Source organism: Streptomyces synnematoformans, from assembly GCF_039531005.1.
Classification (GTDB): domain Bacteria; phylum Actinomycetota; class Actinomycetes; order Streptomycetales; family Streptomycetaceae; genus Streptomyces; species Streptomyces synnematoformans.
In genome coordinates this window covers 1-54,781 of the sequence record NZ_BAAAPF010000002.1, presented here as the reverse complement: position 1 = coordinate 54,781, position 54,781 = coordinate 1, and the positions used below count along the sequence as shown (strand labels likewise).

Annotated in this window: 58 protein-coding genes, 1 tRNA gene and 2 pseudogenes (1 of these 61 cut by a window edge); 41 read left to right on the top strand and 20 right to left on the bottom strand. The window is 73.8% G+C overall.

From position 1 onward, the window contains the following. Both ABD317_RS01040 and ABD317_RS01035 read left to right on the top strand, forming a co-directional pair. Positions 1–883: the 3' portion of an ABC transporter ATP-binding protein gene (locus ABD317_RS01040; protein WP_344286801.1), read on the top strand. It extends 635 nt beyond the left edge of the window; 883 of the gene's 1,518 nt are visible here — the last part of the coding sequence; the start codon falls outside the window, past its left edge; the stop codon is at positions 881–883. Then, on the top strand, positions 880–2,637 hold the full coding sequence (locus ABD317_RS01035; protein WP_344286799.1) for an ABC transporter ATP-binding protein: 1,758 nt from the start codon (positions 880–882) through the stop codon (positions 2,635–2,637). Before ABD317_RS01040 ends, ABD317_RS01035 begins: the two co-directional genes overlap by 4 nt. Before the next feature lie 130 nt (positions 2,638–2,767). Here ABD317_RS01035 and ABD317_RS01030 read toward each other — a convergent pair whose 3' ends face one another. Further along, a complete protein-coding gene (locus tag ABD317_RS01030; RefSeq protein ID WP_344286797.1) occupies positions 2,768–3,418 on the bottom strand; it encodes a TetR/AcrR family transcriptional regulator in 651 nt (216 codons plus the stop codon). 263 nt (positions 3,419–3,681) lie between these two features. On the opposite strand from ABD317_RS01030, the gene ABD317_RS01025 reads away from it, so the two are divergent. From ABD317_RS01025 to ABD317_RS00995, 7 genes are read left to right on the top strand one after another with little or no spacing between them, the layout of a single operon-like run. After that, positions 3,682–5,028 carry an ABC transporter substrate-binding protein gene (locus tag ABD317_RS01025; protein WP_344286795.1) on the top strand — a complete coding sequence of 449 codons (1,347 nt, stop codon included), beginning with the start codon at positions 3,682–3,684 and terminating at the stop codon, positions 5,026–5,028. A gap of 9 nt (positions 5,029–5,037) precedes the next feature. After that, positions 5,038–5,991 carry an ABC transporter permease gene (locus tag ABD317_RS01020; protein WP_344286914.1) on the top strand — a complete coding sequence of 318 codons (954 nt, stop codon included), beginning with the start codon at positions 5,038–5,040 and terminating at the stop codon, positions 5,989–5,991. Beyond that, on the top strand, positions 5,988–6,806 hold the full coding sequence (locus tag ABD317_RS01015) for an ABC transporter permease subunit (protein WP_344286793.1): 819 nt from the start codon (positions 5,988–5,990) through the stop codon (positions 6,804–6,806). The genes ABD317_RS01020 and ABD317_RS01015 overlap by 4 nt, the downstream gene beginning before the upstream one ends. Next, positions 6,778–8,208, top strand: coding sequence for an ATP-binding cassette domain-containing protein (locus tag ABD317_RS01010; RefSeq protein WP_344286912.1), 1,431 nt, complete (start codon positions 6,778–6,780; stop codon positions 8,206–8,208). The genes ABD317_RS01015 and ABD317_RS01010 overlap by 29 nt, the downstream gene beginning before the upstream one ends. Then, a complete protein-coding gene (locus tag ABD317_RS01005; RefSeq protein ID WP_344286791.1) occupies positions 8,205–9,923 on the top strand; it encodes an ABC transporter ATP-binding protein in 1,719 nt (572 codons plus the stop codon). The genes ABD317_RS01010 and ABD317_RS01005 overlap by 4 nt, the downstream gene beginning before the upstream one ends. Beyond that, entirely contained in the window at positions 9,923–11,644 is a 1,722-nt protein-coding gene (locus tag ABD317_RS01000; protein WP_344286789.1) for an ABC transporter ATP-binding protein, read from the top strand. Before ABD317_RS01005 ends, ABD317_RS01000 begins: the two co-directional genes overlap by 1 nt. Positions 11,645–11,693: 49 nt before the next feature. Continuing rightward, positions 11,694–12,584, top strand: a complete 891-nt coding sequence (locus tag ABD317_RS00995; protein ID WP_344286787.1) for a class I SAM-dependent methyltransferase — start codon at positions 11,694–11,696, stop codon at positions 12,582–12,584. A 144-nt stretch (positions 12,585–12,728) separates the two neighbouring features. Here ABD317_RS00995 and ABD317_RS00990 read toward each other — a convergent pair whose 3' ends face one another. Then, positions 12,729–12,929 carry a hypothetical protein gene (locus ABD317_RS00990; protein WP_344286785.1) on the bottom strand — a complete coding sequence of 67 codons (201 nt, stop codon included), beginning with the start codon at positions 12,927–12,929 and terminating at the stop codon, positions 12,729–12,731. A 100-nt stretch (positions 12,930–13,029) separates the two neighbouring features. Between ABD317_RS00990 and ABD317_RS00985 the strand changes: the two genes are divergently transcribed. After that, positions 13,030–13,125: a hypothetical protein gene (locus tag ABD317_RS00985; RefSeq protein ID WP_344286783.1), complete on the top strand. Its 96-nt coding sequence runs from the start codon at positions 13,030–13,032 to the stop codon at positions 13,123–13,125. A gap of 101 nt (positions 13,126–13,226) precedes the next feature. On the opposite strand, the gene rpsN is transcribed toward ABD317_RS00985, so the two are convergent. Both rpsN and rpmB read right to left on the bottom strand, forming a co-directional pair. Beyond that, positions 13,227–13,532: a 30S ribosomal protein S14 gene (gene rpsN / locus ABD317_RS00980; RefSeq protein ID WP_344286781.1), complete on the bottom strand. Its 306-nt coding sequence runs from the start codon at positions 13,530–13,532 to the stop codon at positions 13,227–13,229. Next, complete coding sequence (gene rpmB / locus ABD317_RS00975) at positions 13,532–13,768, bottom strand: 50S ribosomal protein L28 (protein WP_344286779.1); 237 nt, start codon at positions 13,766–13,768, stop codon at positions 13,532–13,534. The genes rpsN and rpmB overlap by 1 nt, the downstream gene beginning before the upstream one ends. An 87-nt stretch (positions 13,769–13,855) precedes the next feature. On the opposite strand from rpmB, the gene rpmG reads away from it, so the two are divergent. The 6 genes from rpmG (at position 13,856) to ABD317_RS00945 (ending at position 16,337) form a co-directional block, all read left to right on the top strand. After that, positions 13,856–14,020 carry a 50S ribosomal protein L33 gene (rpmG, locus tag ABD317_RS00970; RefSeq protein WP_344286777.1) on the top strand — a complete coding sequence of 55 codons (165 nt, stop codon included), beginning with the start codon at positions 13,856–13,858 and terminating at the stop codon, positions 14,018–14,020. Between the two features lie 15 nt (positions 14,021–14,035). Then, a complete protein-coding gene (locus ABD317_RS00965; RefSeq protein WP_344286775.1) occupies positions 14,036–14,290 on the top strand; it encodes a type B 50S ribosomal protein L31 in 255 nt (84 codons plus the stop codon). Between the two features lie 18 nt (positions 14,291–14,308). Continuing rightward, a complete protein-coding gene (locus tag ABD317_RS00960) occupies positions 14,309–15,445 on the top strand; it encodes a GTP-binding protein (protein ID WP_344286910.1) in 1,137 nt (378 codons plus the stop codon). 33 nt (positions 15,446–15,478) lie between these two features. Further along, on the top strand, positions 15,479–15,718 hold the full coding sequence (gene rpsR, locus ABD317_RS00955) for a 30S ribosomal protein S18 (protein WP_281620852.1): 240 nt from the start codon (positions 15,479–15,481) through the stop codon (positions 15,716–15,718). Positions 15,719–15,737: 19 nt separating this feature from the next. Then, positions 15,738–15,908 (top strand): 50S ribosomal protein L32, encoded by a 171-nt coding sequence (gene rpmF / locus ABD317_RS00950; RefSeq protein WP_344286771.1) that lies wholly within the window; start codon positions 15,738–15,740, stop codon positions 15,906–15,908. 195 nt (positions 15,909–16,103) lie between these two features. Further along, positions 16,104–16,337 carry a hypothetical protein gene (locus ABD317_RS00945; RefSeq protein ID WP_344286769.1) on the top strand — a complete coding sequence of 78 codons (234 nt, stop codon included), beginning with the start codon at positions 16,104–16,106 and terminating at the stop codon, positions 16,335–16,337. A 176-nt stretch (positions 16,338–16,513) separates the two neighbouring features. Here the strand turns inward: ABD317_RS00945 and ABD317_RS00940 are convergent, their stop codons facing one another. Continuing rightward, the gene (locus ABD317_RS00940) at positions 16,514–16,918 is read right to left on the bottom strand and encodes a Fur family transcriptional regulator (RefSeq protein ID WP_344286767.1); all 405 of its coding nucleotides are present in this window, start codon (positions 16,916–16,918) and stop codon (positions 16,514–16,516) included. 218 nt (positions 16,919–17,136) lie between these two features. On the opposite strand from ABD317_RS00940, the gene ABD317_RS00935 reads away from it, so the two are divergent. From ABD317_RS00935 to ABD317_RS00870, 14 genes are all read left to right on the top strand, one after another. Next, positions 17,137–18,141, top strand: a complete 1,005-nt coding sequence (locus ABD317_RS00935) for a FecCD family ABC transporter permease (RefSeq protein ID WP_344286765.1) — start codon at positions 17,137–17,139, stop codon at positions 18,139–18,141. After that, positions 18,134–18,967 carry a heme ABC transporter ATP-binding protein gene (locus ABD317_RS00930; RefSeq protein WP_344286763.1) on the top strand — a complete coding sequence of 278 codons (834 nt, stop codon included), beginning with the start codon at positions 18,134–18,136 and terminating at the stop codon, positions 18,965–18,967. The genes ABD317_RS00935 and ABD317_RS00930 overlap by 8 nt, the downstream gene beginning before the upstream one ends. Next, the gene (locus tag ABD317_RS00925) at positions 18,964–19,902 is read left to right on the top strand and encodes an ABC transporter substrate-binding protein (RefSeq protein ID WP_344286761.1); all 939 of its coding nucleotides are present in this window, start codon (positions 18,964–18,966) and stop codon (positions 19,900–19,902) included. The genes ABD317_RS00930 and ABD317_RS00925 overlap by 4 nt, the downstream gene beginning before the upstream one ends. Before the next feature lie 364 nt (positions 19,903–20,266). After that, a complete protein-coding gene (locus tag ABD317_RS00920; protein WP_344286759.1) occupies positions 20,267–20,563 on the top strand; it encodes a hypothetical protein in 297 nt (98 codons plus the stop codon). Positions 20,564–21,260: 697 nt separating this feature from the next. Beyond that, positions 21,261–22,058, top strand: a complete 798-nt coding sequence (locus ABD317_RS00915; RefSeq protein WP_344286757.1) for a class I SAM-dependent methyltransferase — start codon at positions 21,261–21,263, stop codon at positions 22,056–22,058. A gap of 5 nt (positions 22,059–22,063) precedes the next feature. After that, positions 22,064–23,104 (top strand): pyridoxal-phosphate dependent enzyme, encoded by a 1,041-nt coding sequence (locus tag ABD317_RS00910; protein WP_344286755.1) that lies wholly within the window; start codon positions 22,064–22,066, stop codon positions 23,102–23,104. Beyond that, positions 23,101–23,919 (top strand): Rossmann-like domain-containing protein, encoded by an 819-nt coding sequence (locus ABD317_RS00905; protein WP_344286753.1) that lies wholly within the window; start codon positions 23,101–23,103, stop codon positions 23,917–23,919. The genes ABD317_RS00910 and ABD317_RS00905 overlap by 4 nt, the downstream gene beginning before the upstream one ends. Positions 23,920–23,947: 28 nt before the next feature. Beyond that, positions 23,948–24,976, top strand: a complete 1,029-nt coding sequence (locus tag ABD317_RS00900) for an ABC transporter substrate-binding protein (protein ID WP_344286751.1) — start codon at positions 23,948–23,950, stop codon at positions 24,974–24,976. Between the two features lie 17 nt (positions 24,977–24,993). Further along, positions 24,994–25,908, top strand: coding sequence for a class I SAM-dependent methyltransferase (locus ABD317_RS00895; protein ID WP_344286749.1), 915 nt, complete (start codon positions 24,994–24,996; stop codon positions 25,906–25,908). After that, on the top strand, positions 25,892–26,992 hold the full coding sequence (locus tag ABD317_RS00890) for a FecCD family ABC transporter permease (protein WP_344286747.1): 1,101 nt from the start codon (positions 25,892–25,894) through the stop codon (positions 26,990–26,992). Before ABD317_RS00895 ends, ABD317_RS00890 begins: the two co-directional genes overlap by 17 nt. A 53-nt stretch (positions 26,993–27,045) precedes the next feature. Further along, positions 27,046–27,978, top strand: coding sequence for an ATP-grasp domain-containing protein (locus ABD317_RS00885; protein WP_344286745.1), 933 nt, complete (start codon positions 27,046–27,048; stop codon positions 27,976–27,978). A gap of 17 nt (positions 27,979–27,995) precedes the next feature. Then, positions 27,996–29,237, top strand: a complete 1,242-nt coding sequence (locus ABD317_RS00880) for an MFS transporter (RefSeq protein ID WP_344286743.1) — start codon at positions 27,996–27,998, stop codon at positions 29,235–29,237. Further along, a complete protein-coding gene (locus ABD317_RS00875) occupies positions 29,234–29,944 on the top strand; it encodes a class I SAM-dependent methyltransferase (protein ID WP_344286741.1) in 711 nt (236 codons plus the stop codon). The genes ABD317_RS00880 and ABD317_RS00875 overlap by 4 nt, the downstream gene beginning before the upstream one ends. Before the next feature lie 3 nt (positions 29,945–29,947). Beyond that, the gene (locus ABD317_RS00870; protein ID WP_344286739.1) at positions 29,948–30,739 is read left to right on the top strand and encodes an ABC transporter ATP-binding protein; all 792 of its coding nucleotides are present in this window, start codon (positions 29,948–29,950) and stop codon (positions 30,737–30,739) included. 218 nt (positions 30,740–30,957) lie between these two features. On the opposite strand, the gene ABD317_RS00865 is transcribed toward ABD317_RS00870, so the two are convergent. Together ABD317_RS00865 and ABD317_RS00860 are read right to left on the bottom strand one after the other, a co-directional pair. Further along, on the bottom strand, positions 30,958–31,536 hold the full coding sequence (locus tag ABD317_RS00865; RefSeq protein ID WP_344286908.1) for a sigma-70 family RNA polymerase sigma factor: 579 nt from the start codon (positions 31,534–31,536) through the stop codon (positions 30,958–30,960). Between the two features lie 170 nt (positions 31,537–31,706). Continuing rightward, positions 31,707–32,465, bottom strand: coding sequence for a hypothetical protein (locus ABD317_RS00860; RefSeq protein WP_344286737.1), 759 nt, complete (start codon positions 32,463–32,465; stop codon positions 31,707–31,709). A gap of 282 nt (positions 32,466–32,747) precedes the next feature. Here ABD317_RS00860 and ABD317_RS00855 point away from each other — a divergent pair. The 3 genes and pseudogenes from ABD317_RS00855 to ABD317_RS00845 all read left to right on the top strand — a co-directional run. Then, positions 32,748–33,104 (top strand): annotated as a pseudogene (locus tag ABD317_RS00855) (MFS transporter); the annotation flags it as partial. 85 nt (positions 33,105–33,189) lie between these two features. Further along, complete coding sequence (locus ABD317_RS00850; protein ID WP_344286735.1) at positions 33,190–33,864, top strand: MFS transporter; 675 nt, start codon at positions 33,190–33,192, stop codon at positions 33,862–33,864. Then, complete coding sequence (locus ABD317_RS00845; protein WP_344286733.1) at positions 33,848–34,876, top strand: sugar ABC transporter permease; 1,029 nt, start codon at positions 33,848–33,850, stop codon at positions 34,874–34,876. Before ABD317_RS00850 ends, ABD317_RS00845 begins: the two co-directional genes overlap by 17 nt. Here ABD317_RS00845 and ABD317_RS00840 read toward each other — a convergent pair. Beyond that, positions 34,815–36,014, bottom strand: coding sequence for an acyl-CoA dehydrogenase family protein (locus ABD317_RS00840; RefSeq protein ID WP_344286731.1), 1,200 nt, complete (start codon positions 36,012–36,014; stop codon positions 34,815–34,817). The genes ABD317_RS00845 and ABD317_RS00840 overlap by 62 nt on opposite strands. Before the next feature lie 127 nt (positions 36,015–36,141). Between ABD317_RS00840 and ABD317_RS00835 the strand changes: the two genes are divergently transcribed. Next, on the top strand, positions 36,142–37,926 hold the full coding sequence (locus ABD317_RS00835) for a CoA transferase (protein WP_344286729.1): 1,785 nt from the start codon (positions 36,142–36,144) through the stop codon (positions 37,924–37,926). Beyond that, positions 37,923–39,575: a class I adenylate-forming enzyme family protein gene (locus tag ABD317_RS00830; protein ID WP_344286727.1), complete on the top strand. Its 1,653-nt coding sequence runs from the start codon at positions 37,923–37,925 to the stop codon at positions 39,573–39,575. The genes ABD317_RS00835 and ABD317_RS00830 overlap by 4 nt, the downstream gene beginning before the upstream one ends. Before the next feature lie 215 nt (positions 39,576–39,790). On the opposite strand, the gene ABD317_RS00825 is transcribed toward ABD317_RS00830, so the two are convergent. From ABD317_RS00825 to ABD317_RS00790, 8 genes are all read right to left on the bottom strand, one after another. Then, positions 39,791–40,597 carry a metal ABC transporter substrate-binding protein gene (locus tag ABD317_RS00825; RefSeq protein ID WP_344286725.1) on the bottom strand — a complete coding sequence of 269 codons (807 nt, stop codon included), beginning with the start codon at positions 40,595–40,597 and terminating at the stop codon, positions 39,791–39,793. Further along, a complete protein-coding gene (locus tag ABD317_RS00820) occupies positions 40,555–41,421 on the bottom strand; it encodes a metal ABC transporter permease (protein ID WP_425582238.1) in 867 nt (288 codons plus the stop codon). Before ABD317_RS00820 ends, ABD317_RS00825 begins: the two co-directional genes overlap by 43 nt. Next, a complete protein-coding gene (locus ABD317_RS00815) occupies positions 41,418–42,032 on the bottom strand; it encodes an ATP-binding cassette domain-containing protein (RefSeq protein WP_344286904.1) in 615 nt (204 codons plus the stop codon). Before ABD317_RS00815 ends, ABD317_RS00820 begins: the two co-directional genes overlap by 4 nt. A 132-nt stretch (positions 42,033–42,164) precedes the next feature. Next, positions 42,165–42,674: a copper chaperone PCu(A)C gene (locus tag ABD317_RS00810; protein ID WP_344286723.1), complete on the bottom strand. Its 510-nt coding sequence runs from the start codon at positions 42,672–42,674 to the stop codon at positions 42,165–42,167. Continuing rightward, a complete protein-coding gene (locus tag ABD317_RS00805; protein ID WP_344286721.1) occupies positions 42,671–44,959 on the bottom strand; it encodes a heavy metal translocating P-type ATPase in 2,289 nt (762 codons plus the stop codon). Before ABD317_RS00805 ends, ABD317_RS00810 begins: the two co-directional genes overlap by 4 nt. After that, on the bottom strand, positions 44,956–45,174 hold the full coding sequence (locus ABD317_RS00800) for a hypothetical protein (protein ID WP_344286719.1): 219 nt from the start codon (positions 45,172–45,174) through the stop codon (positions 44,956–44,958). Before ABD317_RS00800 ends, ABD317_RS00805 begins: the two co-directional genes overlap by 4 nt. A 202-nt stretch (positions 45,175–45,376) precedes the next feature. Continuing rightward, on the bottom strand, positions 45,377–46,183 hold the full coding sequence (locus tag ABD317_RS00795; protein WP_344286717.1) for a TauD/TfdA family dioxygenase: 807 nt from the start codon (positions 46,181–46,183) through the stop codon (positions 45,377–45,379). Between the two features lie 10 nt (positions 46,184–46,193). Next, entirely contained in the window at positions 46,194–47,447 is a 1,254-nt protein-coding gene (locus tag ABD317_RS00790) for an MFS transporter (protein ID WP_344286715.1), read from the bottom strand. 150 nt (positions 47,448–47,597) lie between these two features. On the opposite strand from ABD317_RS00790, the gene ABD317_RS00785 reads away from it, so the two are divergent. From ABD317_RS00785 to ABD317_RS00775, 3 genes are read left to right on the top strand one after another with little or no spacing between them, the layout of a single operon-like run. Further along, entirely contained in the window at positions 47,598–48,608 is a 1,011-nt protein-coding gene (locus ABD317_RS00785) for an ABC transporter substrate-binding protein (protein WP_344286713.1), read from the top strand. Continuing rightward, positions 48,598–49,734: a FecCD family ABC transporter permease gene (locus ABD317_RS00780; RefSeq protein WP_344286711.1), complete on the top strand. Its 1,137-nt coding sequence runs from the start codon at positions 48,598–48,600 to the stop codon at positions 49,732–49,734. The genes ABD317_RS00785 and ABD317_RS00780 overlap by 11 nt, the downstream gene beginning before the upstream one ends. Beyond that, positions 49,731–50,555, top strand: a complete 825-nt coding sequence (locus tag ABD317_RS00775) for an ABC transporter ATP-binding protein (RefSeq protein WP_344286709.1) — start codon at positions 49,731–49,733, stop codon at positions 50,553–50,555. The genes ABD317_RS00780 and ABD317_RS00775 overlap by 4 nt, the downstream gene beginning before the upstream one ends. A gap of 443 nt (positions 50,556–50,998) precedes the next feature. On the opposite strand, the pseudogene ABD317_RS37660 reads toward ABD317_RS00775, so the two are convergent. Next, positions 50,999–51,130 (bottom strand): annotated as a pseudogene (locus ABD317_RS37660) (ABC transporter substrate-binding protein); the annotation flags it as partial. Between the two features lie 510 nt (positions 51,131–51,640). Here ABD317_RS37660 and ABD317_RS00760 point away from each other — a divergent pair. Next, positions 51,641–51,979 carry a hypothetical protein gene (locus tag ABD317_RS00760; RefSeq protein ID WP_344286707.1) on the top strand — a complete coding sequence of 113 codons (339 nt, stop codon included), beginning with the start codon at positions 51,641–51,643 and terminating at the stop codon, positions 51,977–51,979. 151 nt (positions 51,980–52,130) lie between these two features. On the opposite strand, the gene ABD317_RS00755 is transcribed toward ABD317_RS00760, so the two are convergent. Continuing rightward, a complete protein-coding gene (locus tag ABD317_RS00755) occupies positions 52,131–52,523 on the bottom strand; it encodes a transposase (protein ID WP_344286705.1) in 393 nt (130 codons plus the stop codon). A gap of 245 nt (positions 52,524–52,768) precedes the next feature. Here ABD317_RS00755 and ABD317_RS00750 point away from each other — a divergent pair, with 245 nt between their 5' ends. After that, complete coding sequence (locus tag ABD317_RS00750; RefSeq protein WP_344286703.1) at positions 52,769–52,981, top strand: hypothetical protein; 213 nt, start codon at positions 52,769–52,771, stop codon at positions 52,979–52,981. A 209-nt stretch (positions 52,982–53,190) separates the two neighbouring features. Next, on the top strand, positions 53,191–53,538 hold the full coding sequence (locus ABD317_RS00745) for a hypothetical protein (RefSeq protein WP_344286902.1): 348 nt from the start codon (positions 53,191–53,193) through the stop codon (positions 53,536–53,538). A gap of 54 nt (positions 53,539–53,592) precedes the next feature. Here the strand turns inward: ABD317_RS00745 and ABD317_RS00740 are convergent. Next, a tRNA-Leu gene (locus tag ABD317_RS00740) sits at positions 53,593–53,676 on the bottom strand. A gap of 176 nt (positions 53,677–53,852) precedes the next feature. Beyond that, positions 53,853–54,781: sugar phosphate isomerase/epimerase family protein (locus ABD317_RS00735; protein WP_344286701.1), on the bottom strand; the 929-nt coding region annotated here is incomplete at its 5' end.

Genomic DNA, 54,781 nt, shown 5'->3' with positions numbered 1-54,781 from the left:
GATCCTCGCCATCGAGCCCCTGCCCGAGCCGGAAGCCCCCCAGCAGCCCGCTGACGGCTCGGTCGTCTTCGAGGATGTCGTCTTCTCCTACGGCCCCGGTGCGGGCAGCGGCGAGGGCGAGCCCGCCGGCCGCAGAGCGCTCGACGGGGTCGGCCTGCACATCCCCGACGGCACGGTGTGCGCCCTCGTCGGCGCCTCGGGCTCGGGCAAGTCGACGGTCGCCCGGCTGATCCCCCGGTTCTGGGATGTGGCCTCGGGCGCGGTGCGCGTCGGTGGCGTCGATGTCCGCGACATGGCCCCGGACGTGCTGCTGCGTCACGTCGGTCTCGTCTTCCAGGACCCCGTCCTCCTCAACGACACCGTGGCGGAGAACATCCGGCTGGCCCGCCCCGACGCGTCCGACGACGACGTCCGCGCGGCGGCACGCGCCGCGCAGGCCGACGAGTTCATCCGTACCGAGCTGTCCCACGGCTACGACACCCGCGTGGGCGAGCGCGGCAGCCTGCTTTCGGGCGGACAGCGGCAGCGCATCACCATCGCCAGGGCGCTCCTGGCCGACTCGCCCCTCATCGTCCTCGACGAGGCCACCGCGTTCGCGGACCCGGAGAACGAGGCCGCCATCCAGCGTGCCCTGGCCGAACTGACCCGCGGGCGCACCGTCGTGGTGATCGCGCACCGCCTGGGCACCATCGTCGACGCGGACCAGATCGTGGTTCTCGACCACGGCAAGGTCGCGGAGAGCGGCACCCACACCACCCTGCTCGACGCCGGCGGGCGCTACGCCGCCCTGTGGCGGCAGCACACCAAGGCCGACGGCTGGGGGCTGGGCGGTCGCCGGCCCGCCGCCCCGGCGACCACCGACAGTTCGGAGGTTCCGGCATGAAGCGCCTCTACCGCCTGATGATGCTCGCCGCCGGAACGCGCGGCCGTCAGTTCCTCACCGCGCTGCGCGCGTCCGTCGTCGGCTCGGTCGCGCAGGCCGCTGCATACGGCGTCCTGATCGGCCTGATCCACGAGTTGGCACAGCCCGACGTCGACAGCGCCGCCGCCTGGACCTGGTTCGCCGCGTTCGTCGCGCTGTACGCGGCCGAAGCCGTCTGCCGGATGTCGGAACTCCGGTTCCAGTACCACGAGTGGGCGCAGGTCATGTCAGACCTGCGCCTCGAACTCGGCGAGAAGCTGCGCACGATGCCCCTGCGGGACCTGGAGAAGCGTGCCGCCGGCGACCTCAGCGCCGTGGTGGGCGGCAACGTAGCGTACGCGTCGATGGGCGCGTCCCATATCGCCTTCCTGTTCCTGCAGGCCGCCATCGTCCCCGTCGTGCTCGTGATCGTCATCCTCGCGGTCGACTGGCGCGTCGGACTGGTGCTGCTGGTGACGCTGCCCGCGGCACTGCCCTTCGTCCGCGGCATCCAGCGACGCTCCGGCGAGGGACAGCGAGCAGGCGCGGCCGCCGACGCCGTCGCGTCGTCAAGGATCGTCGAGTACGTGCAGGCCCTGCCCGTCCTCCGGGCGACAGGACAGGCAGGTGCCTCCTCCCGCCGGCTCAACGAGGCACTCCAGCACCAAACCGACGTCATGAGCACCACACAGAAGTCGCTCACCCTGCCCAGTATCGTCGCGACCACGGCCATGCAGATCGGCATCGTCATGGCCGTCGCGGTGGGGGCATCCCTGGTGATCGACGCCGACCTGTCCGCCGCGCTGCTCGTCGCGCTGGTGGTGGCGGCCGTCAAGCTCGCCGAACCGCTCGCCAACACCGCCTCCATGATCGCCGTCTTCGAACTGTCGGAGGCGTCCCTGGAACGCATCGCCGAGATCATGGACAGCGAGCCGCTTCCGGCCGCCGACATCGACACACGCCTCGACCGCTTCGACATCAGCTTCGACAACGTGACGTTCCGCTACCACCCGTCCGACCCCGAGCCCGTACTCGACGCCCTCTCCGTCACCCTGCCGGCACGGTCCCTGACCGCGCTCGTGGGTCCCTCCGGATCAGGCAAGTCCACGATCTCCAAGCTCGTCACCCGCTACGCCGACCCCGAAGCCGGAACCGTCCGGATCGGCGACGCCGACCTGCGAGGCGTCGCACCCAGGGAGATCTACCGCCATGTCGCGGTGGTCTTCCAGGACGTCTACCTCTTCAATGACACCATCCGCGCCAACATCGCGATGGCCCGTCCCGGGGCGACCGACGAGGAAGTGGAGACCGCGGCGCGGGCCGCGAACGTGCACGAGTTCGTCACCCGCCTCCCCCACGGCTACGACACCCGGGCCGGCGAGATCGGGGGTGCGCTCTCGGGAGGCGAGCGGCAGCGTGTGTCGATCGCCCGGGCCATTCTGAAGGACGCGCCCATCGTCATCCTCGACGAGCCTACGGCCGCGCTCGACAGCGCGAGCGAGGTGGCCGTCCAGGAAGCCATCGGTGCGCTGGTCGCTCATAAGACCGTGCTGGTCATCGCACACCGCCTGTCGACAGTGGTCGGTGCCGACCAGATCCTCGTGATCGACCAGGGAAGAGTCGCCGAACGTGGTACGCACACCGAGTTGCTGGAGAACGGCGGGCGCTACGCCGGTATGTGGGCCGCGCAGACGAGCGCACGCAGATGGCGCGTGACCGCCACGGCCGGCGCATGACCGAAGGGTCGCGGTGCAGCGGAGCGGCGCCGTCGGTGCGGTGGACGATGCGGCGTCCGGGGCTGCCACACCCGGCGACGCAGGCGGCTGTGAACTCACCGTCCGGCCCGCTGACGGCACATCGGACCAATCAAGTGCCGTGTGTCGTGAGGCCGGCGATGATCGAGTCCAGGCCGGTAGCAAAAATCTCTTCCATGGACAGGGTGAAGAACTCCGCTCCCACCCTCGCCGCGGTCGGGTAGACGGACACGTCGATCGTGTCCAGACCGGTGACGAACGCCTGCGCCCGGTTCGGGCGGCGGGCGTTGCGGCGGGCGTCGGCGTTGTCCTCGATGGCGATGCGGGAGAAGGTCCAGCTCATGATGAGCGCGCTGCCACGGGCGACCCTGGCGTCGTCGAATCCGGCGCCGGCTAGCGCGGCGGCGAGCAGCTCCAGCAGCCGGTACGCCTGAGGGCCGGCGGGGCCGTTGTCCATGAGCCAGGCGGCGAGTCCCGGGTACCGGCGCAGTACCGAGCGCTGGGCCGTCGCCCAGGCACGCACGCTCTCCTCCCAGTTCGCGTCGTGCGGGGCGGCCGCCGGCCGGACCAGTGCACCGACGCGGTCGGCGACCAGGCGGGTCAGCTCACCGCGGTCTCCGATGTACCGGTAGAGCGCCATCGGTGTGACGTCCAGGCGTGCGGCGAGGGCGCGCATCGTGACGCCCGCCAGCCCTTCCGCGCGGGCGATGTCCATCGCGGCGTCGACGATGCTCTCGCGGCTGAGCGGTGTCGGGTTTCCCACATCGGCGATCCTAGTGACCACGTTTTGAAAACGATTATCACTATAGTATACGTAGTAGACGCGCTGGCGGTCGCCGGTGTCGCGACAGAGAAAGTGCTGGTACCGGGATGGTGTCGACCATGGGCCGACGGACGGCTGCGATGGCTGCCGTGAGCGTGGCCGCCGCATTGCTGGCAACGGGTTGCTCCACAGCCCCGGAAGACGGGGGACGCGGCGCCGGCGGAATTCTGCGGGCGGCTTTCGCGGGCGGCTCGACGGAGACGTTGAACTACCTCAAAGGGCCGACCGCGCTGGACTACGTCCGCGCCAAGCTCGTGCACGCTCCGCTGTGCGAGCTCGATCCCGGTGCGGAGAACGGTGTCTCCTACGGGGTGGTCGAGTCCATCGACGTGGCGGACGACCTGTCCGAATACACCCTGCACGTCCGCGACGGAGTGCGCTTCACGGACGGGTCGAAGCTGACCAGCGCGGACGTGCTGTATTCGCTGCGCGCACCGGTGGAGTTGGAGGGGTTGCCGTTCACGATGCTCGCGGCGCGGAGCTTCGACCTGGACGCGGCGTCGGCGCCGGATGCCTCGACGGTGGTGCTGCCGGCCCGGTCGCCGGTCGCGGACGGGCGGGAGCTGATCTGCCAGAGCATGCTCGCCATCCAGGACGGCACCACCGGGTTCACCCCGCAGACTCCGTCGTCGGGTCCGTACACCATCGCCGCGTTCGAACCGGGACGGTCGACTCTGCTGGAACGCAACCCTGACTTCTACGGCCAGGCGCCGCCGTCGGAGTCGATCGAGCTGCTGTCGATCCCGGACGGCACGGCCCGGGTGAACGCGCTGCGGCAGGGGCAGGTCGACTTCGTCAGCGGCGTCGCCCCGGCGCAGGCGCAGAGCCTCGCCGGAACGGACGAGATCGCGGTCACCACGAGCGAACTGCCCTACGCGTCGTATCTGCACTTCACGATGGGCACCGAGAACGCCCCGTTCGACGACCCCCGGGTGCGGGAGGCGTTCAGGCTCGCGGTCGACCGGGAGCGGATCGTGAAGAACGTCTACTACGGCCGCGCGTTCGTCGGCAACGACCTGCCGGCCCTGGGCTTCCCCAGCTACGACACCGGGCTCGGCCAACGCGCCCATGACCCCGGCCGCGCGCGGCGGCTGCTCGCCGACGCCGGGGCCGAGGGGATGAGTGTGGAGCTGACGGCGGGCCCGGAGCTGCCCGGCATGGTCGAGGCCGCGACGCTGGTCGTGGAGGATCTGCGGGAGATCGGGGTGGATGCGACGCTGCGGGAGCTTCCGCCGGGGCAGCTGTTCGCCGACCACGCGGCCTACCTGGCGCTGCCGTTCAGGTCCGGCTTCAACCCGCCGGCGATGTTCGAGCCGAACCATGTGCCCGGCACGTTCCCGGAGGTCGACGCGCTCGTGCAGACCGCGCGCAGTGCCCCGGCAGCCGAGGAGCGGCTGGCGGCCTCGCACGAGGCGCAGCGAAGGCTGTGGGAGAAGGGCAACCAGATCGGTGCGGTGTTCGTGCCGAACATCAGCGCGGCCCGCGAGGGGGTCTCCGGAGTGCGGGAGCGGCAGTTCCCCGACCTGTCCCGGGCGACCGTCTCCGACTGACACGTGACGATGGCCGGTTGGATCGCGGCGAGGTTCGCCGTCTACGCGGCGACCCTCGCCGTGCTCTCGGTGGCGGTGTTCTGGTCGACCGAGGTGCTGCCCGGCGACGCCACCGGGGTGGTGTCGGGCCCGGACGCGACGGATGCGGAGCGGGCGGCGGTGCGCGCCACCCTCGGTCTGGACCGGCCGGCGCCCCAGCGGTACGGGGACTGGATTGCAGGGGTGCTGCGGGGGGATCTCGGCACCTCCCTGGTGTCGGGCCGTGAGGTCGGGGACATCCTCACCTCGCGGCTCGGCGCGAGCCTTTCGGTGCTGGTGCCGGCGGTGGTGCTCATCTTCGCGCTGGCCGGTGTGCTCGGTACGGTGGCCGGGCTCCGCGCGGGCGGGAGGCTCGACCAGGCTCTGACCGGTGCAACGGTCGGGCTGATCGGCATACCGGACTTCCTCGTCGCCACCGTACTGCTCGTGGTGTTCACGGTCTGGTGGCCGGTGCTGCCGGCGGTTGCCCTCGTCCCGGTCGGGCAGGCACTGTGGCAGCGTCCGGAGCTGATCGCGCTGCCGGCGCTGGCGCTCGCGCTGGGCGGGTTCGGATCCACGATGCGGCTGCTGCGCGCCTCGGTCGCGCAGACCGCCGCGATGCCGTTCGCCGAGTTCGCCCGGCTGAACGGCGTCCGCGGGCCCCGCTACGTCCGCACGGTCGTCTCGAACGCGGCCGGTCCGGCGATCCACGCTCTCGCGGTCATGGTCGCCGGGCTGCTGGGCGGGGGCATCGTCGTGGAGACGCTGTTCAACGTGCCGGGCCTGGGCTACGAACTCACCCGGGCGGTCGAGAGTCGTGACGTACCGCTCGTGCAGGGCCTGAGCCTGGTGCTCGGGGCGATCACGCTGGCCGTACTCCTCGCCGGGGACGTCGCCGTGCGGCTGCTGCACCGCCATACCGCGGATCCGGCGGTGGCGTCTTGACCGCCAGGCGGCGGTGGGCCGCGGTGCCGGTGGCGCTGGTGCTGATCGCCGCTCTCGCCGGGCCATGGCTGGTGGCCGGCAGCGCGACCGCGCCGGTCGGCGGGCCGTTCGAGCCCGCCGGCGGCGACCGGCTGCTCGGTACGGACGTGCTCGGCCGCGACGTCTCGGCCCGAGTGCTCACCGGTGGGCGCGCGTTGCTCCTGCAGGCCGTCGCGGCCACCGTACTGGGCAGCACGGCCGGGCTCGTTGCGGGGATCTGGGCGGGTACGACCCGCCGGCGGCGGGCGGCGCAGGCGGTGCTGCGGTCCGTCGACGCGATTGCCGCCGTCCCCGCCCTCCTGCTGTTGCTGCTGCTGGCCTCCGGCGTCCCGGGCAACGATGCCGCCGTGGCCGTCGCGATCGCGGTGGTGAGCACACCGTTCTCGGTGCGGGTGGTCCGTGAACGTACGGCCGTGCTGGCCGCCACCGACTACGCGCGTGAGGCAGAGGCACGCGGCGATCCGCTGTCCGCCCGGATCCGGCACGACATCCTTCCCGGGCTGGCACCGGTCGCGCTGGCCGAAGCGGGCATCCGCTTCGTCGCCGCCACCCAACTCGCGGCCACCGCGGGGTTCCTCGGGCTCGGCGCCGGCGCGCCGGCCGCCAACTGGGGCCGGATGGTACGGGAGAACAGCACCGGCCTCGCGGCCAACCCGCTGCCGGTCCTCCTCCCGGCGGCACTGCTCGTCCTCCTGGCCGTCGGGGTCACGGCCCTGCTCGACCGGGCCGCGCACGGCCGGGTCGGCGATCTCGCACGGGTCGGGTGGTCGGCATGACCGTGATCGCCACCGTGGCCGCGCTGACCGTGACCGACCCCGAGGGCGCCGCCATCCTCGACGGGATCGACCTGGAGCTGCGTACCGGAGCCGTCACCGCGACCGTCGGAGAGAGTCCGGAGCGGGAAAGACCACCCTGGCGCACGCCCTTCTCGGGCACCTCGGACCGGGGCTGCGGCGCACCGGCACGGTCCGGGTGGCCGGGCGGGATCCGTTCACCCCGGCCGGGCGCCGGGCGCTGCGCGGCCGGGTCACCGCATTCCTGCCGCAGGATCCCGCGAGCGCGCTCGACCCGCGCCGTACCGTCTCGGCCCAGCTGCGCACCGCGGCCCGCATCTCCCGGCCGGGCGACACGCGACGACAGCGCGCGCTGCTGCTGGGGGACGCCGCGGCGGCGGCCGCGCTCGCACCCGGGTTGCTCCGCCGCCACCCCGCCCGGCTCTCCGGGGGCCAGGCGCAGCGAGCCCTGCTGGCCTGGACCTACCTCACCCGCCCTCGGCTGCTCATCCTCGACGAGCCCACCAGCGGCCTGGACGCCGAGACCGCCCGCCGGGTAAGCACCACGTTCACCAGCCTGCCGTGGCGCCCGGCCGTGCTGCTCATCAGCCACGACCGCGCGCTCGTCGACCGCGTCGCCGACCGGGTGCTCGAACTGGGCGGGGGGCGGCTCCGTACCGCCGCTCCCGCGCCCGCCCCTCCTCCCGTTCACCGCTCCGCCCCGGCGCTTGGCGGCGGGCAGGCAGCGGTGCTCGCCACCGACAGGCTGACGATCCGCCGGGGCGGACGTTCGCTGCTGCGGGAAGCCTCCCTCCGCCTCGGCCCGGGCGAACTCGTCGCCGTGCAAGGCCCCTCCGGCAGCGGCAAGACCGCCCTGGCCCGCACCCTGTGCGGTCTCGCCACTCCCCAGTCCGGTCACCTCCGTGTCCACGGCGTGCAGCTGTCATGGGACGCGGCCGGGCGGGCACGTACCGGCGGGCCGTTCCTCGCCTACGTCGGGCAGGACGCCCGCGCCGCCCTCCACCCGCACGAGACCGTCGAGGCGACGCTCACCCGCGCGCTCGCGGCGGCACGGCGGCACGGCCGGGCCACCGCTGCGACGGTCCCGGACCTCCTCGACCGGTTCAGCCTGCCCGCCGCGGTACGCGACCGCACCCCCCAGCTACTCAGCGGCGGGCAGCGGCACCGTGTCGCGCTCGCCCGCGCGCTCGCCGCCGCGCCCGCGGTCCTCGTCTGCGACGAGACCACCGCCTCGCTCGACCGTGCGAGCACCGGGCTCGTGCTCGACGCACTCGACCGGCTCCGCCACGACGCCGGCGTGCCGGTGCTGCTGATCACGCACCAGGATGCGGTCGCCGCCCGCGCCGACCGCATCCTCACCCTCGCCGAAGGACGACTGCAATGACCCGCTTCGACCTGCTCAGGCCAGCGCGAGTGCCACTAGCGGCCGCCGTGGCGCTCCAGACCCTCGCCGGCCTGCTCACGCTGCTGCCCCTGCTCGCCCTCGTCGCCTTCACCGACGCATGGATCGCCGGCGACCCGACCCCCGGCACCGGCGTCGTGGTCGCCGCGGTCGCCGGCCCGCTCGGGGCCGCCCTCGCCTCGGCGGCGGCCACCTGGCTCACCCACCGGGCCGACGCCGACCTCACCTGGCAGCTGCAGCGGCGACTGGCCGCCGCCGTCCGCCGAGCCCCCGTACCGGCCGTGACCGGGCTCGGCGCCGCACGGATCAAGAAGGTCGTCCACGACGACACCGCAGCCCTGCACTACCTCGTCGCCCACACACTGCTCGACGCCACCGCGCTCGTCGTCACCCCGGTCGCCGGGCTCATCGCGCTCACCCTGATCGACGTTCGCCTGGCGGTCTGCGCTCTGCTGCCGCTCGGGCTCGGAGTCTGGTGGTACGTGCGGGCGATGCGCGGCTCGGGCACGAACTTCGCCGCGTACGCGGGCGCGCAGCAGCGCATCAACACAGCGATCGTCGACTACGTCCGCGGGCTGCCGACCGCCAAGATCTACGGCAGCCCCGGCGGTGCCCGTACCCGCTACGACGGTGCCGTACATACGTTTCATGACTTCTTCCGTGCCTGGTCGCGCAGCACCTCCGCCGTCACCACCGCGTCCTGGCTCGTCGTGACCCCCGGCGTCACCGCCGTTCTCCTGGCCGTGGTCGGCGGGTTCGGTCTCGCCCTGGACCGGGTGAGCCCGGCCGCGTTCGTCGCGGGCGTGCTCCTCGGCCCCGCGATCAGTGCCCCGGTCGCGGTCGCCGGGCCCCGGCTCCAGGCGGTCCGCACCGGCCTGTCCGCCCTGGCCTCGCTCGCCGACTTCCTCGACCAACGTCGGCTGACCTGGGGGGACACCACCCCCCAAGCGGGCGGCAGGGTCCACGTCGAGAACGTCACCTACCACTACTCCGACGACCGGCCTGTCCTGCACCGGGTCAGCTTCGGCCTGCCCGAACGGGGGCTCGTCGCCCTCGTGGGCTCCTCCGGCAGCGGCAAGAGCACCCTGGCGAGCCTGCTCGCCCGCTTCGACGACCCCGCCTCCGGACGCATCCTGCTCGTCGGCACCGACCTGCGCGACCTGCGCGAGGCGGCGCTGTACGAGCGGATCGCGTACGTCTTTCAAGACACCGACCTGCGGCGGGCGACCATCCGCGACAACCTGACCGGCGGACGCCCCCTCGATGACGGCCGCGTCGTCGAAGCCGCCCGGAAGGCGGCGGTACACGACGACATCCTCGCCCTCCCGCACGGATACGACTCCGTTCTCGGCGACGACACCGACCTGTCCGGCGGCCAGCGCCAGCGGATCTGCCTGGCCCGGGCGCTGCTGCGCGAACCCGCGCTGCTCGTCCTCGACGAGACCCTCTCCGCCCTCGACCCCACCACCCGCACCACCCTGCTCGCCACCCTGCACGACCAGGCCCGCCACCGCGCGGTCCTGCTCATCACCCACCAACTGCACCTCGTGCGGGACGCCGACCGCATTCTCGTCCTCGACCACGGCCGCCTCGCCGACGACGGCACCCACCCCGAGCTGCTCGACAGGTGCACCGCCTACCGGACTCTGGCGGGCGCCGGACCCGGCACCGGAGTCCGGGAAGGAACGACCCTGTGATGCTCCGCACTCTGATCCGCCTCCTCCCACCCGCCGGGGCACGGCAACTCACCGTGCTCACAGCCTGGCTGACCGCGGCCGCGGTCCTGCACGGCATCGCCCTCGGCCTGGTGGGAGTCGTCGTCGCGGCCTGGCTCGACCCGGCCGGCGATCGGACGCCGTGGACGATCGCGCTCGGGACCGCGGCCCTCGCCTTCGTCCTCGTGCAGTGGACCGCCCAGATGACCGCGTTCCGTGTCGGCAGCACCACCGCACGCGCCCTGCATCTACGGCTCGGCGACCGCCTCGCCGCCCTGCCGCTGGGCTGGTTCACCGCGACCCGGCAGGCCGGGACCATCGACCTCGCCACGACCGGCGTCCCGCAGCTGATGTCGTATCCCGCCCTTCTGCTCCGCCCTGCGCTCACCGCGCTGGTCACCCCGCCGGCCGCCGCGCTCACCCTCGCCCTGCTGGACTGGCGCCACACCCTGGCCGTGCTCGCCGCGACCGCCGTGGCCTGGGCCGCCACCCGGTACGCCGGCCACCTCGCCCGCACCGTCGACACCCGCCGGCACCGCGTCACCGCCGAGGCGACGGACCGCATCCTCGAACACGCCACCCGGCAGCCGGTCATCCGTACCGACCAACGCGCCGATGACACCGACGCCCTCGACCGGGCGCTCGAACAGGTCAGGGCCGCATCCCGGCACTCAGCCGGCGCAGTCGTCCCCGGACTGCTGCTGTTCGGTCTCGTCCTCAACGCCCTCTTCGCCGCGCTCATCGCCGCCGGCATCGCCCGGGTCACCGCAGGCGCCCTCACCGTCCCCGTGTTCGTCGGCGTCATCGTGGTCACCGCCCGCCTCACAGCCATCGCCGCGGCCGGCGCCGAACTCGCCGCCGGACTCCGTCTCCAGCAGGGCACCCTCGGCCGCCTCGCGACCACCCTCGACACCCCGCCGCTGCCCGTGCTCCACACACCGGACGAACCGGCGCCGGCAACCGGTGAACTGGTCCGCGCCGAGCGCGTCTCGTTCGGATACGACCACACGACCGTGCTGCACGACGTGTCCTTCACCCTGCCCCGCCGGGGCCTGACCGCCCTGGTCGGCCCGTCCGGCTCGGGCAAGACGACCCTCATCCGCCTGCTCGCCCGGTTCTGGGACCCCACCACCGGACGCCTCCTGCTCGACGGCACCGACCTGCGCGCCCTGTGCCCCGAGAACCTCTACGCGCACATCGGCACGGTGCTGCGGGAGGACTACCTCCTTGACACGACCATCGGCGAGAACATCCGTCTCGGCAGGCCCGCCGCGACCGACACAGAGCTGGCCGCGGCGGTGCGTGCCGCCGGGCTGGAACGCAGCGTCGCCGAGCTGCCCGACGGGCTCGACAGCCCGGCCGGCCCCGGCGGCACCCAGCTCTCCGGCGGCCAGCACCAGCGCGTGTGCATCGCCCGTGCCCTGCTCAAAGCCGCTCCGCTCACCCTCATGGACGAAGCCACCTCCGCCCTCGACCCCGAAAACGCCCGCCTGGCCACCGAGGCCGCCCACCGCCTCGCCGCCACCCGTAGCGTCCTTCTCATCGCCCACAACCTCGATACCGTCACCCACGCCGACCAGATCCTCGTCCTCGACCAGGGCAGGATCGTCCAGAACGGCACGCACACCGAACTCACCACACGCGACGGCCCGTACCAGCGCCTCATCCGTGACCACACCTCCGCCCCACGGCGGCCGGGGTAGCCGGAGAAACTATAAATGAAAACGATTATCGTCTTGTAAGAATAGCCGGATGACTGCTGGCAGTGCAGGTGTGGCGGGGGTGCCGGCCCCGAAGTGGAGTGACGAACTCACGGAGTTGGAGCGCTCGGGCGAGATCTCGGCACCCTGGGGCCGGCAAGCCGCCGAATGGCTCGCCGAGCGCCGGAACGCCTCACGGATTCTGGACATCGGGTCGGGGCCGGGCTGGGCAGCGTCGATCCTGGCCGCGGCCTTCCCAGCGAGCGGGGTGATCGCGGTTGACGCCACACCGGAGTTCGTCGAGCGGGCCGCCGAACGCTTCGCCGACCACGGCCTCGGCACCAGGGCCCGGGCCGAGAGGGGCGAATTGGACTCGGCCGCCCTGGACCGGCTCGGCCCCGCGGACGTGGTATGGAGCTCGCACGTGGTCCACCACCTCCCGGATCCGGTCGACGCGCTGCGCCGGCTCGGGCGGCTGCTCGCCCCGGGCGGCGTCTTGGCGCTGGCCGAAGGAGGGCTCCCGGCCCGCTATCTGCCGGGCGGGTACGGGGTGGCGGCACCGGGCTTCGTCTCCCGCCTTGAGGCGGCATTGAGTGACTACTTCGTACAGCACTGGTCGCTTACCGCACCGGCGGTCGGTGGCGAGCGCGACTGGCCCCTGCTCTTGGCCGACGCAGGGCTGCGCCACCTCGAATCGCGCACCTTCCTGCTCGATATCCAGGCCCCGGTCGACGATCGGGTACGGGCTTACATAGTCGACCGGTTCAGACAGATCGCAGACCGCGTCGGGGACCGACTCGACGCCCAAGACGCAGCCGCACTCGACAGGCTGCTCGATCCGAACGACGCCCTCGCGCTGGTGAACCGAGCCGATCTGTTCCTGCTCGGCGCGTTCACCGCCCACCTAGCTGGCCTCCCGGCGGAGCAGGCGGGCCACGACTGATCATCCTCACGGGGACGCCAGCGAGCCCCATGAGATCACGTCGACCGGGCACATGACCCTGGCCACCGCGGACGACGTTTGACCCCGCGCCGCCCTCGCGGCGTCTTGCCGGTGATGCCCTCGACCGGGTCAGCACGTCGGTCTTCAACCCCTGATCATTCGCGAGGGTCTTCGCCGTGTTGTCGCTGACCAGGTCCCGAAGAAGACCGTGGTGACGTCGTCGTGCTCGGCGACGTCCTGAAGCTCCTGCATCCGGACCGCGCTGGGCTCGGACTCGGGGGCGAGGCCGCTGATCGTCTCCTGCGAGCGGTCCGCCTGGGTACGCGCCCGGGAACGGGGCCGCACCGGCGGCAAGCTGGAGTCACGCAATCGGCACACGCTGCGCCGGCTACGAGCCGCCCTCGACGCCCGCCCCAAGGACTGGGCCGTCTTCCAGCGACAGGACGTGGAGTTCCACCTGGCCAACGCCGCCGCCCATGCCCGCTTCGTCTCCGCGCGCTCACAGGTCCTCAACCAGTCGCCCGAGCTGCGCGACTGCTGACGGCACCGCCACCGGCGAGCCCCACCGTCCCGTTCCGCGGTGGCCGCCACGGAGGGCGCCCGGCGCGGAATCCGTACGGTCCGCCCGGCCCGCGTGCCGGGTTACCAGCTGGACTTGCGGACTCCGGGCAGGTGCCCGGCGTGGGCGTGGGTGCGGACGTTGACGCGGGACAGGCCGAAGACGCGGAAGTAGCCGCGGGGGCGGCCGTCGACGCTGTCGCGGTTGCGCACGCGGGTGGCGCTGGCGTCGCGGGGCTGCGCACGCAGCTCGCGCTGGGCCGCCTCGCGTACGTCCTGCGGGGTGGCCGGCTTGCGGATCAGCTCCTTCAACTCCGCGCGGCGCGCGGCGTAGCGGGCGACGACGGCCCGCCGCTGCTCGTTCTTCGCGATCTTGCTGGTCTTCGCCATCAGATCTTCTCCCCCCGGGCGCGCATCCGCGCCACCGCGCTCTCGATGCCCATGGCGTCGACGGACTTGATGCCCTTGGCGCTCAGCGTGAGCCGGACGTACCGGTGCTCGCTGGGCAGCCAGTAGCGCTTGCGCTGGATGTTGGGGTCGAAGCGCCGGCGGGTGCGGCGGTGGGAGTGGGAGATGGTGTTGCCGAAGCCGGGTGTGCGGCCGGTCAGCTGGCATCGGGCCGACATGGGACGGTCCTCCGATCGGTCGGGTCCTGCGGTGATGAGACGGAACCCTACATGAAAATGAAAACCGTTACGATGTATGCTGCGGGCATGGCGAGCAACGAACTCCGCCCGGTGGTCAAACTCCGCTCCACGGCGGGCACCGGCTACACCTACGTCACCCGCAAGAACCGCCGGAACGACCCCGACCGGCTGCATCTGCGCAAGTACGACCCCGTCGTCCGCCGCCACGTGCTCTTCCGCGAAGAGCGCTGAAGGGAGCCACCCAGCATGAAGTCCGGCATCCATCCCTCCTACCGCCCCGTCGTCTTCCGCGACCGTGCGGCGGGGTTCGCCTTCCTCACCCGGTCCACCGCCACCAGCGAGCAGACCGTCGACTGGGATGACGGCCACACCTACCCCGTCGTCGACGTGGAGATCTCCTCCGTAAGCCACCCCTTCTACACGGGCCGGACGAAGGTCCTCGACACCGCCGGCCGCGTCGAGCGGTTCGAGCGCCGCTACGCCCGCCACCAGGAGCGCTGAGCGGTGGCCGGGAAACCGATGCCGGTGGTCGTCGTCGCCGGGATGCACCGCGAGGCGCGCACGGCGGCCGTCGAGTCCCTGCTGCGCGCCGTGCCCGACGCCGTTGCCGTCCACCACGACCTGGACGCGATCGAGGGCGACCGCATGCCGCGCACGGTGCGGGACGCGAACGGGGTACGGGATCGGGGCAGGCCCCGTATGACCCGGCCCTGCGCCTGCTGCGCCGTACGCGACGACCTCGTGCCCACGCTGCTGACCCTCGCTGTCGGCGGAGCCCACCGGCTCGCGGTGGTCGAACTCTGGGACTCCGTCGAGCCGCAGGCCATCGCCGAGCTGATCGCCGCCGCGCCCGCCGAGGCCATCGAGCTCACCGGGGTCGTCACCGCCGTCGACACCGACTCGCTGGTCCCGTACCTCAGCTGCGGCGACGACCTCGCCGAGCAGGACCTCGCGATGGCGGCCACCGACCGCCGCACAGTCGCCGACACCTTCGCCCGCCAGCTCGAATACCCGCCCGTGCTGGCCCTCGCCTGCGCCGGCACCCCCGAGCCGGCCGACCTCGCGCTGCTGGACCAACTCCACCAGACCGCCCGGCGGCTGCCCCTCGGCTCACCGGAGCTGGCCCGCGTGGCGACGGCCGGCTTCGACGCCGACGCCGCCGCCGCCCGCCACCACCCGGCCTGCGCACTGCTGCCCCAGGAGGCCGAGGAGCACGGCGTGGCCACCCTCGTCTGGCACCGCACCCGCCCCCTGCACCCCGGCCGGCTGTACGCAGCCCTGGAAGACATCACCTGCGCCGCCCTGCGCAGCCGCGGCCGCCTCTGGCTCGCCGACCGCCCCGACGCGCTGCTGTCCTGGGACGCCACCGGCGGAGCACTCTGCATCGAACACGCCGGACCATGGCTGGCCGCGCTGCCGGAAGCCGCCTGGGAGCTGGAACCGGCCGCCCGCCGGGTCGCCGCCGCCCTCGACTGGCACCCCCGGCACGGCGACCGCACCCAACACCTCACCTTCACCGCCCCCGACCTGGACCGCGACACCCTCCGCCGGATCCTGGACTCCTGCCTGCTCACCGACGACGAGTACGCCGCGGGCCCGGGCGCCTGGCGCACGCTGTCCACCGCGTTCGACGCCCTGCTGGGCGTTCCCGCCTGACCCACCCGCACCCGAACCCGGAAAGCTCTGTCCATGGCAGTCAGCGGTCCCCGCAAGCCGCCACGCAAGCGCAAGAACCCGCTGCTCACGGCCGGCATCACGTACATCGACTACAAGGACACCGACCTGCTGCGGAAATTCATCTCCGACCGCGGCAAGATCCGCAGCCGCCGCGTCACCGGCGTCACCGCCCAGCAGCAGCGCGAGATCGCCCGCGCCATCAAGAACGCCCGCGAGATGGCCCTGCTCCCCTACACGTCCAAGCCCCACTGAGCCCCGTCCGGAGGATTTCATGGCCGTACCCAAGCGGAAGCTGTCCCGCAGCAACACCCGCCACCGCCGCGCCCGGTGGAAGGCCACCCCGCCCGATCTGGTCCCCGTGACCATCAACGGCTCGGTCCACCGCGTGCCGCGCCACCTCGTCCGGGCCTACCAGCGCGGCCTGCTCCCGCCGCCGGACTGACCCGCCCGGCGCAACCGGCGCACCGCACACGGCGGTTGTGCCGCGGCGCACCTGTCCCGTCGCCACGGGGCCGACGGGACGCCACGCCTTCTCGCGCAGCAGCCGCAGGCCGTTCGGCCCCGTCGAGGACACCCTCGTGCCCGCCACGCCGATCGGCAGGGGGACGTCCGGACAGGTCCCAGCCCGACCTGTGCGGTGAGGGAGAGCCCGGCGACCGCCAGGTTCTACATCATCAGCCCGCGGGCGCGCCGGGGGGAGCACCACGACCGCGGGCACGGCGGTGAGTTCGTCGCGTACGACGACGGCGCCCGCGGTCTCCAGCACCAGGCCGGGGACCCGGCTCTGCCATGGCGACCCCCCATGGGCGGCGGCCAGCGCCGGGGCGTCGTCCCGGAGTCGTTGTCGGTGGCGTCGACGCGCGGCCGGTGATGCCCGGTGCGGGTCACGTCGCGCAGGATGGTCGTACCGGGCCCCCGGGTAGCCGGTCGGCTCGGTCACCGGCACCCGGTCCTCCGCAGACCCTACGCGGGGAGTGGGAACGGTCACGGCGGTCGATCTCCTTCCGGTGCGGCGGCCGACGAGACGGCTCCGTGTCTGCGGTCCGGTTACCTCTGGTCCGGAAGGCAGCGGGCGCAGACGCCGCTGAGTTCGAGGGTGTGCTCGATGTCGGCGAACCCGGTCGCGGCGGCGAGGCGGCCGGCCCAGCGCTCGACGACGTCGGTGTCGACGGCCCGGCTGAGGCCGCAGCTGCGGCAGATCAGGTAGTGGCGGTGGCCCGCGTCCGGCCGGGGGCGGTAGAGCCGTTCGCCGGACTCGTCCCGGACGACGTCCACCCGCCCGGCCCGCTCCAGCTCGCGCAGCGTGCGGTAGACCGTCGTCAGCCCGACGGCGACACCCGCCGTGGCCAGCTGCGCGTGCAACTGCTGGGCGGAGACGAAGTCGCCGCTGCGCTGCAGGGCGCCGAACACAGCGGCGCGCTGCCGCGTCCTGCGTAGCCGCGTCTCTGGCATGGCACGACTCTCCCGGTTGACCGGCGCGGGTGGTCTGCGCCATGCTAAATGAACATGGTTTTCATGTCTATCTGATGTCCTCGTGTCGTTGGGGGAGGATTCGTGCACTGCTCCGTGCGTCATGCCCTGGGCGTCACCGGCGGCGTGGCGTGAAGAACGCACGCGGCACGCTGCCGCGCCGCCCGGTGGCCGACGCCCCGGGAAGGGGGCGCCGGCGCGTGCTCCCGTCCGTCGCCCTGGCGGCGGTCACGGTGCTGGCCGTCGTCGTCGCCACCTCGCTCGGGCCGGTCACCGTCCCGTTCGGGGACACCGTGTCCGTGTTGCTCGGCCATCTCGGGCTGCCCGCCGGCGAGGTGGAGACTCGGCACGTTCTGGTCATCGATGACATCCGGCTGCCCCGGGTCACCACGGCGCTGCTCGCCGGGGCCGGCCTCGCCGTCGCCGGGGTGGTGCTGCAGGCGCTGTTCCGCAACCCGCTCGCGGACCCCGGCATCACCGGCGTCTCCAGTGGTGGCGCGGTCGGCGCGGTACTCGTGCTGGCCACCGGCGCGACCGCGGCCGGCACGTGGGTGCTGCCCGCCGCCGCCTTCGCCGGCGCGCTGGCCGCGGTCTGCCTGCTCCAGCTGGCCGCCGCGCTGCGCCGCGACCACTCCCCCGCCACCTTGATTCTCGTCGGGATCGCGCTCAACGCGCTGCTGGGCGCGGTCGTCTCGGCGGTCGTCGCCAACGCCCCGGACACCGACACGGTGCTGTCCCTCACCTTCTGGCTGCAGGGCGACCTGGACGGCGCCAGCTGGAACGGGGTACGGATCCTGGTGCTGCCCGTGCTCGTCGCCCTCGCCGTCGCCGTGGCCTTCGCCCGGGACCTCAACGTGCTGCTGCTGGGCGAGGCTCAGGCGCGTTCGACCGGTCTGGACGTGGTGCGCGTACGCCGCTTCCTGCTGGTCTGCGCTTCGCTGCTGACCGGGGTGTGCGTGTGCGTCACCGGCGTCATCGGCTTCGTCGGCCTGGTCGTCCCGCACGCGGTGCGGCTCGCCCTCGGCCCCGACCACCGGTTGCTGCTGCCCGCCGCGGCGCTGGCGGGCGGCACCTTCCTGGTGCTGGCCGACCTCGGCGCCCGGATGCTGTTCGCCCCGGTGACCCTGCAGACGGGGGTCGTCACCGCGTTCCTCGGCGCGCCGGCCTTCCTCTTCCTCGTGTTGCGCGGGCGGAAGCATGTCTGACGACTCCGGCCGCGGGACGGTTCTGCGCGCCTCGACGCTGCGGCTGGCCTACGACGAGCGGGTGATCCTCGACGACGTCTCCCTCGGCGCCGTCCCCGGCGAGGTCCTCGGCCTCATCGGGCCCAACGGGGCGGGCAAGACCACCCTGCTGAAGACGCTGGCGGGGCTGCTGACGCCACAGGCGGGGCAGGTGCTCCTCAACGGGCGCCCGCTGACGCGCATGCGTCCGCGTGAGGTGGCCCGGCAGCTGGCCCACGTGCCCCAGGACACCGCGCTCGACTTCGGCTTCACCGCGTACGACGTGGTGCTCATGGGCCGCCACCCGCACGTGCGCCGGCTGCAGCCGCTCGACACGGCCGACCACCGGATCACCGGCGAGGCGCTGCACACCGTCGGCGCGGCACACCTGGCCGGCCAGCGGGTGCCGACCCTCTCCGGCGGCGAGCGGCAACTGGTCCACCTGGCCCGTGCGCTGGCGCAGCAGCCGCAGGCACTGCTGCTGGACGAGCCGGTCGCCGCCCTCGACCTGCGGCACCAGCTGCACGTCCTGCAGCTGCTGCGCACCCTCGCCGCCCACGGCACCGCCGTGGTGACGGTCCTGCACGACCTCGGGCAGGCCGCGCGCTTCTGCGACCGCCTCGCCCTGCTGGACGCCGGGCGGATAGCCGCCGCCGGCCCGCCCGCGGACGTGCTCACCGAGCCCTTGATCAGCGCCGCGTACGGGGTCCAGGCCGCCGTCCGCGCGGACGAGGACACCGGTGCGCTGCGGGTCACGCCGCTGCGCATCGTCAGCTCCGAGAACAACCGGAAAGAGAGCGTACGTTGACACCCCGCAAAGCCCTCAGATCCTCCCTGCCCGCCACCGTCCTCCTCGCCCTGCTCGCCGTCACCACCGCGGCCTGCGGCGACGACGCCTCCTCCGCGGACACCGGCGACACCGCCGGCAGCGGCGCGGCCGAGCCGCGGCGCATCGCCGCCCTCTCCCCCGACGCGGCCGAGGCCGTCACCGAACTCGTCGGCGCCGAGCGGTTGGTGGCCGTCCCCCGGCAGTCGCTCAGTCCCACGCTCAGCGGCCACGCGGACCGGCTCGCCGACGTGCCGCACAAGATCCCCCCGGGCAACGACCCGGACCCCGAGCAGGTGCTGTCCTGGGGCCCCGACCTAGTGGTGGTCACCGCCCGCCACGAGGGCGAGCAGCAGGCGTCGAAGACCCTGACGAAGGCGGGTGTCGACACCGTCACGCTGCCCGGCGACGGCGGCTCCCTGAAGCAGATCCAGACCAACCTCACCCGGCTCGGCGAGAAGCTGGGCGCGCCGGAGAAGGCCGCGTCGCTGGTCGAGGAGATGAAGCGGCGCACGGCCGTCGTGACGGAGGACGTCCGGGGTGAGGACAGGCCCTCGGTGCTGATCCTCAGCAACCAGGCCGCCACCCCCTTCGTCAACGCGCCCACCGCACTGGTCTCCGACCTGGTGGTCACGGCCGGCGGCACGCTGGCGGCCGAGGAGGCCGGCGTCACCCGTACCCGCCCCGTCGACCCCGAGGTGATCGTCAAGGCGGACCCGGACTTCCTCCTGCTCGTCGACGTGACCGGCAAGGGGCGGGCGTCGTACGACACGTTGCTGGAGAACGAGGCGGTCGCCTCGCTCGACGCGGTCACGGAGGACCGGGTCCGGCTCTTCGAGGCGAACACCACCTACGGCGTCGGCGGCACGGCGGCCGTCGACGGCCTGGAGGACATCGCGGGGTGGCTGCACCCGTAAACCGGGCGACGCCCGTGACCCCGGTGAAGGTCGTCACGTGGGGTTCGAGGCGCACAGCGCCTTCGCGCCGCGGCAGGGTGCCGGGCGCGTGCCGGAGGGGTGCTGGATGCCCGTCGAGCGGTACGAGGCGGCCGCGCACGGGCTGCGCGTCCTGCTGCACCCGCTGCGGCCCGCCGCCCACCCGGATCCCGGGCCCGCCGCGCGACGGACGTCGTCGGCTGGGTCGCACGCTCGACGCCCTCGGCAGGGAGTCGGCGGCCCGGGTGCAACCGTAATAGCGATCATTTTCAATTATTTGTGCGGCGGCTGGGCCGGGAGCAGACTGGAAGGTGAACGGCGGACGTACCAAGCCGCGGAGAGAGTCATGACCACCACGCACGCCCCCCACTCCGGTCACGCCCATCGGCATGGTGAAGGTTGCGGTCACGTCGCGCTTCCGCACCACGACCACGTGGACTACGCACACGACGGCCATCTGCACCGCGTGCACGACGATCATGTCGACGAGTGCGAGCAGGGCCGGCACATCGCCCACGCCGACCACCCCCATCAGCACGGGGCCGGCTGCGGGCACGTTGCCGTACCGCACGGAGAGCACGTCGACTACGTGCACGAAGGCCACCGTCACGCCGCCCATGACGGGCACTGGGACGACCACTGAGCGTTTCGCCCGCGCTGTCGCCGTATCGAGGCCGGACGGGCGGTACGGCATGACCGGACAGCACGGTTTGCGCAGACGGCAACAAGAGTTGCCTCGGCGGCGGTGCGGCATGCAGCCGTAGGTGACCGATGACGCCCGCGCCGACGACCCCACCGCCCTCCGGCCCGGCCCGGAATGACCTGTCGTTCCTCGCCGCGCCGGACAAGCCGGCCGGCTGACGGCTCTCTGGCCTACGGGGCCGCGGCGAACGCCGGAGTCCTTGCCGCACCGCCCGGTGACCTCGCCGGCCTGGCCGCAGGACCGGGGGCTGCGCTTCTTCCACGCTCGCGACGACCGTCCGCGTCACCACGCTGCCAGCCACGGCCAGTGGCTCCGGGGCGCCGCCCGGTCGACGACGCGATCATCCACGCCGTACTGGAACGGCTGCCTGGGCGAGTTGCACACGCGGCCGTGGCGGACGCTCCACGACGCGCTGGGAAATCCGGCCGGAGCCCACCGGGGTGTCGACTCACGTGACGCAGGCGACACGTGTGAGGACGCAGAGCCATGGTCGTAATGAAAATCATTTGTAATACTTATGCGGCCGTCGGCATGTGACGCCGAGGCTCCGCCGTGGGGTGTCCCGGCGTGCAGTGCCCAACCGAGGAATCGCCGAGTCGTCGTCAGCGGCTCGGTGACCGACCGAAGGGACTCGAACGTGCACCGACCGCCCACCACCGGAGCCCGTCCCGGCCCGCCGGTACTGCCCGGCACCGCGACCGGTTGGACGCTGCACGGGCTGCTGCCCCAGACGCTGTCCGCCGAGGAGATCCGGGCGATCAACAAGCCGAGCCGGGCCATCCACGAGCACCGCACCTACAGCTGGAACGGCTGGGACTTCGACCTGCCGCCGGGGGTGTTCCATCCCGGGGAGACCAGTCGCCTGGTCCACGCCCGCCTGCTGGAGGGCACGCTGCCGGTGGCCGGCCTGCGGTATGCGGCGATGGGCGCGGGCCTGGGCGTGGAGGCCGTGGTGGCCGGCGTGCGGGGGGCGCGCACGGTGTACGCGCTGGACGTGCATCCGGAGAGCGTGCGCACCGTGGCGCGGCACTACGAGGGGATCGTCGGTCCGGACGGGCCGCCGCTGGTCCCGCTGGTGGCCGACGTGTGGGAGGGCTTCCCGGACGGCGAGCAGGTGGACGTCGTCACGTTCAATCCGCCGGCCATCGAGCTGCCGCTGTCCGACGACCCGGAGATCGTGCGCAACCTGTGCCTCGGCCGCGACATCGCCGCCCGGTTCTTCGGCCAGTTGGTCGCCAGGGACATCCTCGCGCCCGATGGCGTGGTGTACCTGATCCTTTCGAACACCGCCCCGCTGCGTGACATCGTGGCGATGGCCCTGGAAGCCGGGTTCGGCGCCGAGGTGGTGCACGTCGAAGACTGGCCGGGCGACGACGTGCAGACCTACCTGTTCGCGCTGCGCCGCCGGAGCGCCGCCGCGGCGGGGAAGGCCTGACGCCCGTGCACGAGCACTACGCGGACGCGATCGCCGACCCCGACCCCATACGCCTCGCCCCCGACCTGGTGTGTCTGCGGTTCGAGGTGATGAAGGTGCGCTCGGCGCTCGGCGCCGTGCGCCACCTGCTGGCCAACGGCACGGTGCGGCCCGGCGACACCCTCGTGGACAGCTCCAGCGGGATCTACGCCCTGGCCCTGGCGCTGGCGTGCCACCGGTACGGGATGCGCTGCCACATCGTCGGGTCGACCACGGTGGACGAGACGCTGCGCGTCCAGTTGGAGATCCTCGGCGTGACGCTGGAACGCATGCCGCCGTCGGACGACCTGATGCTCGATCAGAACCGGCGTGTCGAGCGCGTCGGGCAGCTCCTGCTGGAGAACCCCGACTACCACTGGATGCGCCAGTACCACGACGCGATCCACTACGTCGGATACCGCGAGGTGGCCGAGGAGATCGGCCGGGAGCTGCCCGCCGGACCGCTCACCGTCGTCGGCGGGGTGGGGACCGGCTCCTCGACGGGAGCGCTCGCCGAGTACCTGCGGGCCGCGGGCCGGGACGTGCTACTGGTCGGCGTCCAGCCCTTCGGCAGCGTCACCTTCGGCGCGGAGCACACCGCCGACCCCGACATGATCATCGCCGGGATCGGCAGCTCCATCGAGTTCCGCAACGTGCGTCACGAGTTGTACGACCGGATCCACTGGGTGTCCTTCGCCTACGCCAGGGCCGGGGCGGTGGCCCTGCTGCGGGAGAGCGGGATCTTCACCGGGCTGTCCGCGGGCGCCGCCTACCTGGCCGCCGGGTGGGAACGGAGGCGAAACCCGGGGCGCACCGTGGTGTTCCTCGCTCCGGACACCGGGCACCGCTACGTGACGGCGGCGTTTTCTGCGTACTCCGAGGTCCCCGAACTCACCGCGCTCGCGCCGCGCGAGGTGGCCGGCACCGACGACGTCGCGCTGCCGTGGTCGGTCACCGACTGGACTGTCCGCCTGACCGCGCGCCGCACCCCGCGGCTGCCCGCCGCCGTACCGGGGCGGGCGTCGTGACCGCCGCCGGCGGCGCGGCCGGGGCCGCCGACCTGGCCGCCGAGGTGCTCACCGGCCGCCGTGGCCCGGATCCGGCGGGCGTGGTCGCGACGAGCGTGTTCTGGGTGCACCACGGCACCCGGCTGGGCGGCGGGAACGTCACCTACCGCAACCAGTACCTGCTGGTGCGCGTCGGTGCCGCTTTCGGGGCGTGCGCCTTCGAAGCCGGGGAGGTGGACGCGGGAATCTGCGTTGAGGCGTCCGGGCGGCCGGTGGCCGAGCTGCTGCGCGCGGACGCCGCCGCGCTACGCGTCGCCGCGCTGGACGCGTATCTCGGCGCGGTCGCCCCGCACCACGCCGATCCCCGCGCCGACCGGGTCGAACTGCCCGCCGGCACCCCCGAGGAGCGGGCGGCGGCCCGCGACGCCGCGGTGGCCGGCCTGCTGGACGTGCCCGCCGGCTCCCGGGTGGGGCTGATCGGCGTGGTGAACCCGCTGGTCGCCGCGATCCGGGAGCGCGGCGCCGCGCCGCTGCTGTGCGACCTGAACCTGCGCACCACCCGCTGGGGCGACCCGGTCTCCCCGGACATGACCGGGGTGCTGGAGACCGCCGACGCGGTCGTGGCGACCGGGATGACCGTGGGCAACGGCACGTTCGACACCATCCTGGCCCGCTGCCGGGAACGGCGGGTGCCGCTGGTGGTGTACGCGCAGACCGGCTCCGCCGTCGCCCGCGAGTTCCTCGGCGCGGGGGTCACCGCGCTGTCCGCCGAGCCGTTCCCGTTCTCCCAGTTCAGCGCCGACGCCACGGCGCTGCACCGCTACCGCGACAACTGACTTACACGTCGAAAGGACAGCCATCCCCATGCTGCGCTCCACCATGCGACCGCACCGGCGACTCGCATCCTCCCGTTCCCGCCTCGCCGCGGCGGTCGCCACCGGGCTTCTGGTCCTCACGGCGTGCGGCGACGACGGTGACGCGGACTCCGGCGACGCGACCGCCGGGGGTTTTCCCCTCACGGTGGAGAACTGCGGCCGTGAGCTGACCATCGAGGAGCCGCCGGAGCGGCTGTACGTGATCGGCGGCGAGGCCGGCACGCTGGTGCACGCCGCCGGCGGCACCGACCGCATCAGCACCTTCGCGCCCCTGACCGGCGAGCCGCTCGGCGAGGCGGCCGGACCCCTGGGCGAGCGCGAACAGGCACCCATCAAGACGATCACCGACCTCAACCAGGAGGCGATCATCGGCGGCAGCCCGGACCTCGTGGTGACCTTCGGCCTCAACGAGTTCGGCCCCGAGGACCTTCAGGTCGCCGGCATCTCCACCTTCATCATCGGCGGTTACTGCGGCGGATTCGGCGCCGGCGAGTCCGAGGTCCAGGACCCCATTAAGGAAATCTACGCCGATATCACCACCCTGGGCCGGATCCTGGGCACCGAGACGCGGGCCGAGGAGGCGGTCACCGACCTCCAAGGCCGCGTCGAGGCGGTCCGCGAGCAGGCCGACCAGTCGCCGCCGTCCGCGGCCACGACCGCCGCGCTGTTCGTGCCGGGACCCGACGGCGCGCTCGGCGCCTACGGCAGTCGCAGCATGATCCACCAGCAGATGGACTACCTGGGCCTGTCGAACGTCTTGGCCGACACCGACGAGCGGTTCTTCGAGCCCAGTACCGAAGCCCTGATCGACGCCGCCCCCGAGCGGCTGATCGCCCTCTACGAGCCCGGCGACACCAGCGAGCAGGAGGTGCGGGAGGCGCTCACCTCCCGCGAGGAACTCACCGGCATCCCGGCGGTGGCCGAGGAGGAGGTCCTGGTGCTCGACTTCTTCCACTCGGGACACGGCACGCTCGCCGTGGACGGCCTGGAGGCGCTGGCCGAGCAGATCGGCCGGTGACGGGCGGGTGGCAGCCGATGGGTGACAACGCCGTGATTCCCGACGGGCCCTCAGGGGTCGACCGCGCGGCGGCGTACTGGACCTCGCAGGCCGCCCGGTACGACCGCTGGGGCGATCTGGCCCACGGGCACCCGCGGTACCGGAACGCGTGGCAGGACGCGCTCGGCGCGCTCGCCGGTCACCCGGCCCGCGACGGCACCACCCCGCTCCGGGTGGCCGACGTCGGCTGCGGTACCGGCGAACTCGCGCTGCTGCTGGCGGAGATGGGGCACCACGTCACCGGCTACGACATCGCGCCCGGCATGCTGGAGCGCGCACGGATCAACGCCGCCGCGGCCGGTCCCCTGCCCGGCACCGCCGAGGTGGCCGCGGCCGAGTCCAGAGACCTGCCGCTCGGCGCCGGCACGGCGGACCTGGTGACCAGCCGCATGGCGTTCTGGGCGCTGCCCGACCCGGTGGCCGCGCTGCGGGAGTGGCGGCGCGTGCTCGCCCCCGGCGGCCGCATCGTGGTGATCGACGCGCTGCACTTCGCCACGCCTGCCACCGGGGCCGGCCGGGCCCGGCACCGGGCCGAGCGCGCCTTCTGGAGCGTGGTCGGGCGCCTCGACCGCCGCCGGGGATCCCGCGCGGGCCCTTCCCCAGCCTTCGGCCGGGGGGACCCCCCTCTCGCTTCGGTCGCCCCGGTCCGCCCGGCCACCCCCGGCGTCGCCTGGCGGTCGGTCGGCGAACCCGCGGCGGTATTCGCCGCCGCCGACCTGACCGGGGTGCGCGTCGGCTGGCTGGACGAGGTGGCCGCGGCCCACCGGAGCACCGCTCCCCTGCGCTGGCGGCTCGCCGGCCTGCTGCCCCGCTTCTACTCCCTCACCTGGCAGGCCGACGCACCGTCAGAACGGCAGAGAAACGGAGAGGGCCACGATGACGCTGACCGCTGACACCGGGGACGTCCTCGACAAAGGCCCGCCGCCCGTCGACGACCTCGACCACGCCCGGCGCAGCCGGCGGACCCTGCTGTGGGTCGGCGGCCTGGCCCTGCTGCTGCTCGTCACCGTCCCGGTGGCGATCGGCCTGGGGCCGGTGGCCATCCCCCCGGACACCGTCGCCGCGGTCGTCGCCCACCACGTCGTCGGCGCCCCGGAGGTGACCTGGGAGCCGTCGGAGGACAGCATCGTCTGGCTGGTGCGGACACCGCGGGTGCTGCTGGCGGCCGTCGTCGGGGCGGCGCTTGCGATCACCGGGGTGGCGCTCCAGTCCCTGGTGCGCAACGTGCTGGCCGAGCCGTACCTGCTCGGTGTCTCCCCCGGCGCCTCCACCGGCGCGGCGCTGACCATTCTGTTCGGGGTGGGCACCGGCGTCGGAGCCAGCTCGCTCACCACGAGTGCGTTTCTGGGCGCGCTCGCCGCGATCGCGGCGGTGTTCGCGCTGGCGAGCAGCGGCGGCCGGATCACCGCGGTGCGGCTGCTGCTCGCCGGGGTCGCCGTCGGCTACGTGTTCAACGCCGTCACACACTTCCTGATCTTCGCCTCGGACACCCCGGAGGGCGCCCGCGCGGTGCTGTTCTGGCTGCTCGGCTCGCTCGCCAGGGCCTCGTGGTCCTCGGTGGGGCTCGCGGCGGCGCTGACGGCGGTCGCGTTCGCGGTGCTGCTGGTGTGGTCCCGGCGGCTGGACGCGCTGGTCCTCGGCGACGACACCGCGCACGCCCTGGGCAGCCCGCCGAACAGGGTGCGGGCCCAGGTGCTGCTGGTGGTCGCGCTCTGCGTGGGCGCCGCCGTCGCGGTCTCCGGCGGCATCGCATTCGTCGGCCTGATCGTGCCGCACGTCGCCCGGCTGTGCGTCGGCGGCGTACACCGGCGGCTGCTGCCGGTCGCCGCACTGATCGGGGCGTCCTTCCTGGTCTGGGCCGATGTGGTGGCCCGCATGGCGTTCTCCCCCCGCGAGCTTCCCATCGGCATCGTCACCGCGGTGGTGGGCGCGCCGTTCCTGCTGATTCTGGTCCGCCGGATGAAAACGGCGACCTGAAGCCCGTCCCGCCGACCCCACCGACTCTCACCGCGAGGAGGCTCACGGTTCCCATGGCCGACAGCCCGCTGATCGTCCTGCTCGGCAACGACGATGACGACGACGACCACCGCGTCCTGTTCGACGGCGTCCGCCGGTGCGGGGGCCGGCCCCGCCGAGTGCACCCGGACGAGCTGGTGACCGAGGTGACCGCCGAGGCCACCCGGTTCCTCGTCGACGGCCGCGACCTGGCCCCGGACCTGATGTTCGGCTGGGTCTACGAGGACTACCTGATCCTCGGCATGAACCAGCTCGAAACCGCCCGCCTGGCCGGGATACCCGTGGTCAACTCGGCGATGACGTTGCTGCGCGGGCAGTCGAAATACCTCAACTCGGCTCTGCTGCACCGCGCCAAGGTGCCCCACCTGCCGGTGCTGTGGGGCCGCGACGAGGACACCCTGGCGGCCTGGACGGCCGAGCGCGGCTACCCGATGGTGACCAAGCCGCTGATGAGCTCCCGAGGCCGCGGCATGCACCGGCTGACCGACGAGGCGTCGGTACGCCACCACGCCCGGGGAATTGGTCCCGGACCGGAGCAGTACTACGTCCAGCCCTATGTCCCGGCCCGGCACCGCGACACGCGCGTGCTGTGCGTCAACTACCAGGCGGTGGCCGCCGTGGAGCGGGTCGCGCCGGAGGGCACCTGGATCTCCAACGCCCCCGGCAACACCCGGCACCGCGCCGAGCTCACCCCCGAACTGCGCGCGATCGCCGAGCAGGCCGCCGAGTCGATGGACGCGCTCTTCGCCGGGGTGGACCTCGCGTGCGACGAGCAGACCGGCCAGTGGTGTGTCTACGAGGTCAACACCTGCCCCACCTGCACCGCCACGTTCCGCGAGCTGGGCACCGATCCGGTGCCGCTGACCGAGCTGGCGTCCTTCCTGGTGGCCGCCGCCCTCGACTTCGACGGCGCGCGCCGCGACTGGCGCCCCGCCACCACCCTCTGAGCGGCTGAGCGGCCGTCATGCTCGCGATTCTGCGCAACACCCGGTTCCGGCTCGCCTGGCTGAGCTACACCGCCTCCTCAGCCGCGACCTCCCTCACCCCGGTGGCGCTCACCCTGTACCTGCTCGACACCCGGGGCGGCGTCGCCGCGCTGGGGTGGGTGCTCGGCTCCCGCACGGTGGGCTTCGTGCTGGGCGCGGTGCTCGGCGGCGTGTTCACCGACGGCTACCCGCGCCGCACGGTGCTCGCGACGGCGAGCACCGTGCGCGGCACGGCGATCCTGGCCTCGGTCGCCGCATTCGAGGTGTCGGTCCCGGCGATCTGCGCCGCCATCCTCGTGGCCGGCATCGGGGAGGGCATCTTCCGCGGCGCCTACCAGGCGCTGGTCGGCGAGGTCGTGCCCGAGGCAGACCGGCAGCGGGCCAACGCGCTGTCCACGCTGAGCAACAGGCTGCTGCTGGTCGGCGGCCCCACCGCGGCCACCGTGCTGTACGTGGCGATCGGCGGCTCGGCCACCCTGCTGGGCACCGGCCTGCTCTGGCTGGCCTCGGCCGGGCTGGCCCTGCGCCTGCCGCGCGGCGCACGGCCGCCGTCCAACGACGCCCGCCGCCGCCCGTTCGCCGACTACGGCGAGGTGCTCCGCGAGGCGGCCCGGCACCGCTGGTTCGTCGCCGGCCTCGGCTCCCTGGTGGTGTGGCTGGCCCTCGGCTTCGCCGTGCAGCAACTGACCCTGCCCCTCGTCAGCCGCGGCGACCTGGGCGGCAACACCTTCATGGGCATCGCGCTGGGCTGCTACTCGGGCGGGGCCGTGGCCGCCGCGCTGCTGATGGCCCGCTGGACCCCGCGCCGCCCCGGGCTGGTCGCGTTCGCAGGGCTGAGCCTCTACGGTCTGGTCCCGTTGGCACTCACCGTGCCGGCGGTGTCACCGGAGCTGGGCGCCGCGCTGGTGCTGCTGGCGTACTTCCTGGGAGGAGTCGGCATCGAGGCGTTCAACATCCCCTGGTTCAGCGCCATCCAGCGGGAGGTGCCGCCGGAGCGGATGGGGCGGCTGTTCTCCTTCGACTTCATGGTCTCCCACGGCGTGGCACCACTCGGCCTGATCCTGCTGCCCCACGCGCTCACCGCCGCCGGGCACACCCCGGTGCTCCTGACGTGCGGCCTGCTGACCGTGGCCGCCTCCCTGGCCGCGCTGGCCGTGCCCGGAGCGCACCGGCTCTCCGACCCCCGGCCGCGCGGGCGGGCGGAGGTGACGAAGCCGTGAGCGGCGCCCCGGATCCGGCCGCCGTGGCCTCGGTCACCCGCACCTGGGAGGGGCGGGCCGCGCGCTACGACCGCTACTACCGTGCCTACGCGGAGGCGGGCCGGGACGCGTGGCGAGCGCTGTACCGCGACGCGATCGCCGCGCTGCTCGGCCCGGCCGAGCCGCCCCTGCGGGTGCTGGACGTGGGCACCGGCACCGGCTTCGCCGCGATACTGCTCGCCGAACTGGGCCACGAGGTCACCGGCATGGACGCCTCGGAACGCATGCTGGCGGGAGCCCGCGCCGAAGCCGCCCGGCGCGGCGTCACCATCCGATGGCGCCACGGCGACGGGCACACCCCGCCGGAAGGCCGGTACGACCTCGTGACCTGCCGGTACGTGCTGTGGACCCTGCCGGCGCCCGAGGCGGCCCTTGCGGCATGGGCCCGGGCGCTGCGCCCCGGTGGCGCGGTGCTGATCGCCGACGGCCTGTGGCACACCGCCCGCCAACTGCTCCGCTTCCCCCGGCTGCTCCCCGGAGCCGCGCGCGACTACCTGGGCATGGGCCGGACCCTCCCGTACTGGCGCGGCATCACGGCCCCCCAGACAGCCGCGCTGCTGCGGCCGGCCGGGTTCGGCCCGCCGCGGCACTTCGAGCACCTGATGCCCCCTCGCCGGCACCGCGACAGCAGGGACTTCTTCATCATCGGTGCCAGACGGGAGAAATAGGACATGATCAGTGCGGCGGATGTGACCTTCGCGTACGACGGAACACCGGTGCTCGCCGGCGTGGGCCTCGAAGCCCGCTCCGGCGTCGTCGGACTCATCGGTCCCAACGGCAGCGGCAAGACGACTCTGCTGCGCATCCTGTACGCGGCGCTCGCCCCGCGCGGCGGCAGCGTGCTGGTCGACGACCGGCCGGTCGCCTCCGTCCCGCACCGCGAGCTGCCCCTGCGGATCGCCGTGGTGGCCCAGGAGGCCCCGCCCGAACTCCCGGTCACCGTCGCCGACATGGTGCTGCTCGGCCGCGCGCCCCACCGCTCGGCCCTCCAGGCGTACACCGCCGAGGACCACCGCATCGCCGCCGCCGCACTGCGCCGGGTCGGCATGCGCGACCTCGCCGACCGCAACGTCGCCACCCTCTCCGGCGGCGAGAAGCAGCGCACCCTCATCGCCCGCGCACTCGCCCAGCAAGCCCACCACCTGCTGCTCGACGAGCCCACCAACCACCTGGACATCCACTACCAGCACGAGGTCCTGCACCTGGTGCGCAGCCTGGACGTCACCACCGTCGTCGTCCTGCACGACCTCAACCTGGCCGCCCGCTACTGCGACCACCTGGTGCTGCTCGACCAGGGCACCGTGGCCAGCGCCGGGCCCACGGCCGAGGTGCTGACCCCCGAGGTGCTCGAACCCGTCTACCGGGTGTCCGTCCGCACCCTCCACGACGAGGACTGCGTGCAACTGGTGTTCCGCCCCCGGGCCCCGGCCACCGCCACGCTCCAGGAAGACGGTCAGCGATGACCCACCGGCGCGTGCCACACGGGCAGGTCTGAAACCCGCCGCAGGACCGGGTCGTCTCCCGCCACCAAGCCCACCCTGCGCTGGTCAGCGAGGCACCCGGATAAGGCTCGCGTAGCGAGGTGGGTTCGGCCGCGGGCCGGTACGCAGGAGGCTGACAGGCGGTCCCGCATGGCGTCGGCCGCCCGGCCCGGGAGCCGGGCGGCCGACGCCGCCTGCGGTCAGGCAGCGGTGGGCGTGAGGCCGGCGCGCTCGGCGTCGTGCAGACAGCGCATCAGGGTGCTGCGGGCGCGGGAGACGCGGGAGCGCACGGTGCCCACGGGGCAGTCGCTGACCAGCGCCGCCTCCGCGTACGGCAGTCCGACCAGTTGGGTCAGGACGAACGCCTCGCGTCGCTCGTCCGGAAGGGCTGCCAGCAGCTCGGCGAGTGCGACGGCGTCGTCGTGGCCCGGCAAGCCGGACGGCTGGGCACGTTCCGCAGCGGACTGCCAGTCGGCGGTGTCGGCCAGCCGGGGCCGGGCGGCGGCGTGGCGGAGGCTGTCGACCACGGTGCGCCGGGCGATGGCCAGCAGCCAGGTGCGGGCCGAGGAACGGCCTTCGAAACGGTGCAGGCTGCCCAGCGCGCGCAAGAAGGTCTCCTGCGTGATGTCCTCGGCGGCCTGCGGGTCGGCGCCGAGGTAGATGACGTAGCGCCGTACGTCGTGGTGGAGGGCGCGGACGACGTGCTCGACGGCGTCGGGGTCGCCGGCGCGGGCGGCGAGCGCCCAGGTGGTTATCGCCTCGTCGGACAAGACGGGCATGACGGTGGGAGTCACGTGGTCTCCTTCTCGGATTCCGGGATCCGGACCGGCGCATACGGCATCAGGTCCGGTGCTGGATAGGCGGCCGCGAGCGCACGCGCGCACGCGGCCGTGCCCGAGGTGCGGGGGCGTTGCAGCTCCCCCGGACGGCCTCGGGTGACCGGCTGTCGTCAGCGGACAGCGATCCCGGAAGGCGGGCCCCGAGAAGAGATGGAGTGGACCAGGAGACGTCGCGGCGCGCGCTCCGAACGGGGCCGGCCGCGGCGGGCTTCGGGGAGCACCGGAGGCACCGGCGCGGCGTGCGGCAGGCGGAGCGGCGCCGCCAGCCATCCTGCGACGGCGCGCAGGATGCGGAACGCGGCGCGTTCGCCGTACGCCAGCCACAGCCCGCACAGCAGCGCGGCCAGCAGGTGGGCGCCGAGCATGCCGGCGGAGGACATCTCACCCGCACCGTGCCCCATCTGCCCGGCGTGCCCGGCGTGCCCGGCGTGCCCGCCGGGGGACATGGCGTCCATGCCGTGGTGCATGGAGTGGTGGCCGGCGGCGGCGTGCATGCCCGCCGCGGTGTGCGGCGCGTCCGCGGCGGTTGCCGCAGCCGCCTCCTGCGGTGCGCACAGCAGGTACCGGGACCACCGCTCGACGAGGGTCCCGCCCCCGTGTGCTGCCGGGTGCATCACCGCCTGGGTGAGCGAGAACGACGCGTGCAGCGCCGTCTGGGCCGCCACCGTGGCGGACGTGATCAGCACGAGTCCGCGCTCGCGCCCGGCCAGGCACCAGCCGGCGGCGCCGGTGGCGGCGGCAGCGGCGGCCAGAGCCCACCGGGGCACCGGTGTTCCGGACATCAGCACGTGCCCCAGGGCGGCGAGCAGCACGCACAGGGCCGCGAACATCGCGGCCCGCACGGTGCGCGCACCCCACCCTGCAGTCATGGCGGGCTCATCCTCGCATCGGCCCCGGGCGTGTCACGGCCGGGTTGAGCATTCCGTACCCACCCCGCTCGGGCCCCGCCCGTGTGACCCGGGTCACGGAAACGGCGGGGAACCTGCCGCCTCACCGGTCCGACTACTGCTTCCGGACCGTCGGTTTCTCCGGCTGGGAGGCGGGAGGGAGGCACTCCGGTGACGGCGGAGTCGAGCAGGATCCGCGCGGAGGAGGACGGCGGCGGCCCGCAGCGGGCGAGCGGCGCTGTCACGGCGCTGCTGACGTGCGCCATGGCCTTGTCGATGATGCAGTTGTTCCTGCTCGGTGCGCTGGGCCCGCGGCTGGTGGACGACTTGGGTCTCTCCGCGACGGTGCTGGGGCTGACGACGACGGTCGGCTTCGGCGCCGCGGCCGTGCTGTCGCCGGCGGGCGGCCGGGTGGTGGACCGTATGGGTCCGCGGCGCAGCCTGGTGGCGTTGCTGTGCGTGGCGGCGGTGGCGCTGGCGCTGATCGGGGCGGCGCCGGGCGCCGGGTTCCTGCTGGCCGCGGTCGCGCTCGGCGGGCTGCCGCAGGCGCTGGCCAACCCGGCCACGAACAAGGCGATCCTGGCCGCGGTTCCGCCCGCGAAGCGGGGTGCGGCGACCGGGTGGAAGCAGTCGGGGGTGCAGCTCGGTGCCTTCGCGGCCGGGTTGCCGCTGGCGGCGCTGGCCGGCCGCCGGGTGGCGCGGCGCCGTGTGGACGGCCGCCGGCGCCGCGGTGGCGGCGGCGGTATGGGCGGCGCGTACGCTGCCTGCCGACCCGCCGGCGAAGCGGGCGGCCACCGTCTGGCTGCCGCGCGGGATGGCCGCCTGGCTGGCGGGTTTCTCGCTGCTGCTGGGCGGCGGGATCGCCTCGGTGAACACCTATTTGCCGCTGTACGGCGTGCAGCGGCTCGGGCTCGGTCCCACGGCGGCGGCCGCGCTGCTGGCCGTCCTGGGCGCGGTCGGGATAGCGGCACGGGTGGGCTGGTCGAAGGCGGCGGGCCGCGAGGAGCGGGCCGTGTGGCTGCCTGGAGGTCTTGCGGCGGGGGCGGTCGTCGCCGCCCTGTTGATCGCGGTCTCCGGCCGGGCGCACGCCTTGGTGTGGGTCGCGGCGGTGGGGGTGGGTGTTTTCGCGGTGGCGGCCAACGCCGTGTCGATGGTGCTGGTGCTGCAGCGCGCCGCGCCGGGGCGGGCAGGTCAGGATTCCGCGCTGGTGGCGGCGGGGTTCTTCGCCGGCTTCGCGATCGGTCCGCCGCTGTTCGGGCTGCTGGCGGAGGCCGGGCGGTACGGCACGGGGTGGCTGCTGGTCGCAGGTGAGTTCGCCGGGGCGGGCGCGGTGGCGCTGCTGTGGGCGGTACGGGATCGTGGTCATGCCGTACCCCGATGAGCCGGCCGCCGTCTGGGCCGCTCCCGCCCTGGCCGCGGTGCTCGACCGCGTAGCCCGTACCCGCGCGGAAGTCGGCGGCCTCTTCCCGCTGTTCGCCGAGCCGGCGGGCGGGACCTGGACGACGACCCGGCGCGGCTCGTGGACCGGCGGGTTCTGGGCGGGGCTGCTGTGGCTGCGCGCACGGCACACCGGCGATCCCGGGGATCTGGCTGCCGCGCGGGCGTGCACGGACCGGCTGGCCGAGTGGGTCGGGGCGGACACCGCGGCCCGCGGGCTGATCTTCTGGTACGGCACCGTCCTCGCCGACGATGACGGGGCGCGGCTGCGCAGGGAAGCGGCCCGCGCCTGCCTGGGGTCCTTCGACCGGCAGTTGGGCGTGGTGCCCTGGGGCGGGGCGTTCGGCGGGCCGCGGCTGCTGGCCCGCGCGGACGGCGTGCCGGGCATGGTGCCGCTGCTCGCCTCGGTGGACGCACCGGCGGCGGCATCCCACCTGCGGCGCCACCTGGGGCTGTGCGTGGGCAGCCGGCCCGCCTGCTGGTCGTGGGAGTACGCGCCGGGCACCGGCTGGACCGCGCGGGCCGGTCCGCCGCCGGGCTGGAGCCGCGGCCCGGCCTGGCTGCTGCTGGCGATCGCCGCGGCCGTGCGCCACCTGCCGGAGGCCGGCCACGCGGACGCGGTGGGCGCGTGGAGCCCGCCGGAGCACGTGCCGCCGGCGGACACCGCGTACCGCACCGGGCCGCGCGACACCTCCGCCGCCGCCATCACCGCGGCCGCCTGGCTCCAGCTCGGCCGCCGGGAACGCGCCGTCGCCCTGCTGAAGACGCTGGCCGGGGTCCACCTGACCGGTGACGGCCGCCTGCTCGACGGCTGCTACGACCTCGCCGCCGGCACCGCCGTCCGGCACGAGCTGATCTGGGGGACCTTCTTCCTCGCCTACGGCCTCGCCCAGCTCACCGGCCTGGCAGATCCGCCTCGGGGTCCGGGCGCAGGACCCGCCGGGCCACCGAGGTGATGTGCAGCTCGTCCGGTCCGTCGAGGATGCGGGCCGCGCGGCCGGTGCGGAACAGCGCGGGCAGCGGTGTGTCCGGTCCGAGTCCGGCGGCGCCGTGCACCTGGATGGCCGCGTCCGCCACGTGCTGCAGGGTGCGGGCCGCGGCGACCTTGGCCAGCCCCACCTCCACGTGCGCGTCGAGCCCGGCGTCGAGGCGGTCCACCGCCTCGTAGACGAGGGACCGGGTGGAGCGCAGGGCGAGCAGCGACTCGAAGACGTGGCGCTGGACGAGCTGGAGCCCGGCGAGCGGGCCGCGGGAGCGGGACCGGCCGACCGCCCGCTCCCGCATGAGGTCGAACGCGCGCCGGGCCTGGCCGAGCCAGCGCAGGCAGCGCAGCGTGCGGCCGAGTTGCAGCCGCTCCCCCGCGATGCCGAGGGCTCCGCCCCGCTCGCCGATCAGGTGTCCGGCGGCGACAGCGACCTCGTCGAGCTCGAACTCCGCGTGCCCGGCGGCGCCGAGCACCGGCAGCTCGCGCAGCAGGCGGAAGCCCGGCGCGTCGGTGGGTACGAGGAGCAGTGAGAGTCCGTCCCGGTCCGGGGGGTCGCCGTCCGTGCGTGCGAGCACGGTGACGAGGTCGGCGCCGACGGCGCCGCTGGCGAACCACTTGCGGCCGGAGACACGCCATCCGCCGTCGGCCGCGGGCACGGCGCGGGTGGCGGTGAGGAACGGGTCGGTGCCCGGCGTGCCGGGCTCGGTCATCGCGTAGCAGGCCCGCAGCTCCCCCGCGACCAGCCGCTTCAGATACCGCTCGCGGACGCCCGGGCTGCCGTGCCGCCGCAGCATCAGCGCATCGAGCAGGGAGGCGGAGCCCAGCGCGGCGGGCCCGTGGTCGCTCGCGCCCTCGGCCTCGGCGAGGTGGGCGTACGAGCCGAGCGGCTGCCCCTGCCCGCCGAGTTCGGCCGGCAGGGGCAGCGCCCACAGCCCCGCGGCCTTGGCCTCCCGCCGCAGCCGGCCCAGCTCCGCCGTCGCCCGCGGCCCGCCGCCGTCCAGCACCGGCTCGCACGGCGCCACCCGCTCGCGTACGAACGCCGCGACGCGCTCGCGCAGCTCCGCCACCTCCGGCGGGCAAGGCGGGCCGCCGATCCGTATGTCCTCCACCGCTCTTCTCCAGCCCCACGGGAACCCCCGCGAACGTCAGTCCGACTGACTCTTCCGGGAGACAGGTCGGGGGCGGGCGCCCCCGGGTTCCCGCGCCCCGCGCGGGAACAGGAAGGGAGAAGAAGGCATGGCCCGCACAGCCTCACCGGCCGCCGCACGCGGCGCCGGACCGCTCGCCGGTCTGCGTACGGAGTGGCCGGGGCCGCCGGGCCCCGGCGCCGGAGTCGTCGCCGGGCAGCTGCGGCTGCTGGGCGCGGAGGGCGGTCCGGGGCGCGGCGGCCACGTCGCCCTCTCCGGTGCGGAGTTCGGCGAGGTGTCGGTCCGTACGGCATGGGGCAAGGCGGAGGGCGTCACGGACGAGGCCACCGTGCAGGCCGCGACCGGCGTCATGGCGGTGCACGGCCGCCGCGACGGCGCCCCGCGCGGGCTGGCGGTCGACTACGCGGCCACCGCCGCCGGAGTCCTCGCCGTGCAGGCGCTGCTGGCCGCGCTGCTCGCGCAGGCCCGGGGCACGCGGGGACGGTTCGCGCACGCGGAGGTGAGCGCCGAGCGGGCCGGGCTGCTGGCCGTATCGCAGTATCTGGCCGCCGCCGGGGCCGACGAGGGCGAGGCCGTCGAACTCGCACCCGGCGGGCCTCCGTTCACCTCCGGCGACGGCGTCGTCTTCGAGCTGGAGGCCCTCGAACCGGGCGGCTGGGCGGCCTTCTGGCGCGCCCTGGGCGCCCCCGAGGAGGCGGTACGCCGCGGCTGGCGCCCGTTCCAGTTCCGCTACGCCACCGCCTGTGCCCCCTTCTCCGACGCGCTGCATCAGGTGGTGCGGGCCTGCATGTGGGAACGGATCAAGGCGGCCGCGGACGCGGCCGGCGCCGACGTGTGCCCGTTGCACGCGCTCACCCGGCGGGCCGCAGAGGACGACGGCGCGCCGCCGTGGACCCTCACGCCGCACGGCGAGGGCCGCACCGCGACGACGTCGTCCGGGCTCGACGCGCCGCTGGCCGGGCTCACCGTGCTGGAGGCCGGCCGCCGTATCCAGGCCCCACTCGCCGCCCACCTGCTCGGCCTCCTCGGCGCCGAGGTCGTACGGATCGAGCCGCCGGGCGGCGACCCGCTGCGCGGCATGCCGCCGGCCTGCTCGGGGATCTCCGCGCGCTGGCTCGCGCTGAACCGGGGCAAGAAGGCCGTCGAGGTGGACATCAAGTCCCCCGCGGACCGCGGGCGGCTGCACGAGATGGCGGGCGACGCGGACGTGTTCCTGCACAACTGGGCGCCTGGCAAAGCCGCCGCACTGGGCCTGGACCGCGAGCACCTCGCCGCCGCCCACCCCGGTCTCGTCTACGCGTACACCGGCGGCTGGGCGGACCGGATCCCCGGAGCACCCGTCGGCACCGACTTCATGGTGCAGGCCAGGACCGGCGTCGGCGAGGCCGCCCGGCCCGCGGACGAGCAGCCCGCCCCCTCCCTGATGACCCTGCTCGACGTGCTCGGCGGGCTGCTCGGCGCCCAGTCGGTGCTGGCGGCGCTGTTGCTGCGCGAGCGCACCGGCCGCGGCGTACGGGCCGATTCCTCTCTGCTCGGCGCCGCCGACCTGCTCACCGCACCCGCCCGCGCCCGGGCCGTACGGGGAGAGCCCCCGCGGCGCCCCGCCGGATACCGCCGCCCGCTGCCGACGCGCGACGGCGGCATCGCCCCCGCAGACACCTGCGCGGACGCCGTCGCCGCCCGGTACGCCCGCCACCGCCTGGCCCGCGCGTCCACGGCGGAGGCCCTGGCCCGGCTCCACGCCCACGGCCTGACCGCCACGGCGGTCACCACCGACCTCGCCGGCCTGCCCCGCGATCCGCGCTTCGCCGGCCTCATCCGCCATGACGCGCACGGCTCCCTCGCCGTACCCGACCCCTGGAGGTTCGCATGACCGTCGTCTTCGACGACCTGCTGCCCGGCGAGCTGCGGCGCTCCTGGGCCGTGGACGGCACCTGCCCCGACCTCGATCTCTACAGCCTCTACCGGGCCCGCCAGATCGCCGACCTGCACCGCACAGCGATCGTCGACGCCAAGGGCGGGCTCTGCTACACCGCGCTGGACCGCAAGGCGCGATGCCTGGCGGCCGGACTCGCCGGGCTGGGCGTGAGCGCCGGCGACGTGGTCGGCGTGCAACTCCCGAACAGCCGCAACGCCGTCGTCGCCGACCTGGCCCTGGCCGGCCTCGGTGCGGTGGCGCTGCCCTTCCCCGCCGGACGCGGTGGCCGCGAAGCGGCCTCGCTGCTCGGCAGATCGCAGGCCGTCGCCGTGATCGCCGCGACCGAGCACCGCGGCCACCGGCACGCCGCCGACCTGCTCGCCCTGACCGCCGAACTGCCCGCGCTACGGCACGTGATCGCCGCCGGCCCCGATGACGCCCCCGAAGGCGCCGTGCCGCTCACCGCGTTACTGCGCACCGACCCGAAGGCCTTCGTTCCCGCCCGGCCCCACCCGGACTCCGTCGCGCGGATCCTGGTCTCCTCGGGCTCGGAGGCCGAACCGAAGATGGTGGCGTACTCGCACAACGCCCTCGCGGGCGGACGCGGCAACTTCCTCGGCTCCCTCATACCCGACGGCCAGCCGCCGCGCTGCCTGTTCCTGGTCCCGCTGGCCTCGTCGTTCGGCAGCAACGGCACCGCGGTCACCCTCGCCCGGCACGGCGGCACCCTCGTCCTCCTCGACCACTTCACGCCCGACGCCGCCCTCGCCGCCCTCGCCGCGCACGAGCCGACGCACGTCGTCGGCGTGCCCACGATGATCCGGATGATGCTGGACCGGATCGCGGAGGGAACCGACCTGGTGTTCACTCCGCCCACGGCGCTCCTCGTCGGCGGCTCGCCGCTCGACGCGACCACCGCCGAGGAGGCGCAGCGCGTCTTCGGCTGCCCGGTCGTCAACGTCTACGGCTCCGCCGACGGCGTCAACTGCCACACCGGCCTGGCCGGCGGGATGGCGCCGGCCGACGACGGGCCGGGCATCGCCGTCGGCCGCTCCGACCCCCGCGTCGCCGACATCCGTATCGCCGTCCCCGGCGCCGGGGAGATGCGCGAGGCACCCGGCGGGACCGCGGGCGAGATCGTCGCCCGCGGCCCGATGTCGCCGCTGCGGTACGTCGCCGCCCCCGAGCTGGACGCCCGCTACCGCACCCCGGACGGCTGGGTGCGCACCGGCGACCTCGGCGTGCTGGACGAGGACGGGACGCTGCGGGTCGTCGGCCGGCTGAAGGACGTCGTCATCCGCGGCGGGCAGAACATCAGCCCCGCGGAGGCGGAACTGGAACTGGCGGCCCATCCGGACGTACGCGACGTGGTGTGCATCGGCGTCCCCGACCCGCTGATGGGCGAACGACTGGCGGCCTGCGTCGTACCGCGCGGCGGCCGGACCCTCTCGCTCGACGCGCTCTGCGCCCACCTGTCCGAACGCGGCCTGGAGCGGCGCAAGCACCCCGAGCGCCTGCTCGTCGTGGACCAGTTGCCGCTCACCCCGGCGGGCAAGCCGGACCGCGGACGGCTGCGCGAACTGCTCGCCGCGGGCGGGTCGTAGGCGGCGCCGGAGCCCGGCGCCCGGTTCCCGGCCCTTCGCGCGCGGGGCCTACGTCCCCGACGGCGACCGGGCCGGGGCCGGCCCCGGCGAGCGCGGGCCCGCCGACTGCGACGGCTCACCCGACGTCGTGCTCACCGCGGAAGGCGCGCCGGTACCCCGAGGGGATGCGCCCGTGCCCGTCTGCGCCCGCAAGACGCGGTGCAGGTGACGCCCTGTCACCGCGCGCCCAGCGCCGTCTCCATCTCCGCCGCGGCGTCGCGGTACACGGCCAGCAGGTCCAGGTCCTCGCCCGGATAGTTGACGATCTTCACCTGGTCCGCGCCCGAGTCCGGGAGGACGGTTCCGGTCGACATATGGGCGTTGTCGAGCACCAGATCCGGCTTCTTCGCCGACAGATCGGACACCTCCTGCGCCGTCACGGGATCGGGCCCGTACGTGCCGAGCATCCGCACGCCCGCCATCTTGCCCGCCCAGGCGGTGAAGACCTGCGCGACCGCCGCGGGGGCTTCGCCGCCGGGCCGGGCCTCCTTCAGACCGGCGCTCAGCTCGGCGTACTCGGCGTCGAAGGTCTTCGTCCACTTCGTCGCGGCCTTCTCGGTGCCGAACATCCGACCCAGCCGCGCCACCTCGGTCTTCACCGTGCCGGCGTCGTTGTCGAGGGCGACCTCGACCAGCTCCGCGTCGGACCCGGCGGCCTCCTTGATCTGCTCGGCGTACGGCTCGAACGGCGCGTAGAGCACGAAGTCGGCCTCGGCCACGACGGCGAGGTCGGACGGCTTGGGTTCGTAGTCGGGGGCGTGCTGCACCGAGGGCGGCACCAGGACCTGCACGTCCTCGGCGCCCGCGGCCGTGGCGAAGCCGCCTTCCCAGGCGGTGGTGACGACGATCGACGGCCCCCCGGTCCCGCTCCCGGAGCTGTCGGAGCCGGAGTCGTCGTCACCACAGCCGGTCGCGGTGAGGGCGAGACCTGCGCAGAGGGTCAGTGCGAGGAAGGGGGTGCGAGGGACGCGGGTGCGCGCCATGCGTGTGTTCTCCGTTCCGGAATGACGTGGACGGCCAGGACCACGGCCCCGGCGACGAGGACGAGGACGGGGCCCGGCGGAAGGTCGAAGGCGAGGGCGAGCAGGAAACCCGCGGTGTTGACGGATATCCCGATGACCACCGCCCAGACGGTGATGGACGTCAGCGACGTCCCGATCCGGCGGGCGGCCAGTGCGGGCAGCAGGGTCAGCGCGTCGACGAGCAGCGCACCGGTCAGCTTGATCGCCCCGGCGACCGACACCGCGACCAGCACGAGCAGAAACAGGGTCAGCCGCTCGACCCGTACCCCGGAGGCGAGCGCCAGCTCGCGGTCGTACAGCAGCAGCGCCAGGTCGCGGCGCCGCCACCAGAACAGCGCGGGCACCACGACGGCCAGGGCGCCGAGGAGCCACAGATCGGCGGTCTCCACCGACAGGATCGAGCCCCACAGCAGCGCGAACGCGCCGGACGCGTTGACGCCGGCAACCGACAGCGTCAGCAGCGCCGCCGCGATGGCCAAGCTCATCAGCAGCCCCATCGCCCCCGAGAGTCCGTCTGGGCTGCGGGCCATCGGCGCCACGCCGGCACCCGCCAGCGCGCACGCGACCAGCGCGCACAGCATCGGATCGAGACCGGTCCACAGCCCGACCGCGATGCCCAGCAGCGCGACGTGCATCATCGCGAACCGCACCGGCATGATGTCGAGCCCGACGATCACCACGCCGATCACGGGAAGGCCGGCGGAGGCCAGCAGCAGGCCCGCGCCCGCCCGCTGCACGGGCGCCAGCTGCAGCAGCTCGCCGACGTCGGCGACGGCCAGGATCACCGGACCTCCCGCAGGCTGCCCGCGGCCATCTCCAGGACCCGGTCGCAGCGGTCCGCCAGTGCACGGTCGTGGGTGACGACGATCGTCGTCACCGGCAGCCCGAGCAGCACGTCCGCGGCCTCCTCCTGCCCGGCGAAGTCGAGCGCGGCGGTGGGCTCGTCGGCGAGGAGGACTCCCGCCCCGGCCGCGGCGCAGCCGATGGCGCGGGCCAGGTACATACGCTGCAACTGGCCGCCGGACAACGTGTCGACGGGACGGCAGGCGAGTTCCCCGACCCCCAGCTCCGCCGCCGCCTTGGCCGCTTCCGCGGGGGCGCCCCCGCTGGCCAGCAGCTCCCGGGCCGGCAGCGGGAAGCGGCCCGTGGCCGGCTTCTGCGGGATCCACGCGCACGCCCGCCGCCGCCATGCCCACCCGGCCGCGGTGCCGGCCTCCCGGCCGCCGACGAGGATCCGGCCGCGCGCCTGGCGGTGCAGCCCGAGCACGGCCCGTAGCAGCGTGGTCTTGCCCGACCCGTTGGTGCCGGTCAGCGCAACCCGCTCGCCGGCCGCCACGTCGAGGTCGACGTCCCGCACGGCCTCGACGCGGCCGTGCCGGCAGCCGACCCCGCGCATGCGCACCTCCAACCCGCCGCCCACACCGCCTCCTCGCCGCGACTCGTCGTCACCGCTCCTCGAAGAGAAGTCGGAGGAGCCGGGCGGTGGGTTCCCGGCGGATCGCTCTGGAGCGACGAGTGCCGTGTCCCCTCAGCGGGCACCGGGGCGGACGACGACCGCCTCCGTCCCGACGCTCCCGCTGTGCTCGAAGTGCAAGGTGAACGGCACCGTATCGCCCGGTTTCCAGCCGTTCGGGGCGGTCAGCAACACCCGCACGTTGTGCGGGTCCATGTCCAGGCTGGTCCGAGCCGGGATGGCGGCCGAGCTGACGACCTCGGTGTACGCCGCCCCGCCCCCGGCCGTGGCCCGGTGCCGGCCGAGCCGGGTGCCGTTCTCGCCGGCGGCCGGCGAGGTGACCGAGAGGAGCCGGTCGTCCACGTCGCCCGTGTTGGGGATCAGGAAGAAGGCGGAGGTGTTGCGTTGCTCCCCGTACGGCAGGAGCACGTACCCCACGACCTCTCCGATCCGGGGCGGCACGCCGGCGTTGCCCGTGGCGGCCCAGGCGGACAGGCCCGCCAGTGCGACCGCGCTCGCCACCACCGGTGCGAGTACGGCGCGCAACGCCTCGCGGAAACGCCTTCGCCGGTCAGGTCGGGTCACGGCTTCCTCCCTGCAACGCGCCGCATGTCCGCCGACGTTCCGTTCCTCTGCGCCTTGCCGGACAGCCGCACGGTACGCAGGCGCAGGCTGTTGCCGACGACCAGCAGCGAACTCGCCGACATCGCGGCGGCGGCCAGCATGGGGGTGAGCAGGCCGACGGCGGCCAGCGGCACGGTGACCGCGTTGTAGCCGAAGGCCCACAGCAGGTTGGCCCGGATCGTGCCCCTCGTGCGGCGGGCCAGCCGCACCGCGTCCGCCACCGCGTCGATGTCATGGCGTACCAAGGTCACATCGGCGGCCTCGGCCGCGACATCGGTGCCGCTGCCCAGGGCGATGCCCAGCTCTGCGACCGAGAGCGCCGCGGCGTCGTTGACGCCGTCGCCGACCACCGCGACCCGGTGTCCCTCCGCGCGCAGCCGTCGTACGAGCCCAGCCTTGTCCTCCGGTGTGCAGCGGGCGTGCGTCTCCGCGATCCGCAGCTCGGCGGCGACCGCGCGGACCGGCGCCTCGCGGTCGCCGCTGGCCAGCACCGGCCGTACCCCGAGGCGGCGGAGGCGGTCGACGGCCCGGTAGCTGCCCGGTCGCAGCACGTCGCCGACCTCGATCACCGCCTCGGCCACGCCGTCCACCGCCACCTCGACGGTGGTGCGCCCGGCTGCCTCGGCCTCAGCGAGCGCGTGTGCCAGGGCGTCGGGCAACGTCTCCCCGGGGGTACGGACCTCCACCCGCCGGCCGTCGGCGTACCCGCTGACGCCCCGCCCCGCCGTGGCGCGGAACTCGCGTACCTCCGGCAGCGCCTGCCCGGACTGTACGCGCCGCGCGTGGTCCGCGACGGCCCGCCCGACCGGATGCTCCGAACCCTGCTCCACCCCGCCCGCCAGCCGCAGCACCTCCGCCTCGCCCGGGCCCTCCGGCCGCGCGGTGACCCGGACGACGTGCATGCGGCCGGTGGTCAGCGTGCCGGTCTTGTCCAGCACGACGGTGTCGACGCCGTGCAGGGTCTCCAGAGCGCGGGCGCCGCGGACCAGGACCCCGGCTCCGGCGCCGCGGCCGGTGGCGGCCATCAGCGCGGTGGGGGTGGCGAGGCCGAGCGCGCACGGGCACGCCACCACCAGGACGGCGACGCACGCGGTGACCGCGCCCTGCGAGTCCGCCCCCGCACCGGTCCAGAAGCCGAGGACGACGGCGGCCACGGCGAGCACCGCGGGCACGAACACACCGGCCACGCTGTCGGCGAGCCGCTGGACGCGCGCCTTGCCGGCCTGTGCCTCGGCGACCATCCGGGCGATACGGGCCAGTCGGGTACCGGCCCCGACGGCGGTGGCCCGTACGACCAGCAGTCCGCCGGCGTTGACCGCGCCACCCGTCACCTCCGCGCCCGGCCGCACCTCCACCGGCTCGCTCTCACCGGTGACCAGCGAGAGGTCCACGGCGGAGCTGCCCTCCACCACGACGCCGTCGGTGGCGATCCGCTCCCCGGGCCGTACGAGGAAGTGCTGCCCGACCCGCAACTCCTCGACGGCGATGCGGCGTTCCGCCCCGTCCTCGCGTACGACCACGTCCCTGACCCGGAGCCGGGCGAGCCCCCGCAGCGCCGCACCGGTGGCGCGCCGGCCCCGCGCCTCCAGGAACCGCCCCGCCAGGACGAACAGCGGCACCCCGGCCGCCGCCTCCAGGTACACGTGCGCGGGCCCGTGTCCGGCGTCCGGCACCAGGCTGAAGGCCATCCGCATGTCCGGCTCGCCCGCGCCCCCGAGGAACAGCGCGTACGCCGACCAGGAGAACGAGGCCGCCACGCCCAGCGAGACCAGCGTGTCCATGGTGGACGCACCGTGCCGCAGCCCGCGCAGCGCGCGGCTGTGGAACGGCCACGCCGACCAGACCGCCACCGGGGCGGCAAGCGCGAAACACAGCCACTGCCAGTTGCGGAACTGCAGCGCCGGGACCATCGACAGCACCAGCACGGGCACCGCGAGCAGCGCGGTGACCACCAGCCGGTCGCGCTCACGCCGTACGGGGTCGTCCGGGTCACCGCTTTTCGCGGGGCGTTCCGGCGCGGGCAGCGCGGCGGCGTAACCGGCCTGCCGCACGGCGTCGATGAGCGCGTCGGCAGTCACGCCGGGCGGATGGCTCACCCGGGCCCGGCCGGTGGCGAGATTGACGGTCGCACTCACGCCGTCGAGTCGGCCGAGCCGCTTTTCGACCCGGCGTACACAGGCGGCGCAGGTCATGCCTTCCACCGCCAGGTCGGTGGTGACCCCGGGCCGCGAGGCGGTCTCGGTCATCGCCCGTGCGTCCCGTGCGAGTCGCCGCCGGGGGCGTCGCCGACGCTGGACTCCGGATCGGAGCCCCGCATGTCGGGAGCGACGGGGCCCACGGCCGAGCCCACCCCGTAGGCGACGGCGAACACCACCGCGAGCACCAACAGGAACCCGAAGAACCGCGGCGGCGGCAACGCACTCCGCAGCGCCGTGCCTGCTCGACCGAACTGCTCGTTCACTGTCGTCCCGGTCCTCTCGCCGTCGGGATCCGTACCGAACGACCGGGGGGGAGGCGGGGCCGTCCGCTTCAGTGGTCGGGGCGGCCGACCGCGGAGTTCCCTCCGTTCGGCCGTCAGTCCGCCACCGTCGGGGCACCTCGGGCTCCCGGCCCTTCCTGCCGGTGCGGACCCCATGCAGGTGCCGGATCGGGTGCGGCCGTGATCAGCGGGCATCGGTGCTGCGCAGGGTGAGGATGCGCACGAGGCGCTCGCCGTGGTGTGCGTCGCGGCCGTGCCAGCAGCGGTAGTTGTCCAGCACGAGGATGTCGCCCTCGTCGAGCCGGAAGCGCGGCAGTGCGGGCTCCAGCTCGTGCACGGCGGCGGTGAACCGGTCGAGCATGGCCGCTACGTGGTCGGCGCGGGGGTCGCGGTGCAGCGGTACGGCGCCGTCCGTGCGGCGGACGATGCGCCGCCCGGCGCGGGTGTGTTCGACGTGCCGGGCGACGCGCGGGGTGGCGGGCAGGCCGCGCAGACCTGCCCAGGCCCCGTAGAGGTCCACGTCGGCGGCGGTGAGGAAGTCGTGCAGCTCAGGGGCGGTGGTGGCGAGGTCGTCCACGAAACGGCAGGCGTCGGCGGCGAAGGAGTCCCCGCCGCGGGGTGCCGGGCGCAGGCACTGGACGAGGACGTAGTCCTCGTCGGGATCGCGCCATCTGCGCTGGACGCCGCCGATGTCCACGACGAGGTCGAAGCTGTCGGCGTGCAGGTGCACGGGGCCGGCGTCGCGCGAGGGCCGCTCGCGCAGCGGGAACAGCTCGCGCAACCGGCCGCCGAGGAGGTGCGCGGCGGCAACGACGAGGGCGTCGGCTGTCGTGTCGTGGCCGGTGAGGACGACGGCGCCGTGCCGGTCGAGCAGGGCGCGGGCCAGGTGCCGCTCCTCGGGGCCGACGCGGGCGGGGACGACGCCGCACCCGCCGGAGTCGCCGGCGGCGCGCACGGCGGCCGGCTGGTAGAGAGGGAGATCGTGGCTCATGTGTGCGGGCTCACAGCGGGTTGTCGGTGGCGCGGGCGAAGTGGCGGGCGGTGGGGGTCAGCGCGGCGGCGGCGGGAGCGACGAAGCAGATCAGCGCACAGATGCCGAGGACCGGGCGGAGGCCGAAGGCGTCGATGGCCGGTGCGATGAGCGCCAGGCCGACGGGGGCCAGGCCGTAGGAGAGCAGGAAGTCCAGCGAGGAGACGCGGGCCAGCTTGTCCGGGGCGACCTCGCGCTGGGTGGCGGTGAACCAGGGCACGTTGAACAGCTCGATGCCGAGCCCGGCGACCACGTAGGCGGCGACCACCACCGCGGGGTGGACGGGAAGCATCAGGCTCAGCGGCGCGAAACCGTAGCCGGCCAGTGCGGCCAGGGCGGCCCAGCCCTGGGCGCGCGGCCGCCAGCGGGCGATGACCAGCGCCCCGGCCAGGGCGCCGGCGGTGTACGCGGTCAGCGCCGCGGCGAGCACCGCCTCGGTGTCGTAGCGGTCCCGGCTGACCAGAGGCAGGGCGACGCCGGTGGCGGAGTAGCCGGCGAAGATGACCGCGGTCAGCGCGCCGAGACCGGCGACGAACCACGGGTGGCGGCGCGCTTCGCGTGCGCCGTCCGCGAACTCGGCGCGAAACGAGGCGCGCGGGGGCGCCGCAGGGGGTGCGCTCCGAGTGCCCCGGCCGGGTACCAGTGCGGCTGCCAGCCAGAGCAGCCCGATGCCCAGCAGCAGACCCCGGACGTGCAGGAGTACGGCGAGCAGGGCGGCCAGCGTGGGCCCGGTCAGGGTGGTGACCCGGACCGCCAGCGTCATGGCGGCGTTGGCCTGCTGCCTGCGGTCCGCGTCGACGACCTCGGCGACCATCGCCTGGAACGCCGGCCGGCAGGCGCCTTGTCCGGCCCCGGCCAGCGCGGCGGCCGTAGCCGTCAGCGCCACCGACCGGCCGAGTCCGGCGGCCAGCAGCGGCGCGGACGCGGCGGCTGCCATGCCCGACCAGAACACCACGGCGCGGCGGGAGTGCCGGTCGGCCAGCACCCCGCCGACCGGCACCGCGGCGAGGAAGCCGACCGTGCGTGCGGCCAGCAGCAGACCCAGCTCCGCGACGGGTAGGGTCCGCTCCAGCGCCGCCAGGCCGAGCACGAACGGCAGCGCCCAGGTGGCCAGGCCCGACGCCGTGGTCCCGCACCACAGCCGCAGGAACGCCACGTCCCGCACGACGGACCGCTTCGGCGACGGGCTGGTCGCGGTAGGGAGGGGCGCGGGCGAGGTCGGCACGGTGCGTGCTCCTGTCATTCCGTCGGGGTCTCACGACGTCCGCGACTCTGCTAATTTCTGAAAATCATTATCGTTATATTGTGTGGCGAACTCTACTGCATGAAAGATGCTATTGCTTCTTCATTGCAACAAGCCCACACCGGAGGACCCATGCGCCACCCTGCCCGCTTCACCGGCGTCGCCGTAGCCCTCGCCGTCGTCGCGGCGGCCTGCTCATCGCCGGATGACTCCGCCGCCACGGACGACGGCGGAGGGCAGGCGGCGACGGTGGCCAGCTGCGGCCGGAAGCTCTCCTTCGACGAGCCGCCGCAGCGGGCGGTCACCCTCGATCAGTCCTCCACGGAGACGCTGTTGGCGCTCGGGCTCGCCGACCGCATGGCCGGCACCTCCAACCTCAAGACGAAGGTCGCCGGGAAGTACGCGGACGCCTACGGCGAGGTGCCGGTGCTCAGCCCGAAGATCCTCACCGGCGAGCGGCTGCGGGAGGCCGCCCCGGACGTGGTCGTGTCCTCCTTCACCGACCTGTTCACCAAGGACCAGGTCGGCACCCGCGAGGAGTTGGGCGAGCTCGGCCTTCCCTCCTACGTCAGCGCGGTGGACTGCCCGCAGCACCACGACCCCGGCAAGACCCCCTTCGACCTCCTCTTCGACGACTACGAGAACCTCGGCAGGATCTTCGGTGCCGAGAAGCGCGCCGAGCAGCTCGCCGCCGAGCAGCGGGCCGCCGTGGAGCAGGCCACCGAGACCGCCGAGAAGGTCACAGAGAAGCCGACCGTGGTCTGGCTGTACTCCGTCTACAAGGGCCTGCCCTACGTGGCCGGCGAGAGCGGCATGCCCAGCGAGATGAGCAGGCTCGTCGGGGCGCAGAACGCCTTCGACGACGTCGACGAGGACTGGCCGGAGGTCTCCTGGGAGGCGATCGCCGAGAAGGACCCCGACGTCATCGTGGTCGGCGACCTGTCCGAGCGCGGCGCACCGGGCGACAGCGCCGAGGAGAAACTGGACATGATCCGCAAGGACCCGCTGACGTCCAAGCTGACCGCGGTCACCGAGAACCGCATCATCGAGGTCCCCGGCATCGAGATGGACCCCTCGGTGCGCACCGTGAACACGCTGCGCCTGCTGACGAAAGGGCTGAAGGACCTGGGATATGTCAGCTGAGCCCGCGGCCGCCGCCGGCCGGAGGGATCTGCTGCACCCCTCGGCCCGCCGGACGCCGCCGGCGGCGCAGACCGCTCCGGAAGCCGCGCCGGACAAGACACCGGCGTCCCGCCCCTCGGCGCTGTCGTTCGCTTCGCTGCTCCTGCTCGGCACGGCGGCCCTGGTCGCCTCCGTGGCGGTGTCGGTGCGCATCGGGGTCGCGGACGTCGGCTACGCGGACCTGTGGCACGTGATCGGCTCGCGCCTGGGTCTGGACGTCGAGCCGCTGCCGCGCCTGACCGATTCGCTGATCTGGGACCTGCGCTTCCCGCGCGTGCTGCTGGCGGCCCTGGTCGGGGCCGGGCTGGCGGTGTGCGGCGCCGCCCTGCAGGCCGTCACCCGCAACCCGCTGGCCGACCCCTATCTGCTCGGGATCTCCTCCGGTGCCTCGACCGGTGCCGTGGTGGTGGTCGTCCTCGGTCTGGGGATGGGCTCGCTGGGCGTCACCGGCGGGGCGTTCGTCGGCGCCCTGGTCTCGTTCGGCCTGCTGATGCTGCTGCTGCGGCGTACGGGACTGGACTCGGCGCGGGTCGTGCTCACCGGCGTGGTGGTGGCAGAGCTGTTCACCGCGCTGACCTACCTGATCATGATGGCCTCCGGCGACGCGGACGTCACCCGGGCGATCCTGCAGTGGCTGCTGGGGTCCATGGCGTCCGCCCGCTGGAACGCCGTCGCCGTCTGCTCGGTGGTGACGGCGGTCGGTCTCGTGGTGCTCTGGCTCTACGCAGGCGCGCTCGACGCCTTCGGCTTCGGCGCCGACACCGCCGCCTCCCTGGGCATCGCCGTCCGCAGGACCCGTACCGTCCTGCTCGTCACGGCCTCGCTGATGACGGCGGTGGCGGTCGCCTCCGTCGGCGCGATCGCCTTCGTCGGGCTGATCGTGCCGCACGGCGTACGGTTCCTCGTCGGCCCGCTCCACCGGGTACTGCTGCCGTTCTCGGCGCTGGCCGGAGCGGTGTTCCTGATCTGGACCGACGCGCTCGCCCGCGTCGCCTTCGACCCGCAGGAGGTCCCTGTCGGCGTCTTCACCGCGCTGCTCGGCGTCCCGCTCTTCCTGCTGATCATGCGCAGGCGAGGTGAGCTGTGAGGATCACCGCCGAGCACCTGAGCTGGTCCGCCTCCGGCACGACCATCGTCGACGACGTCAGCCTCGACATCGCCCCCGGCGAAACGGCCGGGCTGATCGGGCCCAACGGCTCCGGCAAGTCCTCCCTGCTGCGCTGCCTGGCCGGCCTGCGCACCCCCACGACCGGCACGGTGCGTTACGACGGCCAGGACATCGCCGGCTGGAGCCCGCGCCGTATCGCCCGCCACCTCGCCTTCGCCGAGCAGACCACCGGCACCGACAGCGACCTGCGGGTCACCGACGTCGTCGGCCTCGGCCGCACCCCGTTCCGCGACCGGTGGCGAGGTCCGGACGCGGCCGACCGCGCCGTGGTCGACGCCGCCCTGGACCGCCTCGGCCTCGCCGACCTGGCCGACCGCACCTGGAAGACCCTCTCCGGCGGCGAACGGCAGCGCGCCCACATCGCCCGCGCCCTGGCCCAGCAGCCCTACGCCCTCCTCCTCGACGAGCCGACCAACCACCTCGACGTCAAACACCAGCTGGAACTCATGGAACTGCTCACCGCCACCGACCAGACCGTGCTGGTCGCCCTGCACGACCTGTCCCTGGCCGCCCGCTACTGCGACCGCCTGCTCCTCATGCACCACGGCCGCCTCGTCGCCACCGGCCCGCCCACCGACGTCCTGACCCCGGACCGGCTGGCGGACGTCTTCGAGGTCGACGCCGAAATCAGCCACGACAGCCTCGGCAACCTCACCGTCGCCTACCGCGGCCCGGCCCCGCCGGCCGACCGGGCCGGCCCCGGTCCTGCTTCTCATGCCGACTACTCCGGCTGCGGCTGACTCGGGAAAGTGCTGCGAGGGGCCCAACCTCCCCTGTCCGGAGGTGCGATGTCCACCACCGTAAACCACGTCTTCCTCGTCTCCGGTGCCGCCACCGCGCCCGGACCGGCCGCTGCCCGGGCGCTCGCCAAGCCGGTCACCCTCTCCAAGGGGCACGTCGACGTCGCCTGCGAGTCGGGCGCACTCGAACCGGTCCGCACGACGAGACCACCGGCGCCCCGGTCGACCGCGACCCGGCCGAGGTCCCCCCTGCACGTCAAGCCGGAGGCCGGCGACGGGCTGCCCGATTCCGTCGCCGTCACCGCGGGCGCTCACCACCACACGAACCGGGCCTTCGAGGCGGAGGGGGCTACACCCTCACCTTCCTGGCCGGCGGCACGCCGACTCACCCGCGCCGCCGTACGCAGCCGCGGCCGTCTCTGGCCCGCCGACCGCCCGGACACGGTGATACCGCGCTCGTCGCTGAAGCCGGAGTTCCAGCCGGCGACGACGAAGCCGGACTTCGCCTCCACGACGAGCTCCTTGTTGACCAGGTCGTCGCCGAGCATTTTCACCTTCGCGTACTCCGAAGCCCACCCCCCGAGCAGCAGCGCGGACACCAGGGCCAGGCCGAACGTCGCGCGAGGCCGGAGCGGGAGGGGCACGGGCAGGACGGTATGCCGCCTTTCACAGCCGAAGGGTTGAGCGAGTAGAGCAGTTGCGGAGCACCCGTCACCGGGTGCGGGACAACGCTGGCGGCGACGCCGAAGACGGCCTCGGCCAACTCCGCGGTGAGCACCTCCGCGGTCGGCCCTGCGGCCACCGGCCGCCCGTGGGAGAGCACGCCGATCCGGTCGCAGGCCAGGGCGGCGAGGTTAACCGACCCGTGAGCGCGTTTGCGGAGAATGACACCTCACCGCATGGTGCGATCGGCAAACTCACCGGATATCACGTAGAGACCGGAGCACAGGGCTGGGGATTCTCCTTCTGGGTCGCTCCCGTGACCTTTCTCGGTCTCGTCGGCCATCAAGGCAGCGATACCGGACCCTCCACCACCGAGAGGAGCCTCGCACGTGTCTCGATGTCTGCAGCGAAGCCTGATCAGCATGCTCGCCCTGGGTGGCGCGCTGCTGACCTTGGCCGCACCCGCCGACGCCACGGCCCGCGCCTCTGCGGAGGCCCGATCTGCTGCTTGGGCTCAAAGCGCACCGCGCGCGCAGGCGCTGCCGCCGCCGCATGAGCCGGACCGGGGATCGTGCACAGCAACGCGTAGCGGTCAGAAGATCCAGATGGACTGCATCATCAAGAAGCCGGACACCACGCTGTGGGTCGCCTGTTCGGGTGGATTCGTCGAGATCCGCCATCGCAATCCGCCCGGGTTCACCGCGTCGGGTACCTGCCCCCAGTACGGCGGCTACGCGTTGACCTTCACCTCCCCGGACTGAACCCCTTCCTACGACCGGGCGTCTCTCATGTCGTATGAACGACGTGGGGGACGTCCGGTGGGGGTCACATCCTGCGTCCCGTTTCCCGTTCAAAGGCACGCCTGTCAACGGACTTGTCGTGCTGGCTCTTCGGCACTTTCCGTGAAGTCGCTCAGGTGGCGAGGAGTATGCGGCGTCGGAGGAGGTCGAAGCCGGCCCGGCCGCATGACTGGCGTTTGAGTAGCTTGATGCGCGTGACGGCGCCTTCGACAGGGCCGGAGTTCCAGTGCTGGGAGAGGCCGGCGGTGACAGCGGCGAGGTCCTTGCGCAGGCCGCTTGTGAAGGCGTGGAGTTCCTTGATCTCGGACTGCTCGGCCTGGGCGAGCCATGCGGCTAGGGGCCCTGTGAAGGCCGGCATCTCGCGGTAGTTCTTGAGGACGAAGGCGCGGAAGTCCTGGTCCAGGTCGTAGGTCGCTTGCGGGTCGTAGGCACACAGCGCGGCGCTGACCAAGCTGGTGCGCGCGTCCTCCGGGACACCTTCATTGCTGACCAGGTAGGTGAACACGTCACGCCACCGGTGCTCGGTTAGGCGTGCAGCTTGTCCAAGCGGGAGATCGCCCGCGCCCGCCTCCGTGCCCGGACCGCCATGACCGTCCAGGCCCGCGAACAGGGACGCTACCTCGGCGGCCGGCCACCTTACGGCTACCGGCTCGTCGATGCCGGCCCGCACCCGAACCGCGCCTGGGCTCGCCGCGGCGCCCGCGCCAACGCTGGGAGGCCGACCCCACCACCGCGCCGATCGTCTCCTGGATGTTCGCCCAACGCCGCGCGGGCAAGACCGTGGCGCGTATCGCCCGCGCTCTGAACGATGCGGCGGTGCCGTGTCCGTCGGCGGCAGACCCGGACCGCAACTCGCACCGCAGCGGCGGCCGCTGGACGCTGACCTCGGTCGGCGCGATCCTGGCCAACCCCCCTACACCGGCCGCCAGGTCTGGAACCGCCAGCGCACCGACCAGGAACTGATCGACCCGGCCAACACCGCCCTCGGCCACCGCGGCATCGCCCGCTGGAACCCGCCGCAGGACTGGATCATCTCCCGCCAGCAGGCACATCCGGCCCTGGTCGGCGAGGACGACTTCGTCGCCGTCCAGGGCACGCGCGCCAGGACCACCGCGCCGGGGCGCACCTACCTGCTCGCCGGGCTGCTGCACTGCGGGGTGTGCGGCCGGCGGATGGACTCCTGCTGGCCCCACGACCGCCCGGCCTACCGCTGCCGCAGCAGCGCCACCGGCCCCGGCACCGGCGCCGGGCGGACCCCCAACACCTACGTCCGCGAGGACCGCATCCTGGCCCGTCTGCCCGCCCTGCTGCTTCGCCTCACCGAAGGACGAGCCAGCGGATCCCGAAGCGGCAGCCGCCCGGCTGCGGGCCGGGAACGTGACGCTGACCTACGACTCGGCGGACCAGACCCTGACCGCCGGCACCCCGACAAGAGAAAGGATCCGCATCGGCTGACCAGCGCCCCGCTCCACCACCAGGGACGGGTAAAGAACAGAAAACCCGTTCCTCACTCCAGGTGAGAGCCGGGTGCCAATGACGCCTGCCCCTGAAAATGCGGTCGTGGGGCAATTATGTGTCCGAGGGGGGACTTGAACCCCCACGCCCTTAACGGGCACTAGCACCTCAAGCTAGCGCGTCTGCCATTCCGCCACCCGGACCGGGTTGCCGTGCCGCGGCAGAGGGCCGCGGGGCACCCCCAACGATACCAAGGATTGGCAGGTGACTCGCACCGGTTTCCGGTTACGGACCGTGGCGGCCGGTTCCGGTGTGTGGCCGCCGGGGCCCCGGCCCGTCGGTGGGGCGGCGGGCCGGGGCGGTCGGGGGTGTGGCGGGGTCAGGCGCGGAGGCGGTGGAGGTGGGCGGCGGAGCGGCGGGCCGTGCTGAAGGAGCCGGCCGGGTTCGTGGCGGGGTCCACCGCGTCGTCGCGTTCGACGAGCCAGTTGTGGTATTTGCGGTACCGGCCGCGGGTGACGGTGCCGATGAAGCGCTGGTAGTCGATGTCGCCGTCGCCCACGTCCACCATGTGGTAGCCGTCGCGGGACGCCTCGTCGTGCTCGCCGTCCTTGACGTGGAACAGCGGGAAGCGGCGCGGGTCGGCCGTGACGTAGTCCAGCGGGTCGAACGGCGCCGGGGTGCCGTCCGGGCGGACGCTGAAGCGGTGGACGCCGGTGTAGGCCCAGTAGATGTCCATCTCCAGGAACACCAGGTCCGGGTCCGTCTCGGCGAGCATCAGGTCGTAGATCCGCACCGTCGGGTCGTCGGTGCAGAAGCCGAACTCGTTGCCGTGGTTGTGCTGGTAGAACCGCAGGCCGCGGCGCCGGGCCGCCGCGCCGTAGGCGTTGAACTCGGCCGCGGCCCGCTTGACGCCGTCGACCGTGGTGCCGTAGCGGAACGGGCCGTCCCAGGTGCCGACGTACGGCAGGTCGAGGGCCTCGGCGTCGTCGAGGACCTGCTCCAGGCTGGTGGCGAAGGAGTAGCCCGCCGGGTCGTCGACGTGGTACGAGACGTGGCTGCCGATGGCGCGCAGGCCGTGGTCGCGGGCCAGGCGGCGCAGCCGGGGCAGGGTGATGGGGCCGTTGCCCTGGGTGTAGCCGGCGTATTCGACCTGGTCGTAGCCGTAGTGCTCCAGGGCGTCGAAGACCTTGCCGAAGCCGACCGTGCCGACCTGGTCGCGGAGGGTGTACAGCTGGATGCCGAGGCGGCCCCGCGGCACGGCGGGGCGGCCGTGGCAGCGGTCGCGGCGGCCGTGCGCGGCCGCGTCCG

What these genes read in the sequence shown, in the direction of transcription:
- ABD317_RS01035 (WP_344286799.1), top strand. Translation starts at nt 880, where the DNA reads ATGAAGCGCCTCTACCGCCTGATGATGCTCGCCGCCGGAACGCGCGGC.
- ABD317_RS01020 (WP_344286914.1), top strand. Translation starts at nt 5,038, where the DNA reads ATGGCCGGTTGGATCGCGGCGAGGTTCGCCGTCTACGCGGCGACCCTC.
- ABD317_RS01005 (WP_344286791.1), top strand. Translation starts at nt 8,205, where the DNA reads ATGACCCGCTTCGACCTGCTCAGGCCAGCGCGAGTGCCACTAGCGGCC.
- ABD317_RS01000 (WP_344286789.1), top strand. Translation starts at nt 9,923, where the DNA reads ATGCTCCGCACTCTGATCCGCCTCCTCCCACCCGCCGGGGCACGGCAA.
- ABD317_RS00995 (WP_344286787.1), top strand. Translation starts at nt 11,694, where the DNA reads ATGACTGCTGGCAGTGCAGGTGTGGCGGGGGTGCCGGCCCCGAAGTGG.
- rpsN (WP_344286781.1), bottom strand. Translation starts at nt 13,532, where the DNA reads ATGGCGAAGACCAGCAAGATCGCGAAGAACGAGCAGCGGCGGGCCGTC.
- rpmB (WP_344286779.1), bottom strand. Translation starts at nt 13,768, where the DNA reads ATGTCGGCCCGATGCCAGCTGACCGGCCGCACACCCGGCTTCGGCAAC.
- rpmG (WP_344286777.1), top strand. Translation starts at nt 13,856, where the DNA reads ATGGCGAGCAACGAACTCCGCCCGGTGGTCAAACTCCGCTCCACGGCG.
- ABD317_RS00965 (WP_344286775.1), top strand. Translation starts at nt 14,036, where the DNA reads ATGAAGTCCGGCATCCATCCCTCCTACCGCCCCGTCGTCTTCCGCGAC.
- ABD317_RS00960 (WP_344286910.1), top strand. Translation starts at nt 14,309, where the DNA reads ATGCCGGTGGTCGTCGTCGCCGGGATGCACCGCGAGGCGCGCACGGCG.
- rpsR (WP_281620852.1), top strand. Translation starts at nt 15,479, where the DNA reads ATGGCAGTCAGCGGTCCCCGCAAGCCGCCACGCAAGCGCAAGAACCCG.
- rpmF (WP_344286771.1), top strand. Translation starts at nt 15,738, where the DNA reads ATGGCCGTACCCAAGCGGAAGCTGTCCCGCAGCAACACCCGCCACCGC.
- ABD317_RS00940 (WP_344286767.1), bottom strand. Translation starts at nt 16,918, where the DNA reads ATGCCAGAGACGCGGCTACGCAGGACGCGGCAGCGCGCCGCTGTGTTC.
- ABD317_RS00930 (WP_344286763.1), top strand. Translation starts at nt 18,134, where the DNA reads ATGTCTGACGACTCCGGCCGCGGGACGGTTCTGCGCGCCTCGACGCTG.
- ABD317_RS00920 (WP_344286759.1), top strand. Translation starts at nt 20,267, where the DNA reads ATGACCACCACGCACGCCCCCCACTCCGGTCACGCCCATCGGCATGGT.
- ABD317_RS00900 (WP_344286751.1), top strand. Translation starts at nt 23,948, where the DNA reads ATGCTGCGCTCCACCATGCGACCGCACCGGCGACTCGCATCCTCCCGT.
- ABD317_RS00895 (WP_344286749.1), top strand. Translation starts at nt 24,994, where the DNA reads ATGGGTGACAACGCCGTGATTCCCGACGGGCCCTCAGGGGTCGACCGC.
- ABD317_RS00890 (WP_344286747.1), top strand. Translation starts at nt 25,892, where the DNA reads ATGACGCTGACCGCTGACACCGGGGACGTCCTCGACAAAGGCCCGCCG.
- ABD317_RS00885 (WP_344286745.1), top strand. Translation starts at nt 27,046, where the DNA reads ATGGCCGACAGCCCGCTGATCGTCCTGCTCGGCAACGACGATGACGAC.
- ABD317_RS00880 (WP_344286743.1), top strand. Translation starts at nt 27,996, where the DNA reads ATGCTCGCGATTCTGCGCAACACCCGGTTCCGGCTCGCCTGGCTGAGC.
- ABD317_RS00870 (WP_344286739.1), top strand. Translation starts at nt 29,948, where the DNA reads ATGATCAGTGCGGCGGATGTGACCTTCGCGTACGACGGAACACCGGTG.
- ABD317_RS00865 (WP_344286908.1), bottom strand. Translation starts at nt 31,536, where the DNA reads ATGCCCGTCTTGTCCGACGAGGCGATAACCACCTGGGCGCTCGCCGCC.
- ABD317_RS00860 (WP_344286737.1), bottom strand. Translation starts at nt 32,465, where the DNA reads ATGACTGCAGGGTGGGGTGCGCGCACCGTGCGGGCCGCGATGTTCGCG.
- ABD317_RS00845 (WP_344286733.1), top strand. Translation starts at nt 33,848, where the DNA reads ATGCCGTACCCCGATGAGCCGGCCGCCGTCTGGGCCGCTCCCGCCCTG.
- ABD317_RS00835 (WP_344286729.1), top strand. Translation starts at nt 36,142, where the DNA reads ATGGCCCGCACAGCCTCACCGGCCGCCGCACGCGGCGCCGGACCGCTC.
- ABD317_RS00830 (WP_344286727.1), top strand. Translation starts at nt 37,923, where the DNA reads ATGACCGTCGTCTTCGACGACCTGCTGCCCGGCGAGCTGCGGCGCTCC.
- ABD317_RS00825 (WP_344286725.1), bottom strand. Translation starts at nt 40,597, where the DNA reads ATGGCGCGCACCCGCGTCCCTCGCACCCCCTTCCTCGCACTGACCCTC.
- ABD317_RS00815 (WP_344286904.1), bottom strand. Translation starts at nt 42,032, where the DNA reads ATGCGCGGGGTCGGCTGCCGGCACGGCCGCGTCGAGGCCGTGCGGGAC.
- ABD317_RS00805 (WP_344286721.1), bottom strand. Translation starts at nt 44,959, where the DNA reads ATGACCGAGACCGCCTCGCGGCCCGGGGTCACCACCGACCTGGCGGTG.
- ABD317_RS00795 (WP_344286717.1), bottom strand. Translation starts at nt 46,183, where the DNA reads ATGAGCCACGATCTCCCTCTCTACCAGCCGGCCGCCGTGCGCGCCGCC.
- ABD317_RS00785 (WP_344286713.1), top strand. Translation starts at nt 47,598, where the DNA reads ATGCGCCACCCTGCCCGCTTCACCGGCGTCGCCGTAGCCCTCGCCGTC.
- ABD317_RS00780 (WP_344286711.1), top strand. Translation starts at nt 48,598, where the DNA reads ATGTCAGCTGAGCCCGCGGCCGCCGCCGGCCGGAGGGATCTGCTGCAC.
- ABD317_RS00760 (WP_344286707.1), top strand. Translation starts at nt 51,641, where the DNA reads ATGCTCGCCCTGGGTGGCGCGCTGCTGACCTTGGCCGCACCCGCCGAC.
- ABD317_RS00750 (WP_344286703.1), top strand. Translation starts at nt 52,769, where the DNA reads ATGTTCGCCCAACGCCGCGCGGGCAAGACCGTGGCGCGTATCGCCCGC.
- ABD317_RS00745 (WP_344286902.1), top strand. Translation starts at nt 53,191, where the DNA reads ATGGACTCCTGCTGGCCCCACGACCGCCCGGCCTACCGCTGCCGCAGC.